34 protein-coding genes and 3 pseudogenes are annotated in these 41,180 nt (G+C 45.6%); 25 read left to right on the top strand and 12 right to left on the bottom strand.

Annotated features, from left to right (window positions below):
* Positions 1–308: 308 nt before the first annotated feature.
* From RIG27_RS21110 to RIG27_RS21100, 3 genes and pseudogenes are all read left to right on the top strand, one after another.
* Positions 309–1,512 (top strand): annotated as a pseudogene (locus RIG27_RS21110) (heavy metal translocating P-type ATPase); the annotation flags it as partial.
* A 27-nt stretch (positions 1,513–1,539) separates the two neighbouring features.
* Positions 1,540–2,442: a cupredoxin domain-containing protein gene (locus RIG27_RS21105; RefSeq protein WP_446348402.1), complete on the top strand. Its 903-nt coding sequence runs from the start codon at positions 1,540–1,542 to the stop codon at positions 2,440–2,442.
* Positions 2,443–2,464: 22 nt separating this feature from the next.
* Positions 2,465–3,241: a DUF305 domain-containing protein gene (locus RIG27_RS21100; protein ID WP_446348400.1), complete on the top strand. Its 777-nt coding sequence runs from the start codon at positions 2,465–2,467 to the stop codon at positions 3,239–3,241.
* 300 nt (positions 3,242–3,541) lie between these two features.
* Here the strand turns inward: RIG27_RS21100 and RIG27_RS21095 are convergent, their stop codons facing one another.
* Positions 3,542–3,838, bottom strand: a complete 297-nt coding sequence (locus tag RIG27_RS21095) for a PepSY domain-containing protein (protein ID WP_446348398.1) — start codon at positions 3,836–3,838, stop codon at positions 3,542–3,544.
* A 10-nt stretch (positions 3,839–3,848) separates the two neighbouring features.
* The gene (locus tag RIG27_RS21090; protein WP_446348396.1) at positions 3,849–4,199 is read right to left on the bottom strand and encodes a hypothetical protein; all 351 of its coding nucleotides are present in this window, start codon (positions 4,197–4,199) and stop codon (positions 3,849–3,851) included.
* 125 nt (positions 4,200–4,324) lie between these two features.
* Here RIG27_RS21090 and RIG27_RS21085 point away from each other — a divergent pair, with 125 nt between their 5' ends.
* The 4 genes from RIG27_RS21085 to RIG27_RS21070 all read left to right on the top strand — a co-directional run bounded on the left by RIG27_RS21085 (position 4,325) and on the right by RIG27_RS21070 (position 9,209).
* A complete protein-coding gene (locus tag RIG27_RS21085) occupies positions 4,325–4,483 on the top strand; it encodes a hypothetical protein (RefSeq protein WP_446348394.1) in 159 nt (52 codons plus the stop codon).
* Positions 4,484–4,612: 129 nt separating this feature from the next.
* Positions 4,613–5,275 (top strand): cobalt transporter, encoded by a 663-nt coding sequence (locus RIG27_RS21080; protein WP_446348392.1) that lies wholly within the window; start codon positions 4,613–4,615, stop codon positions 5,273–5,275.
* Between the two features lie 228 nt (positions 5,276–5,503).
* On the top strand, positions 5,504–8,668 hold the full coding sequence (locus RIG27_RS21075) for an efflux RND transporter permease subunit (RefSeq protein ID WP_446348390.1): 3,165 nt from the start codon (positions 5,504–5,506) through the stop codon (positions 8,666–8,668).
* A 412-nt stretch (positions 8,669–9,080) separates the two neighbouring features.
* Positions 9,081–9,209, top strand: coding sequence for a hypothetical protein (locus tag RIG27_RS21070; RefSeq protein WP_446348388.1), 129 nt, complete (start codon positions 9,081–9,083; stop codon positions 9,207–9,209).
* Here the strand turns inward: RIG27_RS21070 and RIG27_RS21065 are convergent.
* Positions 9,204–9,473, bottom strand: a pseudogene (locus tag RIG27_RS21065) (cation transporter); the annotation flags it as partial. The gene RIG27_RS21070 and the pseudogene RIG27_RS21065 overlap by 6 nt on opposite strands.
* A gap of 268 nt (positions 9,474–9,741) precedes the next feature.
* On the opposite strand from RIG27_RS21065, the gene rppA reads away from it, so the two are divergent.
* The 7 genes from rppA to RIG27_RS21030 all read left to right on the top strand — a co-directional run bounded on the left by rppA (position 9,742) and on the right by RIG27_RS21030 (position 21,230).
* Positions 9,742–10,437, top strand: coding sequence for a two-component system response regulator RppA (gene rppA / locus RIG27_RS21060; protein WP_446348386.1), 696 nt, complete (start codon positions 9,742–9,744; stop codon positions 10,435–10,437).
* A complete protein-coding gene (gene rppB / locus RIG27_RS21055; RefSeq protein WP_446348384.1) occupies positions 10,434–11,795 on the top strand; it encodes a two-component system sensor histidine kinase RppB in 1,362 nt (453 codons plus the stop codon). Before rppA ends, rppB begins: the two co-directional genes overlap by 4 nt.
* A gap of 372 nt (positions 11,796–12,167) precedes the next feature.
* Positions 12,168–13,928 carry an efflux RND transporter periplasmic adaptor subunit gene (locus tag RIG27_RS21050; protein ID WP_446348382.1) on the top strand — a complete coding sequence of 587 codons (1,761 nt, stop codon included), beginning with the start codon at positions 12,168–12,170 and terminating at the stop codon, positions 13,926–13,928.
* 185 nt (positions 13,929–14,113) lie between these two features.
* Complete coding sequence (locus RIG27_RS21045; protein ID WP_446348380.1) at positions 14,114–14,563, top strand: FixH family protein; 450 nt, start codon at positions 14,114–14,116, stop codon at positions 14,561–14,563.
* A 246-nt stretch (positions 14,564–14,809) separates the two neighbouring features.
* Positions 14,810–17,986: an efflux RND transporter permease subunit gene (locus tag RIG27_RS21040; RefSeq protein WP_446348404.1), complete on the top strand. Its 3,177-nt coding sequence runs from the start codon at positions 14,810–14,812 to the stop codon at positions 17,984–17,986.
* Positions 17,987–18,311: 325 nt separating this feature from the next.
* Positions 18,312–19,637, top strand: coding sequence for a serine/threonine protein kinase (locus RIG27_RS21035; protein WP_446348378.1), 1,326 nt, complete (start codon positions 18,312–18,314; stop codon positions 19,635–19,637).
* A 126-nt stretch (positions 19,638–19,763) separates the two neighbouring features.
* Positions 19,764–21,230 (top strand): serine/threonine protein kinase, encoded by a 1,467-nt coding sequence (locus tag RIG27_RS21030; RefSeq protein ID WP_446348376.1) that lies wholly within the window; start codon positions 19,764–19,766, stop codon positions 21,228–21,230.
* A gap of 95 nt (positions 21,231–21,325) precedes the next feature.
* Here RIG27_RS21030 and RIG27_RS21025 read toward each other — a convergent pair whose 3' ends face one another.
* Positions 21,326–21,727: a hypothetical protein gene (locus RIG27_RS21025; protein ID WP_446348374.1), complete on the bottom strand. Its 402-nt coding sequence runs from the start codon at positions 21,725–21,727 to the stop codon at positions 21,326–21,328.
* Between the two features lie 336 nt (positions 21,728–22,063).
* On the opposite strand from RIG27_RS21025, the pseudogene RIG27_RS21020 reads away from it, so the two are divergent.
* The 5 genes and pseudogenes from RIG27_RS21020 to RIG27_RS21000 all read left to right on the top strand — a co-directional run.
* Positions 22,064–22,942: pseudogene (locus tag RIG27_RS21020) on the top strand (serine/threonine protein kinase); the annotation flags it as partial.
* A gap of 210 nt (positions 22,943–23,152) precedes the next feature.
* A complete protein-coding gene (locus RIG27_RS21015; RefSeq protein ID WP_446348373.1) occupies positions 23,153–24,586 on the top strand; it encodes a serine/threonine protein kinase in 1,434 nt (477 codons plus the stop codon).
* A 332-nt stretch (positions 24,587–24,918) separates the two neighbouring features.
* The gene (gene serA, locus RIG27_RS21010; RefSeq protein ID WP_446348371.1) at positions 24,919–26,502 is read left to right on the top strand and encodes a phosphoglycerate dehydrogenase; all 1,584 of its coding nucleotides are present in this window, start codon (positions 24,919–24,921) and stop codon (positions 26,500–26,502) included.
* A 131-nt stretch (positions 26,503–26,633) separates the two neighbouring features.
* Entirely contained in the window at positions 26,634–27,524 is an 891-nt protein-coding gene (gene prmA, locus RIG27_RS21005) for a 50S ribosomal protein L11 methyltransferase (protein ID WP_446348369.1), read from the top strand.
* A 77-nt stretch (positions 27,525–27,601) separates the two neighbouring features.
* A complete protein-coding gene (locus tag RIG27_RS21000) occupies positions 27,602–28,054 on the top strand; it encodes a PPC domain-containing protein (protein ID WP_446341076.1) in 453 nt (150 codons plus the stop codon).
* A gap of 89 nt (positions 28,055–28,143) precedes the next feature.
* Here RIG27_RS21000 and RIG27_RS20995 read toward each other — a convergent pair whose 3' ends face one another.
* The 3 genes from RIG27_RS20995 to RIG27_RS20985 form a co-directional block, all read right to left on the bottom strand.
* Positions 28,144–28,851, bottom strand: a complete 708-nt coding sequence (locus RIG27_RS20995) for a PHP domain-containing protein (RefSeq protein WP_446341075.1) — start codon at positions 28,849–28,851, stop codon at positions 28,144–28,146.
* Between the two features lie 414 nt (positions 28,852–29,265).
* A complete protein-coding gene (locus RIG27_RS20990) occupies positions 29,266–30,507 on the bottom strand; it encodes a HetZ-related protein (protein ID WP_446348366.1) in 1,242 nt (413 codons plus the stop codon).
* 423 nt (positions 30,508–30,930) lie between these two features.
* The gene (locus RIG27_RS20985) at positions 30,931–31,596 is read right to left on the bottom strand and encodes an L-threonylcarbamoyladenylate synthase (protein ID WP_446348364.1); all 666 of its coding nucleotides are present in this window, start codon (positions 31,594–31,596) and stop codon (positions 30,931–30,933) included.
* Positions 31,597–31,732: 136 nt separating this feature from the next.
* Here RIG27_RS20985 and RIG27_RS20980 point away from each other — a divergent pair, with 136 nt between their 5' ends.
* On the top strand, positions 31,733–32,470 hold the full coding sequence (locus RIG27_RS20980; RefSeq protein ID WP_446348362.1) for a 2-phosphosulfolactate phosphatase family protein: 738 nt from the start codon (positions 31,733–31,735) through the stop codon (positions 32,468–32,470).
* Positions 32,471–32,551: 81 nt separating this feature from the next.
* Here the strand turns inward: RIG27_RS20980 and RIG27_RS20975 are convergent, their stop codons facing one another.
* From RIG27_RS20975 to RIG27_RS20955, 5 genes are all read right to left on the bottom strand, one after another.
* The gene (locus RIG27_RS20975) at positions 32,552–33,154 is read right to left on the bottom strand and encodes a DUF3226 domain-containing protein (RefSeq protein ID WP_446348360.1); all 603 of its coding nucleotides are present in this window, start codon (positions 33,152–33,154) and stop codon (positions 32,552–32,554) included.
* Positions 33,154–34,239, bottom strand: coding sequence for an AAA family ATPase (locus RIG27_RS20970; protein WP_446348358.1), 1,086 nt, complete (start codon positions 34,237–34,239; stop codon positions 33,154–33,156). Before RIG27_RS20970 ends, RIG27_RS20975 begins: the two co-directional genes overlap by 1 nt.
* Before the next feature lie 165 nt (positions 34,240–34,404).
* A complete protein-coding gene (locus RIG27_RS20965) occupies positions 34,405–35,229 on the bottom strand; it encodes an oxidoreductase (protein WP_446348356.1) in 825 nt (274 codons plus the stop codon).
* A 71-nt stretch (positions 35,230–35,300) separates the two neighbouring features.
* On the bottom strand, positions 35,301–36,305 hold the full coding sequence (gene pheS / locus RIG27_RS20960) for a phenylalanine--tRNA ligase subunit alpha (protein WP_446348354.1): 1,005 nt from the start codon (positions 36,303–36,305) through the stop codon (positions 35,301–35,303).
* 51 nt (positions 36,306–36,356) lie between these two features.
* Positions 36,357–36,581 carry a hypothetical protein gene (locus RIG27_RS20955; RefSeq protein WP_446348352.1) on the bottom strand — a complete coding sequence of 75 codons (225 nt, stop codon included), beginning with the start codon at positions 36,579–36,581 and terminating at the stop codon, positions 36,357–36,359.
* A 354-nt stretch (positions 36,582–36,935) separates the two neighbouring features.
* Here RIG27_RS20955 and RIG27_RS20950 point away from each other — a divergent pair, with 354 nt between their 5' ends.
* The 5 genes from RIG27_RS20950 (at position 36,936) to RIG27_RS20930 (ending at position 40,872) form a co-directional block, all read left to right on the top strand.
* Positions 36,936–37,730, top strand: a complete 795-nt coding sequence (locus RIG27_RS20950; protein ID WP_446348350.1) for a hypothetical protein — start codon at positions 36,936–36,938, stop codon at positions 37,728–37,730.
* Positions 37,672–39,027: a hypothetical protein gene (locus RIG27_RS20945; protein WP_446348348.1), complete on the top strand. Its 1,356-nt coding sequence runs from the start codon at positions 37,672–37,674 to the stop codon at positions 39,025–39,027. Before RIG27_RS20950 ends, RIG27_RS20945 begins: the two co-directional genes overlap by 59 nt.
* Entirely contained in the window at positions 38,987–39,478 is a 492-nt protein-coding gene (locus RIG27_RS20940) for a hypothetical protein (RefSeq protein WP_446348346.1), read from the top strand. The genes RIG27_RS20945 and RIG27_RS20940 overlap by 41 nt, the downstream gene beginning before the upstream one ends.
* A gap of 8 nt (positions 39,479–39,486) precedes the next feature.
* Positions 39,487–39,615 carry a hypothetical protein gene (locus RIG27_RS20935; RefSeq protein WP_446348344.1) on the top strand — a complete coding sequence of 43 codons (129 nt, stop codon included), beginning with the start codon at positions 39,487–39,489 and terminating at the stop codon, positions 39,613–39,615.
* A 615-nt stretch (positions 39,616–40,230) separates the two neighbouring features.
* Entirely contained in the window at positions 40,231–40,872 is a 642-nt protein-coding gene (locus RIG27_RS20930; RefSeq protein WP_446348342.1) for a flavin prenyltransferase UbiX, read from the top strand.
* Positions 40,873–41,180: the final 308 nt, after the last annotated feature.

Raw genomic sequence — 41,180 nt, 5'->3', positions numbered from 1 at the left:
GCGACCCGATACCATTAAAGGTTAGGTGATGTTGATTGAATCCGGCTCTTCGCCCCTACCATTGTTTTTATGTATACGATGTCAGATCATTACCAATACCTGACGGAGGGCGACCCGATACCATTAAGGGTTGGGTAATGTTAATTTAATCGGGCGGGTCGCCCCTACCGTAGTTTAAAGGTATCTGGTGTCTGATTTATCCCCATACCGGGATACCATAAGAGGGGCAATGTGGAATCAAAATTGTGTCGTCGAGTTGATAGAGTAGATCGAGTTCAGGTTGTACAAATTAGATGTACCCAAGCTAAGCGGCGGTGGTTATCACTCTAACCTTGGTGGGACGGTTTATGGAAAACCGGGCTAAAGGGGAAACCTCAGAAGCCATTCGCAAGTTGATGGGGTTGCAGGCGAAAACGGCGCGAGTAGTGCGGGATGGTGCAGAGATAGATATTCCGATTGCCGAGGTTGTGGTAGGCGATGTGATCATCGTCCGCCCTGGGGAAAAAATCCCCGTGGATGGTGAGGTAATTGCTGGTACATCCGCCGTGGATGAGTCAATGATTACGGGTGAGAGCATCCCGATTAGTAAAGAACCCGGCGATGATGTAATTGGCGCCACGATTAATAAAACGGGTAGCTTCCGGTTTCGCGCCACACGAGTGGGGAAAGACACCGCCTTAGCGCAAATTGTCCAACTGGTACAGCAAGCTCAAGGCTCAAAAGCACCGATTCAAAAGCTAGCCGATCAAGTGACGGGATGGTTTGTCCCTGGGGTGATTGGAATTGCGATCGCCACCTTCACCATCTGGTTTGATCTGATGGGTAATCTTACCTTAGCCATGATTACGATGGTCGGTGTCCTGATTATCGCTTGTCCCTGTGCTTTAGGGTTAGCGACTCCTACATCCGTTACTGTTGGCATTGGTAAGGGGGCAGAAAACGGTATTTTGATTAAAGGGGCAGATAGTCTAGAACTTGCCCTAAAAATTCAGACGATTGTTCTGGATAAAACAGGTACGATTACCGAAGGCAAACCCGGTGTCACCGACTTTGTTACGGTGCGAGGCACAGCCAATCACAATGAAATCAATCTACTGCAACTAGCTGGAGCCATTGAACGTAATTCCGAACACCCCTTAGCAGAAGCCGTTGTTCAGTACGCTCAATCCCAAACGGGGGAAATGTCGCTCCCAGAAACCGAAAACTTTGAAGCTGTGGCGGGAAGTGGGGTTCAAGGGGTTGTTAATCGCCGATTGGTGCAAATTGGCACTCAGCGCTGGATGGATGAGTTGGGGATTGAGACATTACCCCTTCAGGCGCAAAAAGTGGCTGAATCTCTTCTTTGCCTTTGCTTATAACGCCGCCGGTATTCCCATCGCCGCTGGTATTTTATTTCCATTCTTTGGTTGGTTACTTAGCCCCGTTATTGCTGGAGCGGCTATGGCATTTAGTTCAGTCTCCGTTGTAACGAATGCCTTGCGCTTGCGTAAATTTCAGACCCAAATGAGTTAAGAACCAGCCACTTTAAAGAGGTGAAAGATGATGAAAACGAAACCTAAACTATTGAACCATGTAATCAATCTGGGATTATTCATGGCAATGGCGTCAGCAGCCACCGCCACCGAAATGGAAATGCCCGCTAACCCGACGCAACAATTCCGTCGCATCGAACAACCTTTAGGTCTAAAAGTTGGTGTCACTCTAGGGGGAATCGCCTTAATTGGTGCAGAACTGTGGTGGTTTTTGGGTAAAAAACGGAAAGTGCAGCAAGCTACTATCCAAGGGGATATTCAGGAACTTACGGTTACTGTCGATGGGGGTTATCAACCTGACTACATTGTTGTCCAAGCGGGTCAACCTGTGCGACTTAACTTCTTCCGCCAAGATGCGAATAGTTGCTTAGAAGAAGTCCTGTTTCCTGATTTTGGAATTGCTGCCAAATTACCGCTACATCAAACCACTCCCCTAGAATTTACTCCCCCAAAGTCTGGTGAATATGAATTTACCTGTGGGATGAGAATGTATCGGGGAATTGTAGCCGCTTCATCGGAATCCAGTAATGATTCCGATAGCTCTAGACATCAACCACAAGCCACAGAAACTACGGCAGAGTTAGCGCCTGAACCGCCAACTTTAGCTGAATCGGTTCCGGTTGTTGATGGAGTTCAAGAGGTAACGATTACTGTTGAAGGAGGATATAAACCAGCGCGAATTGCGGTTCAAGTTGGTAAACCCGTGCGACTGAACTTTTTCCGCAAAGACCAAAGTGAATGCTTGAGCCAAGTTGTATTACCTGACTTTGGCATTACCGCCGATTTACCGCTCAACGAAACAACAACGGTTGAATTTACGCCCCAAGATGTCGGGGAATATCCATTTACCTGTGGCATGAACATGGTTCGGGGTGTGGTGGATGTACAAGACTCTATTTCTAGTAATTAATTCGTCGAAATGAGGTAGAACAATGAACAATAAATCTTTGCTTTACGGCTTTCTTAGTTTAGCAACCATCGGTACAATTACCGGGTTAGCGATGACCAACCAGAGCCAAGCTGAAGTCCAAATAACCGGAAAAAATTCTCCGGCTCAAATCCAAGGAAAGCTGTCAGGACACAATAATCATCATCTGAAACAATCTGGAAATGCTGCGACTCCTGGTATGGAAATGATGAATCATCACCAAGGCGAACAGCACTTTATCCAAATGATGATTCATCATTATCAAATGACTGAGGACATGGCAAACCTGGCGTTGGATAAGGCTCAGCGTCCTGAAATTCAACGATTTGCCCAAACTGTCAAGACAGAACAAAACCGAAAAATTGAGCAACTGAAAGCTTGGTATAAACAGTGGTATGGTACCGAAGTACCTGCGGTATCACAGATGAGGATGCATCCTGGCGGTAATCAAAATATGCCCATGAATTCAGGTACAGGTATGCATCCTGGTGGTAATCAAAATATGCCCATGCATCAAGGGATGAACATGATGAGCATGATGAATAAAATGGGCAATATGAACATGATGGCTGTAGATTTAGACGCCCTAAAAAATGCTCCTGACTTTGACAAAGCCTTCATGGAGCAGATGATTCCCCATCAGAAAATGGCAGTAATGATGGCTGGGATGGTACTGGATAGCAACCGCCCTGAAGTTCGCAATCTGGCACAATCCATTCTCCAGGAAGAGAGTGCTGAAATTGAACAGATGCGGCAATGGTATCAGACTTGGTATCAATAGTTTCACCTCTGGCTTGATGCAATTCAAGCCAGAATTGATCCTTTGTATTCAATGACAATTTCCTGACTAATACCAAGTTGCAGTCTAAGGTAGAATCTGTCATGATGAGTGGTTCGTAGTGAGGGCTTTAGCCCTCTCCAGCTAGGCGTTAGAGAACTAAAGTTCTCACTACAAACCTGATAACGTGGTAGTGCAGCGCCGACTCAAACTGTTACCTATAAAACCTGTTGAACTTGAGACAATTTTTTTAGCGTTTCATTGAAGCGCTGTAATAGCTAGGTAAGCTGTCCTTTCTCTCGTTTATTGTTTAGATCGCCTAGAAGCAGACCGACCTGTTTGAAACCACATGATCAATCCCGTAACCCCTAAAAACAAAAGACCTAGAGCGTTTAAAAATACATATACACTCTCTAAATTGATGCTGCCAAATTTACCACGATGTAGGGCTAATAACCACAGAAAATCTGTTTCTTTGCCATTGAGGACAGCAACTTGAAAGAGCAAACCTGTGGTTAGCGTCAGCAGCAGGGGAAAAAGCATAATTGGCGCGAGAGCGCGATGTAGTTGGCGCGTGTAGCGTTTGATTAAAACAGACATATCAGTTCTATCACCTCCGCTGTTTCAAGAAAAATAGCCCCAAGGGAGTACCAATTAACAAGACAAAAATTGACTCTCCCAGTCCTGTGGGCATGAGAGTGGACGCTTGGCTAGTCATGGAGTATTCATCAGGAGCCGTTGTAGGCATTAATTCGTTGGGCGTATGCAATTGAACGGGGGATTCCACCCTTTGGCTTGGCTGCTCTTGTTCGGCAGTGTGGGAGGTAGAAGCGGGAGTTTTTGAGGTCTGGGAGTGAGGTTCTGAACCATGTGCCAATAACGGATCGGCTACAAAGGTTAATAACAGCAAACTAATTCCTGTTGTTTTAATGACTGTTCGCACCGATTGTGCCAGTTTCATGGGAAAATTCCTGGTGCTTAAATTCCACTTTGCAGTAGCTGAATGAGTTTTTGCCATTATGCCAAAAGACTATGAAATTAGCATGAAATCTGTCTGGATTTGGCAAAAACTTTCGGCGGTGAACCATGAATGTAACGTTTGATCAAAATGAATTAGCCTTACACCCAGAAACCGTAGGGGCGCACGTCGGTGCGCCCATCAAACCGTCAAATCTAACCCACAATTTTAGCTGTGTCAGTCTACTACTGGCGTGGCATACCTTAATTGATGGATTAGCCCTATGAAAAGAAAACTTGTATTGGGGCTAAGGTTCCCCTACTACGAACCTAATCGCAATTTGGGAATTTCACCTGAATTTCATCTGTCCTTTGGCAGACTGGGGAAGATTTTCGTCAACCCAGAGCGAGTGAACTATGCGTTATCGGCACAAAGCCTTACTAGAATCTGTCCTGATTACCACCCTGATGCTGTCTATGCCTAATGTGGCTTTTTCCCATGTCGGACATGGAGATGAGTTTCAAGCTACAGGGGGTGTGCAACGAGTACAGGTGAATGCTGAAACTGATCAGATGTTGGGCATTGTTGTCACGCCGATCGCTCAATCCGCTGAGGGTGGAGCAGGGGTGATGGTACCTGTCACGGCATTGGTGGATGCTGATGGTAAACAGCTTGTCTTTGTGCAGTATGAGAATTTTTATGAGCCAGTTGAAATTACAACAGGTGCAACTCAGGGCGAACTGATCGAAGTAACCGCAGGATTGTCGGTTGGGGAAAAGCTCGTCACCCAAGGTGGCTTGTCACTTTATGCCGAATCTCGTAAAACCAAAACGGCTGATTCAGCCACTAACCCCGATGCGATCGCATCTCCCAAAACCGATGAAGCTCATGCTCAGGCAGATGCCCAAGGAATCCCGCATAGCCACGATGCTTCTGGCAATATAACCCAACAGCCTGGGGAAGTCGCACCGCAAGCGGGTGGATTTCCGATGGGGATTTTAGCGGCTGTTGGTGGCGGAGCCGTGGTGTTAGTTGGTGCGATTTCGTTTGTGAGTATCCGTAAGAAAAATAGCGTCTAGATGTTGAAACTGTTGCCTATTGCCTAAGCTGTCACGCATTTAAATTGGGAATGGGTAGCGAGCAAGATGCAAAGCCTGCGGCATGGCTTCGCTTAACGCATTACAAGGATGAGAGCAGTTATTGACATTAAGGTTTAAATGCCGAACAGCTTATTCCCTATTCCCTATTGCCTATTCCCTATTGCCTCTCCCCACCACAAGACTCTCTACAGCAGCCCCTAATTTAAGATGTTTAACACGATTCTGAATCAGACGCTCAAAAACGCGATCGCTCATCGGTGGTTCATCGTTTTTGCTGCCATTGTGATTACCTTGTGGGGTGTTGTCAGTATCACCCAGATGCCCCTAGATGTGTTTCCTGAATTTGCACCGCCTCAAGTCGATATTCAAACCGAAGCAACGGGATTGGCTCCAGAGGAGGTGGAAACACAGATTACTGTACCCATTGAAAGTGCGGTGAATGGCTTGCCAGGGGTAACGACGGTGCGATCGTCTTCTAAGGTAGGGCTATCGATGGTGCAGGTAGTCTTTGACCAAGATGCTGATATTTACAAAGCGCGGCAATCGGTAACAGAACGGCTCCAGCAAGTCACCAATCAGCTTCCAAAAGGCATCCATCCGCCAGAAATTTCGCCACTGGTATCCCCATTGGGTACGATTTTGCAGTATGCCTTTACTGTAAACGGGCAGGGAGAAACCTCGCTGATGGAACTGCGCCGACTGGTGGACGTCACTCTCAGCAATCAGATTCTCTCAGTACCGGGAGTCTCTCAAGTTACTATTTATGGGGGAGATAAACGCCAAGAACAAGTGCTGGTTGATCCGGCAAAACTGCGATCGCGTAATGTCTCTCTCACCGACGTCACCAATGCCGCAAGAGGTGCCAATTCTAATGCTCCTGGTGGTTTCCTGATTGGTGGGGGTCAAGAACTGCTGGTGCGTGGCATTGGGCAGATCCAATCCATTGAAGACTTGCAGCAATCGGTGGTGAAGGTGCAGGAGGGGCAACCCATTCTGCTTCAAGATGTGGCAGAGGTCAAAACCGGGGCAGCCTTGAAGCGCGGAGATGCCAGCTTTAATGGACAGCCTGCGGTGGTGCTGATGATTAATAAACAGCCTGATGTGGATACTCCCACCGTCACGAAAGCCGTGGAAGCCGTGATGCAGTCTTTACAGCCAACTTTTCCTGCTGATGTGCAAGTGGCACGAACCTTTCGCCAGTCTAACTTCATTGATGCGGCGATTCGCAATGTCAGCGGTTCACTGATTCAAGGCATCATTATTGTGTCGGTGATCATGCTGCTGTTTTTGATGAATTGGCGCACGGCGGTGATTACTCTGAGTGCGATTCCCCTATCTTTGTTGGTTGGGTTACTCTTGATGAAAGCCTTTGGCTTGGGCATCAACACAATGACATTGGGTGGATTAGTGGTTGCCATTGGCTCCGTTGTGGATGATGCAATTGTAGACATGGAAAACTGCTATCGTGGACTCCGCACGAATCAAGCCCAGGGCAATCCTAAGCATCCCTTTCAAGTTGTCTATGACACCTCTGTAGAGGTACGGCTGGCGGTGATTTTTTCCACCGTAATCATCATTGTGGTATTCGCACCGATTTTTAGTTTGACTGGGGTGGAGGGACGTATTTTTGCGCCGATGGGGTTGGCATATTTGCTGTCAATCGCGGCTTCTACGCTGGTGGCGATGACTCTTTCTCCTGCCCTTTGTGCGATTTTGCTGGCAAATCAAACCTTGCCCCAGGAAGGCACGTTTGTATCCCGCTGGGCAGAACGGCTCTATCGCCCGTTGTTGAATGTTTCATTGGGATCGCCCCAAATTATTTTAGGTGTGGCACTGGCGGCGTTGGTGGCGGCTTGTGCGATCGTTCCTTCCCTAGGACGGGTGTTTCTGCCGGAATTCCAGGAAAAGTCGATGGTTAACTCGATGGTGTTATTTCCGGGTGTGTCCCTGGATATGACGAATCGGGCAGGGATAGTGCTTTCTAAGTCGCTTCAGGACAATCCCCTCTATGAATGGGTGCAAGTACGGGCAGGACGCGCTCCTGGGGATGCTGATGGGGCTGGAGTGAGTATGGCACACGTTGATGTGGAACTGAGTGATCGGGCGCTGAAAGACCGGGAAGCTAGCGTTAAACACCTGCGGGAAGCCTTCCTGAAGTTGCCCGGTGTCGCCCCTAATATTGGCGGATTTATCTCCCACCGCATGGATGAGGTACTCTCTGGAGTTAGAAGTGCGATCGCGATAAAAATCTTTGGTCCGGATTTGATCGAACTCCGCCAGATTGGTGAACAGGTGCGCGATGTTATCGAACCGATTGCTGGGGTTGTAGACTTGCAACTTGAACCCCAACTGCCCATACGTCAGGTGCAAATCCAATATGATCGGGCGGCGGCGGCGACCTATGGATTGAGTATGGAACAATTGTCAGAGGTGGTAGAAACGGCTCTGAATGGTCGAGTGGTGTCCCAGGTAGCGGAAAACCAACAGCTTATTGATATCTCCGTCTCACTGACAGAAAAGGCGCGTAACAGTTTAGATGCGATTGGTGGGATTCCCCTCTCCACTCCCACGGGAGAAACCATCCCCCTGAGTACCGTGGCTAAAGTAGATTACGGCATGGGCGCGAATGTGGTGAATCGGGAAGATGTTTCCCGCTTAATTGTTGTTTCAGCCAATGTTGCTGAACGGGATTTGGGCAGTGTGGTTGGTGATATTCAAGCTCAAATTCGCCAAAACGTACAGTTGCCTAATGGCTACTTTATCCAGTACGGCGGACAGTTTGAATCGGAGGAACGGGCTACGAATAACCTGCTGGTGTATAGTATCCTGGCGGCGATAGTGATTGCGGTGTTGATGTTCTTTTCGGTTAAATCCCTTCCTGCTACGCTCGCAATCATGATTAACTTACCCTTGGCATTAGTGGGAGGTATTGTCTCAATTGCGTTGACTGGCGGTGTGATTTCGGTTGCATCTCTGATTGGCTTTATCACCCTGTTTGGCGTTGCTGTTCGCAATGGCTTGTTACTGGTAGACAACTACAACAACAAGTTTGCTCAGGGAATGTACCTTAAACATGTAATTGTCAACGGTTCTCTAGAACGAGTAAACGCCATCTTGATGACAGCAATCACCTCAGCATTGGGGATGCTACCGTTAGCGATCGCGAGTGGCGCTGGAAATGAGATTTTACAGCCGTTGGCAATTGTGGTTTTGGGTGGTTTGTTTACCTCTACAGCCTTGACATTGTTGGTGATTCCTGCACTTTATGCCAAGTTTGGCAAGCGGTTGATGCCCAAACAAAAAAACATGGTGGTTACGACGAGTTTTCCGGTGAATGCCACACCGCAATCATCGGTAGATTCACTGCTGTAGGGCTTTTGTTAGATTGGGTTTCCATCCGTTCATTAATCCGTCTGTAGGGGCGCACGGCGTGCGCCCATTCCCCAACGATTCCCCGGCGTGCGCTCTTTACACCCGGATTTCTCACAAGTTTTGCGATCGCACTCCCCAAAACCTTTACCTAGACCAGGTTCTGGGCATTTTTGACGAACTAAGAATTTCGACAGAGTGTTGAATGCCTTATTTTACCGTCGATCCAGGCTTTATAAGCCTTTGGGGAATCGTGGTGAGAAATCCGGGTTTACAGGGGTTGGCAATCGGCTAAGGTACAGGCGTGAGGGCGCAAGCCTTGCGCCCCTACGAAAAAACCGCGATCGCACGCGGGTTATCTTAAACTGAAGTTCCCCACCGTTCACTTTAATTGTCCTCACCTACTAAAAACACAATGTCACATCAACTCACAATCACCTACCCAGAAACATCATCGGGAATGGCAGCCGCATTAATCGGCACGGATAGAGTTTCATTCCTGCTTAACTTAAATCGTTATAGTGTGTCAATGATTTACCTATAACGACTTGTTAGGTGACGATTCTATACAAGGCTCACCGTGACAGTGATTAACTTCAACAAGAACATGAGAAAGAGATGGAATATAACTGAGTAGTTTTTTGTAATAGTCTGGTGTTTGAGGATAATGCGTAACTAGTGAAATTGTTGCAGCCAAATGATTTTGACCAACATACCAAACGTGTAAGTCGGTTATACGATTATCAGCATCCTCCTCAATAGCGGTCATAATATCTCGCTTGATTTGCTTATCAATTGATCCATCAAGATTGTTCAAGAGTGTGAATATGCATTATAAGTTTAGGATGCCTTGGCTTATTATTAGGATAATGACTCCTAGAATATCAGAGGCGCAATTACCTCTGCAAGTAAGGACATAAAATTATTTAACTGAGTTAGAAAAACGTTTAACTAAAGTTCCTTAAAGTCTGGCACAGAGGGGATGAAATTCAGGTGAAATGGCATCAACCTCGATATAATTAGGTGCATGAGCAATTAACTTCGCTCCTGCTCTGATACGATTGCACTCGGAAGTTATGCGAATTCTGTTAGTTGAAGATGAACTGGATTTAGGCGCAGCAATTAAGCGAGTCTTAGTCAGTGAGAAATATGTGGTGGATTGGGTACAAGATGGTACTCTGGCGTGGAGTTACCTAGAGTATCAGTGGACGGATTACACCGTAGCCGTTTTAGACTGGTTACTGCCGGGACTATCGGGGTTAGAGTTATGTCAGCGGTTGCGATCGCGAAACAATGCCTTACCTGTACTCATGCTCACTGCCCTGAGTCAACCGGATAAACGAGTGGCGGGGTTGGATGCTGGAGCCGATGATTATTTGGTCAAACCCTTTGTCATGGACGAATTACTGGCACGGTTACGCGCTTTACAGCGGCGATCACCCCAGCTACAACCCCAAACCTTAAGCGTGGGTGGGTTCACCCTCGATCCTGCCAACAGCACCCTCCAGGTTTGCCGAATTGACCAATCTGTTGAGACAATTTCGTTGACTACCAAAGAATTTCAAATTCTCACCTACCTGATGCAAAATCGCGATCGCATCATTCCCGGTAGCAAGCTGCGCCATCAGCTTTGGGATCTAGACGCCGAACCCATGAGTAATGTCGTAGCGGCACATACGCGCTTATTGCGCCGCAAACTAGCCCGCTACGGCTGCGATTGTCCCATTGAAACGGTTCCCGGTAAGGGCTACCGATTTACGGTTCAGCCATGAGCAATACTCGGCTGTTCCGTCGCAGTCGCCTGCGTTTATGCCTCTGGTACGCTGGAGTGATGGGCGTGATTTTGAGTATCTCTGGATTAGGGGCATATCGAGCGTTGATTCGGGCAAACTGGGTAGCAATGGAACGGGAAATTGAGTCGATAGCTGGCACCTTACACGACAGTGTAGAACCCTTGCTCCCGCCATCGGCAGATCCCACGACGGTATTACGTCAGCTTTTTCCCGAATTGTGTCTGAACCAACACCGCTGTAATCGGAAGCCCACAGTGATTCAGCGTCATACGATGGGAATTAGCGATCGCGACACTTACTATATTCGCCTATTTAATCACCGGGGCAAACTGCTCGCCTTTTCGCCCAATCAACCCCCGAATCTATCCCCAACCTTCAATCCAGAGCCATGGCAAACGATTTCCACAACTCAGGGTATCCGCTATCGCCAATTTACGATTATGCTACATAGTGCTGATGCCAACCCTAACCCGGAAACTCAGCGCTCATCTTGGGGGTATTTACAGATTGGACGCACGTTAGCCCCTCTAGACGCCGAGAATGTTCGCATTCAACGGATTTTAGTCAGTTGGCTACCCCTGGTTCTGGGATTAGTTATAGCCTCCAGTTGGTGGCTGTCGGGATTGGCGATGCAACCGATATACCAATCCTATCGACAGCAGCAACAATTCACGGCTGATGCTGCTCACGAATTACGGACACCCTTGGCTAGCCTGTTAGCGACAGTGGAAGCCATATTACGGGTTACCTTTTCAAATCCCCAAGACACTCACACAATGTTACGTCAGATCGAGCGACAGGGACGACGGTTAAGTCATTTAATCGCTGACTTACTTCAACTTACAAGCCTAGAACAACACTCATCATCCGAAACGTTTCAACCCTGTTGTTTAAATGATTTGATTAGCGATTTGTCAGAAGAGTTTTTGGAACTAGCCACAGATTCTGACATTCAATTAACTTATGATATTCCCAAGCCATTAATTTATGTTCTGGGAAATGAACCGCAGTTGTATCGATTAGTCTCTAACTTGATTGATAATGCCATTCGCTACACCCCAGCAGGCAATAGCATTAACGTGAGTTTAGAGAAAAGCGATCACACGGCTGTGATTCAAGTAACCGATACCGGGATTGGCATTGCACCGACAGAACAAGCCCACATTTTTGATCGCTTCTATCGAGTGAATCGCGATCGCTCTCGTCATACGGGGGGTTCGGGATTAGGCTTGGCTATTGCCCGCGCGATCGCTACTGCACACCACGGTAGTTTGCAGGTACAGAGTGAATTAGGCGTTGGTAGTACATTCACAATTCGATTACCTTTGAGAGGATGACCTAGGACAATAATTTTACCGACATTTTCCGACATCGCCTTGCTTGCCCAAAATCTCCTTTCCTAAAGCCAATTCAGTCGCCGCCGTCTTGGGAGAAAGAATTTCCACAATCACATTAGGATGTGCGAAAGTAGTTAGCAGCTAGAGTTGCCGTGTAGCAGATGTTTTAAACCTTTAAATCATTCATTTAAGGCTGGTGGGCAATGCCCACCCTACGGTATATCCAGGGTTTAGGCGAGCCAAAAATGCAAATGTTCCGTGTAATTTCTATTAAGATATCCGCCCGGTCAGGATTTCATTCGGATTTCATAATTAACTGATACCTTGAAATAGATACGATTCTTCAGTAGTCTGATCCAGACTGAATGTCTTATGTCTCTGGAACCTCCCCTACCCCATTCGGATATTGACGAGTCTTGTCCCAACGCTCCAGACTCTTTATCTGAATCTCCTGACTCTTTAAGGTCCGAACCAGACCAAAAAGTGCGACAGCCGTCTAACCGCAAGAAATACGGACAGGTTTTATTAGGTTTAGGAGTCTTCGCTGTACTCAGCGGCAGTATCCTCCTGATCACCGATCAAATCAAACCGACTAACTCTATGGCTGGGATGGAAGGTCATGATATGTCGGGAATGTCTCACGATGACATGATGCAGGTGAATGGGGCATTTAACCCGATTCCGGTGAGGGTAGAGGTGGTGCAGTCTGGAGAATTTGAGGCAAATGTATCCTACACTGGCTCGATAATGCCTTATCAGGAAGTGGTTGTTTATCCACGGGTTGCCGGACAATTAACCAATTATTCAGTTTACCCAGGCGATCGCGTTAAGGCGGGGCAAGTGTTGGCTCAATTGGATGCAACGGAACGCTCGACGGAATTGGCAGAAGCCCAGGCGGAAGCCGATGCGATGGAAACCTCATTGCGGGCGAGCCAAGTCCAGATTGAAGAGCAAACCCAAGAAATTGCCCGCTTGCAAGCTGAACTGGATTATTTACAGCTACGACAGAAACGCTTTGCCACCCTCGTTGCAGAAGGAGCGATTGCCCAAGATGACTTGGACATTGTCGCTTCTGAAGTAAGCGCTAAACAGGCGGCGATTAAGGGAGCAAAAGCAAGACGAGCAAGGTTACTTGCTGAAGTGGATCAAAATCGCGCCAAGGTGGGTCAGGCGCGAGCGGAGGTGAGTACAGCGGCGGTAATGCAAAGTTACACGAAATTGCAATCCCCGATTAGTGGTATTGTTCAAACTCGTATGGTCGATCCTGGCGTTGTCATACAGCCCGGTATGGGTGTACTGAAAATCGGGGACTATTCGCGAGTACGACTCCAGGCGAATGTGGCACAGGAGGATGCCGGATATATCCGCATTGGTACGCCGATTCAAGCTGAAGTACCCGGAGTAACCGATCAACCTTTAACTGGGGAGATTACCAGTATTTTCCCGCAAACTAACAATGACACCCGCACGGTGACAGTGGAAGCGGTGGTGGATAATCCTCAAGAACGTCTGTTATCCGGACAGTTTTTGGATATGACCATTCTCACGAATCGCAAGGCAAGTACGATATCGGTGCCTCGAAAGGCGGTTGTAGAGTTTAATGGTGAAAATTCGGTGTGGGTTATCCAGGATAACCAGGCGCAACGGCGTGTGGTTGAGACAGGGATGATCAGTGGCGATCGCATGGAAATCACCCAGGGACTCAAAGTAGGCGATCGCGTGATTACCTCTGGGGATAGTCGCCTCGTCCCCAATGCTCAAGTGACGGTGGTGGATGACACTGGCGATCCCGTACCGATGCTGGGTGAGAGTAGTCAGGACAAAATTGAGGTTGCGATCGTTCGCCCTGATCCCACCAAGGGATTTAAGTCAGGGGGGGCTGAACTCATCCTAGAAGTGCGTGATCCCAATACTCAGGAACCTTTACCCGCTAAGGATGTGGCGGTAGACGTCACCATGCCCATGCCCAATATGCCGCCAATGACCACAATGGTGGAACTAGAACCAACGGACAAACCCGGACAATTCCAGGTCAACACTCATTTTGGCATGGCAGGAGAGTGGCATATTAAAGTCGAGGTTAAAGACCCCGATTATGCGGGTCAAACTATGCTCAAGGTGGCAGTTGAGTAACATTATCAGGCAATAGTAGAGACGTGCCATGGCACGTCTGGAAAATGGGGTTGTAGAGACGTGCCATGGCACGTCTGGAAAATGGGGTTGTAGAGACGTGCCATGGCACGTCTGGAAAATGGGGAAGAAAAAAATGCAATCCTTTTTATTCCAAAATTGTTCAATTCTATTTCAGTGAGGATCTGATGAAAAAACTTCTTTTACTCGTGCTGACAATCAGCGTTTTAAACACCGCTTGCAGTAGTGCTAATCAAGCGGAGAGTGAAGTAGAAACGGATGCAGCGACTGCTCCGACAACCGAAACGATGGCATCCTCTGCCGAAAATGACGTAATCATCACCATGGTGTCTCCGGAAGATGGCACTGTGCCGATGGGTGATGCGGAATTCGTGGTCGAGGTGATTGATCCCGCTACCAATGAACCTGTAGCCGTCGAGGATCTACAAGTCGATCTGTCTATGGAGATGGAAGACATGGAACCAATGACAGCCATGACTAAGGTAGAACCTGACACTCAACCTGGACGGTACAAGGTGATGACTAACATGGGTATGACAGGAAAATGGATGATGGCGGTGAAATCGACTGATCCGGCTATGTCTGGACAAGAAACATTCGATATCGAGGTGAAGTAGTTATTCGTCATTCGTCATTTGTCATTTGTCATTTGTCATTTGTCATTCGTCATTCGTCATTTAGACAGGGCGGGTGTAGGGTGCGTTAGCGAAGCGTAACGCACCATTTCAAACGATAGTAGTTAAACCCGCCCCTACAATTTCCCCATCTGACACACCGAGCGTGTTACTGAGCGAAGTCGAGGTGTTCCCCATCTCCCAGACGCGCCATGGCACGTCTCTACATTTCCCCCCAGCGCTCCCATGATCAAAACCTTTCTCACCCGTTGGTCGATTAAGCATCCGGTAATTGTCGCCGCGCTGTACATCGCGGTGCTAGTGCTGTCTGTACTGACTCTAATCCTCCTACCGGTGCGGATGATGCCCTACGTGGAAAGTCCCCTGGTGTCGATTGTCACCATGGCACCGGGTTCTTCTCCCACAGAAGTTGAAACCTATATCAGTAAGCCTATTGAGCAGCGGCTGACGGTGCTGGACAATGTGCGGTTTATTCGCTCTAGTTCCCAGCAAGATATGTCCTTAGTGACGATTCAATTTGCCTGGGGAGACGATATCAATCAAGCGGTGCAATCTGTGCAGAGCATCATGACGGCTGCGGAGGGAGATATTGAGTTAGATGGCTTGAACTCCCGTTCTTACTGGGTATTGCCGATTGACCCCCTAAACCGTCCGGTACTAACTCTAGCGCTACAGGGAGAGGGCTGGGACCCAGTGCAGTTACGGGAATTTGCGGATAACACCCTCGTTGATCGGCTAACTCAAGTGCCAAACGTCCAGGCTGTGTCCATCTTCGGCGGCTATCGGCGACAGCTTCAGGTGGTGGTGGATCGACAGAAATTAGCCGCCTACGGGTTATCAATTTTGCAGGTGCGCGATGCAATTGATGCCAATAACATCAGCCAGGGCGCTGGGGTGCTGACTCAGGGTGACTCGGAAATCCTGGTGCGGGCGGATAAACGGGCGCTGAGTGCGGCGGATGTGATGGATTACCCCGTTTTGGAGCAGGATGGGCAGGTGGTTTATGTCCGAGATGTGGCTACCGTAGAAGATACGTTTGAGGAACGGCGCAGTGGCTATCGCTACAATGGCGAGGCGGCTTTAGCCGTGAATGTGATCCAGAAGCCGGATTCGAGTTCCCCGAAGGTGATCAAACAGGTACGGGCAGAATTGGAGCAGATTCAGGCAGAGTATCCGGGTCTGAGTTTTGCAGAAGCTTATGATAACTCCTATTTGGTCAACATTATCCTCGACAGTACCTTCCAGGAACTGCTGATTAGCGTGTTGCTCGCTGGGGTGGTGATTCTGATCTTTTTAGAAGATTTCCGTGCCACGGCACTGATTATGATCTCCATCCCTACCTCTCTGGCTCTCTCCACCTTGCCTTTTATTCCCATTGAGATGTCCCTGAATTCCTCTACCCTGATTGGGATGATGATGGCAATTGGGAAACTGGTGGATGATTCGATCATCGTCATCGACTCCATTGATCGGAAACTACAGGAAGGGTTACGCCCCAGACAGGCGGCAATTCAGGGTACGGGGGAGGTATTTCTGGCAAGTGCAGCAGCAAGTTGCGTGATGATTGCAGCACTGTTACCGACAATTATGGCAGGAGGGTTGACGGGACTGATGTTTGTGGGCATCGTGTGGCCCATGGTGTTTGCTTTTATTGCCTCGCTGATTGTGTCGGTAACGCTGATTCCCCTAATTGCAGCATTTGTGCTGAAGCCACCCCAGCAAAGACGCCAACGACAGACGTGGTTGCAGTGGCTGTTGACCCCAGTGCGGGTGGGCTTTCAGAAACTAGAGCAGGGTTACGGTTGGCTGCTAGATCGGTGTATGAACAATCGGGAGGTGACGCTAGCGATCGCGGGATCTGCTATTGTGTTTGCGATCGCACTTTATCCGTTTGTGCCTCAGGAAATGATGCCCCTGGGGGATTCGGGTCAGTTTATGGCATCGCTGGAGATGGAACCGGGTACGTCTTTTGCTAAGACTGACGAGAGTACCTATCGCTTTGAGCAGATTTTACTCGCCCAACCGGACATCGACAAAGTGTCCTCCCAAACGGGGTTTGAACTGACCCGTAATAGTACCTATTTCAGCGGCTACAGTATGGGCAGCGTTAACTCCGCCTCTGTGATTGTCACCCTCAAGGGCGATCGCAACCGTGACATCTGGGAAATTATGGATAGCGTCGAAGCTGAAGCCCGCCGGACTATTCCCGGTTTGCGCCGCATCGCCTTAAAGGAGATGGGTGTGGATGTGATGGCGACATCTGCGGCTCCGATTCAGCTTGCGGTATATGGTGATGATTTAGACATACTCCATCGTTTAGCCAAAGATGTACTCCGCATCGCCGAAGATACGCCCGGTTTAGTCATGCCCCAAACCAGTTCAGCCCTAACTCAGCCAGAATATCAGATTCAAGTCGATCGCCGCCGCGCTGAAGAACTGGGGATGAATGTACGGATGGTGGCAGAACAAGCCCGCTACGCCCTCACAGGTGGCTTTACCCGCCGCTATTACAACCGCCCCAACCTGCGGCAAAATTCGATTCTGGTGCGCTACGAGGCGGAGGAACGTGGCACCCTGAGCAATTTGGCAAACACTTACATCACCACACCCATGGGACAACAGGTTCCCCTGAAAACCGTCGCCACCTTGGAACGGCATAATGGTCCTACCGTGATTGAGCATATTAATGGGAAACGGGTAGTGTACGTCAACGGCTACTACCGTAAAGGGGGTCCTGCTTCCATGGATTTGTCGATGGCGATCGCAATGCGGGCGGGAATGGAGTTGCAATTTCCCCCTGGTTATGGTATCGATTCCATGGGTGATATGACCGACATGATGATTGAGTTTGACCGTTTGCTTAAAGGGTTGCTCGTGTCGCTGATTTTAATTTATTTAATTCTTGTCATTCAGTTTGGCTCGTTTATTCAACCTTTGGTGATGATGGTGTCAGTTCCCCTACAATTAGTCGGTGTCTTCGGCGGATTGATTTTGGCGGATCAAACCCTTTCAAGCGTTTCAATTCTGGGCATTGTCATCCTATCCGGTTTGTCTCTATCCGCAGCAATTTTACTACTCGAATTGATCCTGGCGAAACGAGAAGAAGGAGTTCCCCGTGACGTGGCAATCCGCATGGCAGGTCCGGTTCGGTTAAAAGCGATTACCATGACAACCTGTACCACTGTTATCGTAATTGTGCGGCTGGCGTTCTTCCCAGAAATCGGTATGGATGCCTATTCCCCCATCGCTACCGTAATTCTAGGAGGATTGCTACTATCAACCCTGTTAACCTTGGTGGTAGTGCCAGTGGTGTATTCCTTCATCGATGATGCCACCGAATGGCTGAAGCGACGTGAGCGGCGACGTCGCCTGAGCCGACACCCAGATGTCATTCTGGGAAAGTGACCTAGAGCATCGGTTGGTGTAATCACAGTCAAAAGAAATAATTCATAAGTTTTGTAGGGGCGGGTTTAGCCACAATTGTAGGGGCGGGTTTAGGAACTACACTCAGCTATTGATGAAATAACTGAACAACAAAACCCGCCCTAGCTCACCGATAACTCCTCAACAAAACCCGCCCTTGCTAAGTCATAACTTATCATAGAAAAAAAATCAAAAATTGCCGGAAAATTTGGTAGTCAAGTATAATAATTTAATTACTGGACTGGTGTTCTCGGCAAACCGCCAATCTGAGTCAGTGGTTTAAAGGCACAACAGCTTAAGGAAAAATATGGTGGAGCAAGTTCTAAAAAAACGTTACCAAATCCAGAAACAGCTCGGTCAAAATGGCGGACGACAAACCTTACTAGCGCGAGACTTACAAACTCAGGAATTAGTCGCCATAAAACTCCTCACCTTCGGTGTCGATTTTCAATGGGACGATCTCAAACTGTTTGAGCGAGAAGCCCAAACCTTACAATCACTCTCCCATCCGGCAATTCCAGGTTATTTAGACTCCTTTAAATTTCAGACAGCTAAGACTAAAGGCTTTGCCCTGGTACAGAGTTATATTCCAGCGAAATCTTTAGCCGAATGGGTAGAATCTGGTCGCACATTTAACCAAATAGAAATCAAGCAACTGACTAAATCATTGCTGGAAATCTTGATGTATTTACACACACAGAATCCTCCGGTAATTCATCGAGATATTAAGCCGAGTAATATTTTATTGGCAAACCGCTCAGGCAATAGTGTTGGTCAAGTGTATTTAGTAGATTTTGGCTCAGTTCAAACCTTAGCCGCAACCGAAGGTAGTACAATTACAGTAGTGGGAACTTATGGGTATATGCCGCCGGAACAATTTGGTGGACGTGCGGTTCCAGCTTCCGATCTCTACAGCTTAGGCGCCACATTAATTTACTTAGTAACTGGGACGCATCCCGCTGATTTACCCCAAGAGGATTTGCGAATTCAATTTGAGCCAAAAATTCATCTGGATTTAGCTTTTGTTGACTGGTTGCAGTGGATAACTGAACCGGATTTAAACAGTCGGTTAACGTCTGCTGAACAAGCTTTAGAATCACTTAAAAAACTTATAAATTGGATACCCACAGTTATAAATAAACCGACTGAAAGTAAAGTTAAACTTAATAAATACCTGAATAATATTGAAATCATTATTCCTGACAATACCGCTTTTTTAAAATATACATTTATTGGCTTTTTGGGGATATTTATATCAAGGATTATTATATATATTTTAAAGTGGCTTGACGAAATTTACAAGCTAAACTTATTAACAGAATTAATACCAATTTTTCTGATGATTATGATTGCTTTTATATTGCTTTTTCCCATTTTTCACAAATCTACCAGACTGCGGATTGATCAGCAGAAAATTTCACTCAATGAGCGACGCCAAAGTCCAAGAAGAGCTATTTTAAAATTAGGATTTTTCCGACATTACAATTACAATAATGGATCTGTGCGTCGCGACATTCAGATTTGGGCAGGAACACAGGTCTATAAACTTCCGACTAAGAATCTAAGCGATCGCGAAGTTGATTGGATTGCATCTGAACTTAGCAACTTCTTAAATTTACCTATTACGAAATAAATATAAATTAACTCATTTAAATTGGCAATATAATTCGGTTAATAAATTAAATTTATACGGCAACTAAATTACGATATTTTTTTTGTAAAAAAAAGATAATCACTTTTATCAAAAGGATTACAAACCATGACAACACAAATCTTTAAAGAGCGTTATGCCATCCAGAAACAGTTAGCAAAAAATGCCGGAAGACACACCTGGCTGGCACAGGACTTACAGACTAAAGAATTAGTTGTGATTAAATTGTTGATTTTTGAATCAAACTTTCAATGGGATGAATTGAAGCTATTTGAACGAGAAGCGCAGACGTTACAAATCCTTTCCCATCCAGCCATTCCCCGTTACCTAGATTACTTTGATGTAGACACCACAATGGGGAAAGGATTTGCATTGGTGCAAAGCTATATCCCCGCTAAATCTTTAGAGCAATGGTTAAAGAGTGGACGAAGGTTTAGCGAAGCAGACATTAAGCAACTGGCTCAAACACTGCTTAAAATTTTGTGCTACTTGCATAGACAACAGCCGCCAGTTATTCACCGAGATATCAAGCCCAGTAATATTTTATTGGCAAACCGCTCAGGTAACAGTGTAGGTCAAGTTTATTTAGTTGATTTTGGCTCAGTACAAACCCTAGCGGCAAAACAAGGTAGCACGATTACGGTTGTAGGAACTTATGGGTATATGCCACCTGAACAATTTGGTGGACGAACAGTTCCCGCCTCTGATCTTTACAGTTTGGGTGCAACCTTAATTTATTTAGTAACAGGGAGGCATCCAGCCGAATTACCCCAAGAAAATTTGCGAATTCAGTTTGAATCATCTGTTAATCTTAGTCCAAATTTGATTAATTGGTTGAAGTGGATGACACAACCGAGTCTAAATCGCCGTCTGTCATCGGCTAGGGAAGCGCTGAAAGCGTTAGAACAGCCTTCTCAGAAAACAGATACAGATATCTCTGCGGTTGGACAAAAACCGTTTGGGAGTAGGATTAAAGTCAAAAAAGATGGGAAAAATATAGAGATTTTGATTCCGCAAAAAGGATTAAAATTTGACAGAAAATTTTGGCTATCTATGTTTCAAATGTTGATATTTGGTCTGATGGGGTTATTTTTTATAATTGGGTTTATTCTAGGAATAGGGATATTTTTTGAGAGTGAATCCCTAATAGCTAAGGTAGCAGTTTTATATTATGGCTTAATTTTGTTTAATATGGGTTTTTTCAGTGGTCGTTTTAGCTTGACAAAAGCTTATGAAATTTTCAGATATATTTTCAGAGTAACTCGACTCAATCTAAATCCCCAAGAAATTTCATTGACTTACGAGTGGCTCTGGTGGAAACGCCAGCCAACTCCAATTATGAAGAATACTATTATAAAATTGCGCTATAGTCAGACGGCTGTAGTGAAAATTGGATCAGGCGACGTCTATGATACAAAATCTATTGATGCAACAGTTACAATCATTGCCCCACAACAGAAATATGTAATCTCTGCCGCTTCTGAGGAACTTGTAGAGCCAGAAATTGACTGGTTAACTCACGAAATTAGTAAATGGTCGGGTATGCCAGTTACTGTTGAAGACGTGCGTCACTAGGTACAAAGACTAACCGAAAACCTTGACGACAATAGCGACTCCACCTGAAGCGAGAACCTTCCTGCTTTTAGATAGACAGGTAAGCTGTTCGGCATTTAAACCTTAATGTCAATAATGGCTCTCATCCTTGCCGTAGTGCGAGCATCTTGCTCGCTACATTGAGAATCTTGCTCGCTACATTGAGCATCTTGCTCGCTACATTGAGAATCTTGCTCGCTACATTGAGCATCTTGCTCGCTACATTGAGCATCTTGCTCGCTACATTGAGCATCTTGCTCGCTACATTGAGAATCTTGCTCGCTACATTGAGCATCTTTCTCGCTACATTGAGCATCTTTCTCGCTACATTGAGCATCTTTCTCGCTACATTGAGCATCTTTCTCGCTACATTGAGAATCTTGCTCGCTACATTGAGAATCTTGCTCGCTACATTGAGAATCTTGCTCGCTACATTGAGCATCTTGCTCGCTACATTGAGCATCTTTCTCGCTACCCATTCCCAATTTAAATGCATGACCGCTTACACTCCATATCTCACCAGACCGGGAAACGCTATACCATAGAAGAAAAATCAAAAATTGCCGGAAAACTCGGTAGTCAGTCTGTAAGATAACCTATCACCCGTTACCAACCCGTTAAAATCTGCGGCTAAACCAACTCAAGCCATCTGTGCGGATAAAAGACGTAGAGACGTTCCAGCGGAACGTCTCTAAAAAATGGAGTATTGAGTAACGAATGTTACCATTAGCTATAAATTTAACTACTGGTCTGGTGTTCTAGGCAAACAGCGAATCTGATTCAGTAGTTTAAAGACACAAAAGCTTAGGGAAAAAATGGTGGAGCAAGTATTAAAAGAACGTTACGCCATCCAGAAACAGCTCGGTAAAAATGGCGGACGACAAACCTTACTAGCGCGGGACATACAAACCCAGGAATTAGTTGCCATCAAACTTCTCACCTTTGATGCCGATTTTAATTGGGACGATCTCAAACTATTTGAGCGAGAAGCCCAAACCTTACAATCCCTCTCCCATCGGGCTATTCCACGTTACTTAGACTCCTTTAAATTTCAAACATCCAAGACTAAAGGCTTTGCCTTGGTACAGAGTTATATCGAAGCGAAATCTTTAGCCGAATGGGTAGAATTTGGTCGCACTTTTAACGAAGATGACATCAAGCATATAGCTAAAGCGTTGCTGGAAATATTGATGTATTTACACGCACAGCATCCGCCAGTGATTCATCGGGATATTAAGCCGAGTAATATTCTCTTGGCAAACCGCTCAGGCAACAGTATGGGTCAAGTTTATTTAGTTGATTTTGGCTCAGTTCAGACTTTAGCCGCAACAGAAGGTAGTACGATTACAGTTGTGGGAACTTATGGGTATATGCCGCCAGAACAATTTGGTGGACGTGCGGTTCCAGCCTCCGATCTCTACAGCTTAGGTGCCACGTTAATTTACTTAGTAACCGGGATGCATCCTGCTGATTTACCCCAGGAGGATTTGCGAATTCAGTTTGAACCAAAAATTCCTCTCGATTCAGCTTTTGTTGACTGGTTGAAGCGGATGACTGAACCGGATTTAAATAGGCGTTTAATTTCGGCTAATCAAGCGTTAAAAGCTCTGGCAGGTTTCGAGCAAAGAGAGGAAATATGCCCAGTTATAAACAAACCTGTTCGTTATCAGTTTCAGCCTTCAAGTTCAAAAGAAAGTATCTGTAAATTAAAGTTAGGATTTCTACGGAATGTGCATATTTGGGCAGGAACACGGCAATATGAACTTCTTACTGCACATCTTACTGATAACGAGATTGATTGGATAGCTCATGAACTCAGCGAATGGTTAGATCTACCCATCACGAAATAAAGATAAATCGAATTCAATACTTAAGAATATTTTAAATTAATAGGATCATCAAAAATGAGAAATAAAGTTTTAAACGGACGTTATGCCATCCAAGAACAGTTAAGTAAAAATGCCGGACGACGCACGTTGCTGGCACAGGACTTACAAACCCAAGAATTCGTTGTGATTAAGTTACTAATGTTTGCAGAAAGTTTTCAATGGGATGACTTGAAGCTGTTTGAACGAGAAGCGCAAACTTTACAACGCCTTTCCCATCCAGCAATTCCCCGTTACTTAGATTATTTTGATCTAGACACCTCAACCGGTAAAGGATTTGTCTTGGTGCAAAGCTATATCCCAGCTAAATCCTTAGAACAATGGTTAAAGAGTGGACGAACATTTAGTGAAGAAGACATTAAGCAACTGGCTCAAGCACTGCTGGAAATTTTGCACTACTTGCATGAGCAACAGCCGCCAGTCATTCACCGAGATATCAAGCCCAGTAATATTTTATTGACCAACCGATCAGGTAACAGTATCGGTCAAGTTTATTTAGTTGATTTTGGCTCAGTACAAACCCTAGCGGCAAAACAAGGTAGCACGATTACGGTTGTGGGAACTTATGGATATATGCCACCTGAACAATTTGGTGGACGAACGGTTCCTGCTTCCGATCTTTATAGTTTGGGTACAACCTTAATTTATTTAGTAACAGGGAGGCATCCATCTGAATTTCCTCAAGAAAATTTGCGAATTCAATTTGAATCATCTGTTAATATCAGTTCAGATTTGATTGACTGGTTGAAGTGGATGACACAACCGAGTCTAAATCGCCGTTTGGCATCGGCTGGAGAAGCGATGAAAGCCTTGGAACAGCCTCGTCAGCGAACATATATACCGGCTATTCTGGCGGTTAAACAAAAACCATTAGGGAGTAAAATTAAAGTAAAAAAAGAAGGAGGAATTGTAGATATTTTGATTCCGCCCCAATCAATTTTTAACGGCGAATTATGGATTAGTGCAGTATTTAATTCCCTGTGGGGTATAATGTTTTTATATCCTCTTCTTTACGCCATGCATCCGTTTATTGTTTTAAATACACCTCTTGTTGTTAATTTCGCTTTTGTCGTTTGGATGATATTGACACTACCTTTTACGATAAAAGGCATGAGTTTTTTGATTGAAGCTTGGGGTTTTATTATCAGATCAACTCGACTACATTTCAAGTCTCAAGAAATTATATTAACTTACGAGTGGCTGGGCTTAAAATTTTATAAATCTCCAATCATGAAGAATACTATTAGCCAACTGCGCTATACCAATCGTTATCAAACAATTACAATCATTGACCCACAACAGGAATATGTACTCTCTGCCTATTCTGAGGGACTCGTCGAGCCAGAAATGGAATGGTTAGCTCACGAACTCAGTGAATGGTCTGGTGTGCCGATTACTATTGAAGACGAGGGTCAAGAAGTAGAGAGAATGGCTAAAACAGTTGACTCCTGACCGAAAACGTTCACTAGGATAGCAACGCCACCGGAAACCGCGATCGCTCGAACCACTCTTAACTCTGCTGACCCCAATACACGGGAGTTTGAGCGGGTTGAGCGGCTGTGGGTTAAGGATTGGCATCATTGCCAACAACCGGGAAAACACGGGAAACTTTAAAACTTTCGGTCAATGTGGTCAACACTGACCCCTTTGCCGTTACAATAACCTACTGCGGTCAGTCATCCTGATTGTCCAGCGATAGCCCTGTTGTGTAGTTGATAAGCTGTCCTGCATTAATTTACAGCAAGGCACAATCGGTGTAACTCATTTCAACCCATCTACTGGCAATGTCTAAAGTACTTGTATCCGATCCCATCGATCAAGCTGGAATTGATATCCTCTCCCAAGTGGCTCAGGTTGATGTGAAAACCAATCTATCGCCTGAGGAACTCGTTGGCATCATCGCTGAGTATGATGCCATGATGATTCGTTCTGGCACTCGTGTGACCAAAGAAATCATCGAAGCGGGTAAACAACTCAAGATTATTGGACGTGCTGGGGTTGGCGTTGATAACGTTGATGTCCCAGCCGCTACCCGTAAGGGTATTGTGGTGGTTAACTCCCCGGAAGGAAATACCATTGCGGCGGCTGAACACGCTTTAGCCATGATGCTGTCCTTATCACGCCATATCCCAGAAGCCAATCAGTCGGTGAAAAATAGTCAATGGGATCGCAAGCGCTTTATCGGTGCCGAAGTTTACAAAAAAACCATAGGTATTGTGGGCTTGGGTAAAATTGGTTCCCATGTGGCAACAGTTGTCCGCTCCATGGGGATGAAGTTACTGGCTTATGATCCCTTTATTTCCCTGGAACGCGCTGATCAGCTAGGCTGTCGTCTGGTGGATATGGATTTGTTGTTGCGGGAGTCGGACTACGTCACCCTGCATATTCCCAAAACCCCGGAAACCACTCATTTGATTAATGCCGAAGCCTTGGCGACAATGAAACCAACGGCTCGAATTATCAATTGCTCTAGAGGTGGAGTCATTGACGAGGCGGCACTTTCAGAAGCCTTAAAGACAGGTAAAATAGCTGGGGCAGCACTGGATGTATTTGAGTCAGAACCTTTGGGAGAATCCCCCCTGCGAGAACTGAACAAGGAAGTGATCCTCACGCCTCACCTGGGTGCGTCAACCGCAGAAGCCCAAGTTAATGTTGCCATTGATGTGGCTGAACAAATTCGCGATGTCCTCTTAGGATTACCGGCTCGTTCAGCCGTGAATATTCCCGGACTATCGTCTAATGTGCTAGAACAGCTCAAACCGTATATGCGCTTGGCAGAAACCCTGGGCAATTTGGTCAGTCAGTTAGCGGGTGGGCGAATTGAACAGCTCAATGTCCGGTTACAAGGGGAATTAGCCACGAATAATAGTCAGCCATTAGTGGTAGCCTCTCTGAAAGGACTATTATCCCAAGCCTTACGTGAGCGGGTGAACTACGTCAATGCTTCAATTGAGGCAAAAGAGCGGGGAATTAGGGTGATTGAAACCCGCGATGCTTCGGTTCAAGATTATTCGGGTGGTTCGCTACTGCTATCGGCTAAGGGTTCCTTGGGTGAACATTCGGTGACGGGAGCGCTATTGAGCGATGGTGAAATTCACATCACCAGTATTGACGAGTTTCCGATTAATGTGCCACCGAGTCACCACATGCTTTTTACCCTGCACCGCGATATGCCGGGAATTATTGGTAAAATTGGGTCGCTGCTGGGTAGTTTTAATGTGAATATCGCCAGTATGCAGGTCGGTCGCAAAATTGTCCGAGGTGATGCTGTAATGGTCTTGAGCATTGATGATCCCCTACCGGAGGGAATTTTGACCGAAATCACCAAAGTTCCTGGTATTCGGGACGCTTATACGGTAACACTGTAGTCACGTCAATTTTGGATTTTGGGTTTTGGATTTTGGATAACTCAGACAGTAGAACAACGATTCTCCGGTATCTGTTGGTTTTCAACGGCTCTCCCTCAATCTAAAATCTGAAATCTAAAATCTGAAATCGTATGGCAAATAGCTGGTGGGAAATTACAATTTTGAGTGATCCATCCTTGGAGGATTTAATCTTCTGGCGACTGGAGAGTTTCGGCTGTCGGGGAATGTCTTGTGAAAGCAAAGGACACTCTCAACTGATCCGAACTCACTTACCCCAAAATCAGGCACATTTGTTGGATTTGGCAGCACTTTCTTTATGGTTGCGCCAAGATGCGCTGACGGTAGGATTGCCACTCCCCTTAACCCAGTGGCACTTAATTGATGAAGAAGACTGGGCAAGCAGTTGGAAACAGCATTGGCAACCTACAGAAATTGGCGATTGCTTTTTGATTTACCCGGCTTGGTTATCTGTACCCCCACAAACCGATCGCCTGCTGTTGCGCCTCGATCCGGGTGCAGCATTTGGTACGGGAACCCATCCCACCACGCATCTGTGCCTAGAAGCCCTGGAAATGCGAATCGGTTATGATCATAGCCACCCCGTTATTGCGGATATTGGGTGTGGATCGGGTATTTTATCCATTGCCTCTGTGTTATTGGGGGCAAAAAAAGTCTTGGGAGTAGATATTGATCCCCTAGCTGTGCGCTCTGCCCGCAGCAACCGAGAATTGAATCAGATTAGTGCCGATCGCTTAATTGTGAAGAAAGGTAGTGTTGAGCTATTAACTCATCTTCTGGGTGACAAAAAGGTTGATGGTATTCTCTGCAATATCCTGGCAGAAGTGATTATTGACCTGATTCCCGGAATCAGTGCGATCGCCAGTCCCCACTGTTGGGGAATTATTAGCGGGATATTGTTGGATCAGGCTAAACCTATTGCTGATACCCTAGAACAACATAACTGGACAGTAGCGACTCTCTGGAAACGTCAAGAGTGGTGTTGTTTTAATATTCGACGATAGATGATTAGGAGTGCAGAATCATCAATACCTACAGTAGAACGCCTATAATTGACCCGTTCAGCGTAAATTAATTTTCTATGATGAATGCCTTTGCCGCTCGTTTTAGCTTTGCTCTGCTTGTTCCTACAACCTTTTTGACAGTGGGCTTAACGGCGGCGGCTGTGAGAGCGCAAAATCAACTGTATAATCCGATTCCGATTCCTGAGCGTAATCAAGTTTCTGATACCCTCACTGACCAAGATATTCCCACGGGAGAGGGGGGGTTTGCCCGGGACTACACTATAGAATTGAGTGGTGGCGATCAAGTGGCTATTGATTTAATTTCAGATAGCTTCGATACTATTGTTACGCTCTTAGCCTCTGATGGCTCGACTATTGCCGAAAATGATGATGGTCCCGATGGTACGACGAATTCGTTGCTATTTTCCCGGATTACTGAAACGGGAACCTATATTATTCGGGTGCGGGCTTTTGGAGAAACAGGCGGGGGTTCTTTTACCTTGAAGGTGACACGTTTGCGACCAATTTGAATGATGAAATGCTAAAGGTTCCAATCTTCGACTGATTGTAGAGACGCGCCATGGCGCGTCTCTACACGGAAGGGTTAGTGTTGGGTAGTTTACAAACGCCGTAGCAAGTTTGAACCATGGGTATCTGTACCACAAGTATTGAACAAATTATAGGTGGCACTTAACTGTTTCACCTGCTGCGTTTGCCTAGGGCTGGGATGCCAAGGATTCGGGTTAGCGTAAGCGTAATAGGCTTCTACGCCATCAATTCCCAAATTGGCGGCGGCGGGAATCAGTTCATGAGCTGAACGTCGATAACGGCATGGATGAGCCAGTACAGCCAATCCACCTGCCTGATGCAAAACATCAATGACAGTTGCGGCTTCAGCCTGCTGATGTTTGGGGGCTTTGCCTTGGAGATAAGACTTTAACCTGAAATGATTGGGATCAAATGCATAGCCCAAGATATGAACATCCGTATTCAATAAGCGAGCGGTGATTTCTACGCCAGTCCAGAGGTGAGGAATTGCCTGAGTTGGTAAAGAGTCCTGGAGAGAATCTAGATAGGTTTGAGCCATATAATAGCCATCGATTGTGTGATGATCGGTGATCGCAAACCCTTTCAGACCGATAGCAATGGCTTGTTCTATTAACGTTTTTGGATGAAGCTGACCATCAGACGCCTTAGTATGACAATGGAAATTGTAGGAACGAGGACAACTATCGGGACCCAAGGTTTGCCAGACCTGCCGGAGAGCTTGTTGATCTTGTTCTGCTATTGGGGATGATACTAAAACTGGAGCCATTTTAACCACCATGTTTGCTGATATTATTAATAGATGAGTCTAATGAATGAGAGGCTCTCCTCAACTGCTCAAGCCAGTCAGCTTGCCCAGAAATACGTCTAATCATTTCAAATTGTTAACACTACCTTAGCAAAACTTAGTAGTCATCGTTTGTAAAAACCCGGTGAAGCGGTCTCATTTTCCATTGGTACTTTCTCGCGTTAGCATAACGTTCGCTAATCTTTCCGCTTCTCCCAGAAGTAGCCAACTAAGAACCGTCTGCCATTGGCTGTACTAGGAGAATCCCCCATCTAAACCGGAGGAGTTAGAGGGGGATAACGGACGGTTGGACTTGAACCGTTTAAATGACACGCTAAGAGAATCAAGTTTTTGCGTTCGACCTCCTCCACATTCAACTGTTGCACTCCTTACTTGGCAAGAGAACCCTCAGTCAGAATTGCGCGTTTTCCATGCACATTCTAGTAACTTTGTCCAGCGCTTTTGTAATTGTTTGGGTGTACACTTGAGCGCTTTAGCAATCTCAGCATCGCTCTTGTGGGCTTGTTTGAGAGACAGGAGTTGCTGTTGTTGCTCATCAAGTGTAGCCAAAAAGGTTTCCCATTGGTCAGAGGTCATGCCTAATTTTTGGTCTAAATCAGCTCCCAGCCATTGGTGTACCAATTTCCAGTGGGATGACCGGGCGAATTTTTCCACATGGTACTTAAAGCGCTGTTGCAGATAGTCCCGTTGGCGGGGGGTTAGTCCTAAAATCTCATCGATTTCTGGTGCGGCGAGGTCTTGTAACTTTAAGACCAAGTAATCCGCGCAGTCAGAGTGACCTTGTTGCTCAAGATAATTAATCAGTTCACCCACCACGAGATCGCGCAATACGGATTCACTGGGATCAGTGGTTTGAGCGACTAGGTGCGCCCGCACTTGTTGCATGGCTGGGGAGCGGCTTAACTCTCGGGCTTCTTCACCCTTGGCAAATTCTACCGCTTGCTCAATATCCAGAGCCGTTTCATTGGGTTGGCGTCTGGCAAAGCTTTGCGCTCTCAGGACGATAAGCTGTTGACTACAACGGTTCGGTAATGTGATGCGCCGTTTGGCATACTGTTCCGTAAATGCCATATACTCCGCCAGTTCGATTTGAGTGCGAGGCGTGTAGTCTACATCCACCTCATTTTCCCGACGAAATGCTTTTAAGGACTCAGCATAAAAGTCTTGTAAAAAGTCCTCAATCAGATTATAACGAGCCGAGAATTTTAACTGGGATTGAGGCTGGGCAACATGGCGATAAACCATGGCACTTAATGTGCTGTGCAATTCAACACGCCCTTGCTTAGACCCCAATTTATAGTAGCCTAAACACTTGTGTAAGCGATGACGGATTAAAGTGATTTGCCAGGAGCGGACTTGACCAGAGGTTTGAATGCGATCGCTCTTGCGGCAAATTCGTTGTACCTCCTGCACCATGCGTTTTGCCACGACTTGAGCGCGACTGGGTAGTCGTTTGGGCCCAGAAGTCAAACCACCGTTGGTTTCTAAAGCTTTGGAACCATAGAGTGCCGACCGCATTTCCTCTAGCAACAGATCAATTAAACTTTGAGTGTCTGTGCCGAAAACTTCCGGATTCTCTAGGTGGTTTGGGGAAGGTTGAGTGATAGATTTAACAGTTTTAACGTTCATGGTATTGCCCCTAAAGACTACAGTTACGAATTACCAAGACATCAGCAGAGGAACGAGTGGTTATTCGGAATAAATGCTCTGTTGCTGTCCACAATTTGAATGTAAAACGTTACGCCTAGTCTTTGGTTGAGTGGTGTGTCACTAAACGAGAGATCACGAGTACACGGCAGACACCCTCGCCGATTTAGGGACTATGCTTATGGCGGCTGGTCCCTTGCTCCACATGCATTTAGGCAATTGGCAAGGGGCCAGTATTGCCACGACTTGACGATGGGGTGAGAGTAGACAATTGACAAACTGGGTTAATTTTGGACAGTCGTCCGAAATTGCCCGCCTGTCTCCTGTAGTCCGAATGCTGATCAGCGACAGCCTAGCTGGATTGGGTTTGACTCGACAGGGTGACACTAACTGATTAGGTCAACCTTATTCCCAACTCTGGTTAGCGGGTACAGCCCACGCCATAGCGGCTTGGGCCCCCAAACCTTTCCGTAGGATTGTCGGTTCATCCCCGGTCATGTCCAAAATGGTGGATACCTGGAAACCGGGTTCCGAGCCATCATCGACAATAATGTCCACTAAACCCTCAAACTGATCAAAGAGTCTGGCGGTTTCCAGTCCCACGGTGGGGAAATTTCCCATCTCATCGGGTAAATGAGCCGACGTGGAAATTACAGGATTACCTAGCGCTTCGAGTATGGCTTGACAAACCGGATGATCCGGAACTCGGATACCACTGGTTTTACGCTTGGGACTCATCACTAATCGAGGTACTAACTTAGTTGCGGGTAGCAAAAAGGTATAGGGTCCAGGAATCAGGCGTTTCATAATCCGGTAAGCCGGGTCACTAACCCAAGCATATTCAGAAATGTTGGATAACGAGGAACACAGAAACGTTAAGGGCTTCTCATTCGAGAGTTGCTTTAAACGCCTGACCCGTTCCACAGCCGATTTGACAGTCAGGTCGCAACCAATGGCATAAACGGTATCTGTGGGATATAACATCACCGCACCGTCTCGCAGGTTGTCCCTTATTTTCTCTATTCGGCGTATTTGAGGGGTTTCCGGATGGACTGTGTAAATCGTTGCCATAAGTCGTTTCCAATGATTGCAATGGTTAGATGATCTTATAGAGTAGCGAAGGTGAAAACGTGTAAAGCCTAAATTCCACGACCTTAACTGGGTAAAATATGGAGTCGGCATTTGAAAACACAGGTGCAATTAGCCAGTGAAGCTATTTATTTACCACACCCCCGAACTTACCCCAACGGATACGACGCCAGACTGTGCGATCGCGGTTGATGTGCTAAGAGCCACAACCACGATTGCTACAGCCTTACACGCAGGTGCTGAAGCCGTGCAAGCCTTCAGCGATATTGATCGGTTAATGCAAGTGAGCGAAAAATGGCTCCCAGAAAAACGCCTTCGCGCCGGAGAACGGGGCGGATCAAAAGTCTCGGGTTGTGATTTAGGCAATTCTCCCCTCGACTGCACGCCAGAGCGCGTCCAGGGACGCCGTTTGTTTATTACGACCACGAATGGGACTCGCGCCTTACAGCGGGTGCAGAATGCCCCTGTGGTGCTAGCCGCCGCCATGGTGAATCGTCAGACGGTGGTGCAGTATCTGCTTGAGCAAAAACCCGAAACCGTTTGGCTTGTGGGTTCAGGCTGGGAAGGTTCCTACTCTCTAGAAGATACCGCTTGTGCGGGTGCGATCGCAGATAGCCTGATCTCTCAAACCGATCACTCTCTGGGCGATATCGCGGGTAATGATGAAGTCGTTGGCGCTCTTGCCCTTTATGCTCAGTGGAAAGACAAGATGTTAGAAATGTTTCACCATGCTAGTCATGGTCAACGTCTACTGCGATTAAACGGTCATGAGGATTTAAAGTATTGCGCCCAAGCGGATAGTTTGGATGTTTTACCGATTCAGAAAGAACCTGGAGTTTTAGTTAGAAAATTCTGAAGGTTTCAGATACGCCATAGCGCGTCTTTTCCCCTAACTTTGTTCAAGGAAACTGGTTAGGGTCAGCTAAAAAGTAACAAATCACAGGGATGCAATAAAGTTTTTTAAAGGCTCAAAAGCTGGACTATTCCAATTCCAATAACCAGCTTTTGCTGCTTCTCCTAAACGTTTATCTGGTTCAATTTGCGAGGCTAACCAAGCATGAACTTTAGCTTTTGCCATGTTTTTGGGTTGTCTTCCGGTCTGATTTTGAATACATTGAAAATATGCGTCTACGCAAGAAATTCCTAAATCATCAACAATAGATTGAATACATAAATCTTCTAACATTCCTTCAGTGTTATTATTAGGTAATATAAAAATTTTACTACTTAGTTTTTCTCCCAATTGTCCAGATTCTGGTATTGGTAAGTTATTATTGATTAAAGCTGTTTCAATACTTTGAAGTGCCGCATCTTTATTCTCGTCAGCATCCCTGGTTATTCCTAAAGAAATCAGGTCAGAAAATCCTGGTATTAATCGTAAAGTCTTCAGGTAGTTACTTAGGTTAGTTTTCCCGTTATATGTTACTACTTCAATATTGTTTATATCCATAAATTTTAATAATTCAACGAAAACTAATTTTTCTTCAAGTCCTTCACCTAAAAGTAGTTTTTGTTGAGTAATTTTAGTGAGTTGTTTCATTAACGCATTTCCAAATTTAACTCAACAGACGTAGTAATAGTATCTCGGTCATAATTTAACATTTTAATATTGTTACTTTCTTTTTCTCTTTCTAAACGATAATAAGAAAAATCATATATATCTAAAGCGGAAAAAGCTTCATTAGCTGCGGCTATACACTCCCAACTGTGAGTGGTGGCAAATATTTGAGTATTAACTTTTCTCGCCGCTAAAGTGATAGCTGTCCAAACCTTGACTAATATTGAATAATGCAGTCCATTTTCTATTTCATCTATTAAAACTGTCCCCTCTGAAGTATTTAAAATAGATAAAACTATAGATAATAATTTTCCCATTCCTTCTCCCATTAACGGGACTGGAATTAATGAATCTAAGCCGATATCTCCATAAATCATGGGAATACCTCCGGTTACTAAAACCGCTAATTTATTGAGGCGCGGCTCTAATATTTTTAATATTTCTATTACTTCATTTTGGCGATTTATTGCCTCTAAATAACTAAATCTTTCGGCATCTTCAGTGGGAGAAATTCTCAGTCTACTACTAATAAATTCACTGTTAGGCAATGATTCCAATGATTCTAGTTGTCCTTCTTCTTGTTTTACCGCAATCTTTATTTCATTAAATTCTTCATCGCTGGTTAAAAATATTTTAAACCTAACAGCCTGTTTTTCTTGGTGATAATATTCTAACTTTAAGTCTTTTAACGTTCTTTTTTTATTGGATTTCGCATTAATTGGAAATAATCTGGTGTCTAATGCTTTATCTAGTCTTAATTTAAGTTCGCTAGATTGATTATATTCATCAATGGTACTAATTTGAATAACTCGATTAATGTTTTTTTTATAGAACAACCATTCACAAATATCTTCAACATCAATAGTTTCTTGACGAAAAACACCCCTAAAAATGTTCAACTTAAAAAGAAGTTCAATAGAATTCAAACTTGACAATAAAAATATGGCTTCTAAAAATGCTGTCTTACCAATATTGTTGACTCCCCCAATTAAGTTTACCCTTTTGAGGTTGTCAATCCTAAAGTGTTCAAAACATCTAAAGTTTCTAATGGTAATTGATTTAAACATAGTTGGTAATCTCTTAATCCCATTCCGGCACAAGACTCTGTAATAAAAACCTAGCGCTGATAGGTATTTCAGCCATTAACAGTACCTAATCTTATAGTGGGAAGGGAGTATAAGCGATGATATCAGTGTGCGATCGCTTGAGCCTACTTCTGCTCCCCCTGCCTCCTACCGAATCGCACTGGCAATCAAACGCTCCCAAGCCCAATCAGGTAGCAGCCAATGCAAAAATATATAGAGTTTGGCATCTGTTGGTGTCGCATACCGCCGCTTGGGATGGCGACTATTCACCGCCTTAGATACTGCTTTGGCAACCACATTAGGACTTGAGGCATTCTTGTAATCTTCTAACAGGTTTGCCATCGGTTCAACCGCTGCTTGGTATGCTGAACCTTGAGAGTTCTCTCGTAATGTCTGAGCAGCAATACTCGACCATTCACTTTCAATCGCCCCCGGTTGCACAACCACCACGCGAATGCCAAAGGGTTTGGTTTCCATTCGCAAGGCATCGGATAACACCTCAACCGCGTGTTTCGTGGCATGATACCAACCGCCGATGGGCATCCAAATTCGCCCTCCCATCGAACTGATATTCACGATTGTACCGGATTTTGCCGCCCGCATTGAAGGTAGAACCAATTGCGTCAGCCGCATTAAGCCAAAAACATTCACATCAAACTGTCGCTTTGCCTCTTGGAGTGGTACATCTTCTAGCGCCCCGTAGGAACCATAACCCGCATTATTCACCAGTGCATCAATTTGTCCTTCAGCAGAAAGTAGGGTTTGCACAGCCGTTGTCATACTGGCATCATCAGTCACATCAAGGGGCAGAACTTTGGCGCCCATTGCTTCAATATCCGCCATTTTCTCCACTCGCCGCGCCGCACCATACACAATCCAACCCTCTTTTAGAAGTTGCTGCACAATCGCTTTACCGATCCCAGACGAAGCGCCTGTAACCAGAGCCACTTTTTTCTTTGAACCGCTAGACATAGGAAACTCCTAATTTTAGGAACTACAAAGGACGAATGACTAATGACAAAGGACAAATGACTAATGACCCCTTAAAACTGTTGCAAAAAGCGCAAATCACTGGTATATAAACGGCGGATATCATCAATTTGGTGCATGACTAGGGCAAAACGTTCCGCGCCAAACCCCGCCGCAAACCCGGTATAAACTTCTGGATCATAACCAACGGTTTTCAGCACATTGGGATCAACCATTCCACAGCCGCCCATCTCTAACCATTTCCCTCTCCATTTGACATCGACTTCCGCCGAGGGTTCTGTGAACGGGAAATAACTGGCGCGTAAACGCACATCGACATCTTCACCGAATAATTCTTGGAAAAAGACTTTTAATGTCCCTTTGAGATCTCCAAATGTGATGTCCTCATCAACGGCTAAAATCTCAATTTGATGGAAAACAGCCGAATGTGTCGCATCAACGGTATCCCGGCGATAAACCCGCCCTGGGGCAATAATTCGGATGGGGGGTTCATTATTTTCCATGTAGCGAATCTGTACCGAAGAGGTATGGGTTCGCAGCAGGTTCCCATCGGGGAGATAAAAGGTATCCTGCATATCCCGCGCCGGATGGTCTTGGGGGGTATTTAATGCCTCAAAATTATAATAATCGGTCTCCATTTCCGGTCCCGTGGCGACGGTGTACCCTAGACCGACAAAAATATCCAGAACTTGGTCGATAATGCTATTGAGGGGATGAATTCGACCTTGAGATTTATACACCCCTGGCATGGTCACATCAAGGGTTTCGGCGGCTAATTTTGCTTGAATTTGGGCGGCTTGTAACTCCTGGCGCTTGTTGTCCAGAGATTGTTGGAGGGCTTCTTTGACTTCATTAGCCAGCGCCCCAATTCGAGGTCTATCTTCGGGGGATAGCTTCCCCATCCCGCGCAAGATTTGGGATAACTGTCCTTTTTTCCCCAAGTAGTTGACGCGCAATTGTTCCAATTGATCCAGCGTATCCGTTTTTGCGATCGCAGGAGTGGCTTCTTGTTTGAGGGCGACTAATTGAGTCTCTAGCTCGTTGAGCGAAGTAGTCATGAATCAAGTCGTGATCAGGTTTGAGAGAGGCAATGCTTGCCAAGGCTTTTCCTAGTTTACCCTTATCGGAAGAAGGCGAGGGGGAAAGAAGACCTTATTATATTCCGCCAACGCCAGAATTAGGAGTGCGATCGCTAATATAACCGCTGTGGCGATTCCACCATACTCGACTAAGGTTATGGGGTTGATTTGGGTTAACGGTGTGGGTGTGATGGTTTCGATGGCGTTGGCTTGGGGTTCTAGATTCGGTTGGATTTGCGGGTTGGAGTTGATCATGGTGTTTACCTCGGTTATCGATACAACCATGATGGCTTGGGTAATAGGTATTTTAGGTAGGTACAAGTAGGGGACTGGGTAATGTTAGGGTTTGTAGGGAAATGTAGGATAATGTTGGTTTTTCATTTGTCATTTGTCATTTTTCATTTGTCATTTTTCATTTTTCATTTTTCATGCGTCCTTTCCACCTCTGTAGGGGCGACCCGCTTGCATTAATGAACAACACCAATCTACTCAATTGAATCGGGTTTCCACCTCTGTAGGGGCGACCCGCTTGTACTAATGAACAACACCAATCTACTCAATTGAATCGGGTCGCCCTCTTGTCAGTTTGTCGTCAGCGTTGAAGCGTTGATGGCGAAGACAGCGCAACTACAAGCGCAGTTACAAACTGGCAGAATGGGGATGGGTTTGATAAAATTGGCAAATGAATCTCAAGGCTCACTAATGAACTCAAAAGAGGCGCTAGAATTCATCAACAGGCTGCTTAGGGAGAAATCCCAGCCCGTTTTGGATGAATCAGAAGAGGCGATTTTTATTGGAATTTGGGATAAAAAAGAGTATCGGGATATTGCTGCTAAAATTATTTTCAGTGAGCAACATACTAGGAAAATGGGTGCAGATTTATGTAAGAAAGTTACCAAATACTTAGAGATACGAGTTCGTAAACGCAATTTTCGGAAGCAAATAGAATATCGATATAAAGAATGGTCAAACCAGCAAACTCATGGGTTAAAATCCGATGCTAGTACCTTGGAAATGACCTCTCCCCCTGCCCCTCTCCTACCAGGAGAGGGGAGTAATTTCTCGTCTTTCGGGGAGGATAAGGATTCAGATATTATAAATGACAATATAATCACCAATCCTTTCACTCCCCAACAAAGCAGAATCGACAATCCACAAGACTTCTTTAACCGAGAACGGGAAATTAGGCAGATATTTGAGGTGATTAATAGTGGTAGCAGTGTTGCCCTAATTGGAACAGAGGGTGTCGGTAAATCTTCTTTACTTTCCCAGATTTGCCAACTGGCGGATACTCATCTCCATTCACCGCGTCAGCCTGTCTTTCTCGACCTAAATTTGGTTGAAGATGAAAATGATTTTTATGGTGCATTATGTGATGAGATTGGTATACCGAAAAGTAACTGAAGCTGAAATTAATCAGTTAGTTGAGGAGAGTGGGGGTCATTTTCCGGATACAGGTACTCGATATACAGGTATTCGATTAGATACTCCTGCCCGTGCTGCGGCTGCTGGATTTTGGTATCTCCATAACAAAAAACTCGCCAAAGCAACGGAAGCCTTTGCCGTTGTCCGTTCTCTTCTCTATGGCGAGGAACTCTTCACCCTCGCCCAAACTCTCACCACATTCAACGAAGCCAAAGAACCCACCACAATTGCTACTTTAGAAGTCCCCAATACCCCCAACGAACCCTTACTACGTCCCATAACCTGGAACACCATAAACGCTCTCTATCGAGTCGTCGAAGATGTGCGAGTGGTTCAGCGTAGTGTCTCTCGTTCCACCCGTTCCTTTGCCCTCAACCGCGCATTAGGAGAACTGGAAACTATCCTTAATCGTATCGAAACCCTACCCGAAGCTGAACGAGAACTGATTAAAGATATTGCCCAAACCTGGCAAGACGCCTTATTACAAATTGCGACTGAAATTGGGCAGATTTCCATCACTAAAACCGTTACCAATCCTTATGTAGTAGGTGACCCCGTAGAAGGGAATCGCTTTGTCGGACGAGATGATATTCTCAGACAATTAGAAGAACTCTGGGTTATGGGTCAACAACTCCAATCCGTTGTTCTCTATGGTCATCGCCGCATGGGGAAAACCTCGATTCTTTTAAATGTGGCAAACTGTTCCGGTTCACGGGTAAAAGTCGTTTATATTAACCTACTGCGTTTAGGCAGTCCCCAAGGTGTCGGAGAAGTTTTAATGGCGATAAGTGATGCGATTTCTGATGCTATCGGTTGTCCCCCTCCCGATGATGATGCTTTGCTAAATCTTCCTTATCGGACGTTTGAACGCTATTTTAAACAGGTGGTCGATATGGTGCAGGGGACAGAGACGGAGACGCGCCATGGCACGTCTCTACAGGGGTTAATTATTGCCCTAGATGAATTCGAGAAAATCGAGGAACTCATTGAAACAGGAAAAATCCCTAATGACTTTATTGGCTATCTGCGGGGATTGGTGCAAATGAATGCTAAAGTCGCCTTTGCTTTTGCCGGGTTGCACACCTTAGAAGAAATGACCGCCGATTATTTCCAACCCTTTTTTGCCAGTGTTATTCCGATTCACGTTGGTTTCTTAGAATCTGCTGCAACTCGCCAGATTTTAGCCAATCCCAGCTTAGAAAATCCGGATGCGACTGTTTCAGATGTCCCGGATAATGAGGCGGTTGATTTTCCCCTACACCCCAGACGCCCTTGACTTCATCTATCATCTCACCGCAGGTCAACCTTATTTAGTTCAATTGGTGGGATTCCAACTGGTGCGCCGTTATAATGATTTTGTCTTTGAACAGGGACATTCTCGTGACCCTGTTTTTACGGTAGACGATGTGGACGCGGTAATTAATGACTCTGAATTTTATCAGCGAGGACGGTATTATTTTGATGGGGTTTGGGGTCAAGCAGCGCGAGGGGTTGCGGGTCAACAGGCAATTCTCAAGGTTTTAGCACTTCACCCGGATGGGTTAATGATTAAGCAATTAAGGATAAGGTTAGCAGAATTATTCAGAGAATCAGGACTTGCGCCCCTAGAGGAGAAACAATTAGAGGAAGGGTTGGAGACATTAAAACGCCATGATGTGATTCAGCAAAAGGGTGATTATTGGCAGATTATCGTTGAACTATTCCGGCGCTGGGTTTTCAATCAATAGATTGTCATTTGTCATTTGTCATTTGTCATTTGTCATTTGTCATTTGTCATTTGTCATTTGTCATTTGTCATTTGTCATTTGTCATTTGTCATTTGTCATTTGTTGAATCAATTTTTTACCGAATTGTAGTGGCGTGACATACCGACTTTTATCAATTAACCTTACGCCAAGAAACCGTAGGGGCGCACTGACGTGCATTGGTATAAACTTAAGGTGAAAGGCACGACTGGCAAGCTTTTCACCCTCATCCCCTAACCCCTTCTCCCATCAAGGGAGAAGAGGAACAATCACAGAAAGACGCTTGCAAAGCATCTCTAGAATACCTTTTCTATATCGCTTTCTTCTTGCTCCCCTCTCCCCTGGCGGGAGAGGGGCTGGGGGTGAGGGGTTGTAGCTTAAGTTGACACCAATGACTGACGTGCGCCCAATTCAATGGTCAAATCTATTTCACCCTTTTTAGGAAGCTCCATTCAACCGCAAACAGTTGAAAAAACATAATATGAATGTCACTGATTCAAGCAGAATGTTGCCAACTTGGACGCCTAGAAATAAATTTCCGGCTGAAAGCTAAAGTAAGCTAAAGCTTACTGAATATTTGAATCCGTTAAAATGGGTTTTGGCTTTAGTTCAGGGCTTAGGCTAAAATTCCGAATAGGAACATTTGCGACAAAATGATTCTATTTGATGTAGAAACTTAGCCTGCTACGCCTCTACACTGGTAAAGACTGACAACTATCTTCCGTTAAAATCGCGTGTCTTCAACCAATCCCCAAACGTTCCCCTTAATCCTCGGTATTACTGGTGCCTCTGGCTTAATCTACGCAGTACGTGCCGTGAAGTTTCTCTTAGAAGCCGACTATACCATCGAACTCGTAGCATCAAAATCAGCCTACATGGTTTGGCAAGCGGAACAAAATACCCGTATGCCTCCAGAACCCGAACAACAGACACAATTCTGGCGTCAGCAAGCAGGTGTACCCAAAAAAGGCAAGCTAATTTGTCATCGCTGGGGGGATGTAGGTGCAACCATTGCCAGTGGTTCATTCCGAACGTTGGGAATGGTGATTATTCCCTGTAGTATGAGTACTGTGGCAAAAATTGCTAATGGTTTAAGTTCAGATTTATTGGAACGGTCAGCCGATGTGCAGTTAAAAGAAGGGCGTCAACTGATAATTGTACCCCGTGAAACCCCATTCAGCTTAATTCACCTGCGTAACCTCACCACCCTAGCTGAAGCCGGAGTAAAGATTGTGCCAGCAATTCCCGCCTGGTATCACAATCCTCAAACGATTGAAGATTTAGTGGATTTTGTTGTAGCGCGTACTTTTGACCAACTCAATATTGACTGTGTTCCTTTAACGCGATGGCAAGGCGGTTTTAGGGAAAAGGTTTGACCCTTTGCTTGGTTCAGGGAATCGGATTTGTAGGGGCGGGTTTCACAATTATCGTTTTTTACCTTACCCAAATGTAACTAAACCCGCCCTAACCAAGTCACGGCGATTAAAATCGCTGCTACACAAGCAAAGTCCGCCTACGCGGACTGAATTATAATGGGGGTAGTTTGACGCTCCCGTCGCTAAAAGCGAGGGATTCTTGAGCTAATCACTGCCCTTTTGGGTTACCCCTACTAAGGTCTTACACGATTATGTCTGAACCGAGCTTACTAGAATATCACTTGTTATCTAGTACCCACTGGTGGTTC

The sequence above is a fragment of the Coleofasciculus sp. F4-SAH-05 genome, assembly GCF_040222985.1.
Classification (GTDB): Bacteria; Cyanobacteriota; Cyanobacteriia; order Cyanobacteriales; family Coleofasciculaceae; genus Coleofasciculus; species Coleofasciculus chthonoplastes.
This window is presented reverse-complemented; position numbering and strand designations above follow the sequence as displayed.

Excerpts from the sequence above, each read along its gene's own strand:
- RIG27_RS21105 (WP_446348402.1), top strand. The coding sequence starts at position 1,540 with ATGATGAAAACGAAACCTAAACTATTGAACCATGTAATCAATCTGGGA.
- RIG27_RS21100 (WP_446348400.1), top strand. The coding sequence starts at position 2,465 with ATGAACAATAAATCTTTGCTTTACGGCTTTCTTAGTTTAGCAACCATC.
- RIG27_RS21095 (WP_446348398.1), bottom strand. The coding sequence starts at position 3,838 with ATGTCTGTTTTAATCAAACGCTACACGCGCCAACTACATCGCGCTCTC.
- RIG27_RS21090 (WP_446348396.1), bottom strand. The coding sequence starts at position 4,199 with ATGAAACTGGCACAATCGGTGCGAACAGTCATTAAAACAACAGGAATT.
- RIG27_RS21085 (WP_446348394.1), top strand. The coding sequence starts at position 4,325 with ATGAATGTAACGTTTGATCAAAATGAATTAGCCTTACACCCAGAAACC.
- RIG27_RS21080 (WP_446348392.1), top strand. The coding sequence starts at position 4,613 with ATGCGTTATCGGCACAAAGCCTTACTAGAATCTGTCCTGATTACCACC.
- RIG27_RS21075 (WP_446348390.1), top strand. The coding sequence starts at position 5,504 with ATGTTTAACACGATTCTGAATCAGACGCTCAAAAACGCGATCGCTCAT.
- RIG27_RS21070 (WP_446348388.1), top strand. The coding sequence starts at position 9,081 with ATGTCACATCAACTCACAATCACCTACCCAGAAACATCATCGGGAATG.
- rppA (WP_446348386.1), top strand. The coding sequence starts at position 9,742 with ATGCGAATTCTGTTAGTTGAAGATGAACTGGATTTAGGCGCAGCAATT.
- rppB (WP_446348384.1), top strand. The coding sequence starts at position 10,434 with ATGAGCAATACTCGGCTGTTCCGTCGCAGTCGCCTGCGTTTATGCCTC.
- RIG27_RS21050 (WP_446348382.1), top strand. The coding sequence starts at position 12,168 with ATGTCTCTGGAACCTCCCCTACCCCATTCGGATATTGACGAGTCTTGT.
- RIG27_RS21045 (WP_446348380.1), top strand. The coding sequence starts at position 14,114 with ATGAAAAAACTTCTTTTACTCGTGCTGACAATCAGCGTTTTAAACACC.
- RIG27_RS21035 (WP_446348378.1), top strand. The coding sequence starts at position 18,312 with ATGGTGGAGCAAGTTCTAAAAAAACGTTACCAAATCCAGAAACAGCTC.
- RIG27_RS21030 (WP_446348376.1), top strand. The coding sequence starts at position 19,764 with ATGACAACACAAATCTTTAAAGAGCGTTATGCCATCCAGAAACAGTTA.
- RIG27_RS21025 (WP_446348374.1), bottom strand. The coding sequence starts at position 21,727 with ATGGGTAGCGAGAAAGATGCTCAATGTAGCGAGCAAGATGCTCAATGT.
- RIG27_RS21015 (WP_446348373.1), top strand. The coding sequence starts at position 23,153 with ATGAGAAATAAAGTTTTAAACGGACGTTATGCCATCCAAGAACAGTTA.
- serA (WP_446348371.1), top strand. The coding sequence starts at position 24,919 with ATGTCTAAAGTACTTGTATCCGATCCCATCGATCAAGCTGGAATTGAT.
- prmA (WP_446348369.1), top strand. The coding sequence starts at position 26,634 with ATGGCAAATAGCTGGTGGGAAATTACAATTTTGAGTGATCCATCCTTG.
- RIG27_RS21000 (WP_446341076.1), top strand. The coding sequence starts at position 27,602 with ATGATGAATGCCTTTGCCGCTCGTTTTAGCTTTGCTCTGCTTGTTCCT.
- RIG27_RS20995 (WP_446341075.1), bottom strand. The coding sequence starts at position 28,851 with ATGGTGGTTAAAATGGCTCCAGTTTTAGTATCATCCCCAATAGCAGAA.
- RIG27_RS20990 (WP_446348366.1), bottom strand. The coding sequence starts at position 30,507 with ATGAACGTTAAAACTGTTAAATCTATCACTCAACCTTCCCCAAACCAC.
- RIG27_RS20985 (WP_446348364.1), bottom strand. The coding sequence starts at position 31,596 with ATGGCAACGATTTACACAGTCCATCCGGAAACCCCTCAAATACGCCGA.
- RIG27_RS20975 (WP_446348360.1), bottom strand. The coding sequence starts at position 33,154 with ATGAAACAACTCACTAAAATTACTCAACAAAAACTACTTTTAGGTGAA.
- RIG27_RS20970 (WP_446348358.1), bottom strand. The coding sequence starts at position 34,239 with ATGTTTAAATCAATTACCATTAGAAACTTTAGATGTTTTGAACACTTT.
- RIG27_RS20965 (WP_446348356.1), bottom strand. The coding sequence starts at position 35,229 with ATGTCTAGCGGTTCAAAGAAAAAAGTGGCTCTGGTTACAGGCGCTTCG.
- pheS (WP_446348354.1), bottom strand. The coding sequence starts at position 36,305 with ATGACTACTTCGCTCAACGAGCTAGAGACTCAATTAGTCGCCCTCAAA.
- RIG27_RS20955 (WP_446348352.1), bottom strand. The coding sequence starts at position 36,581 with ATGATCAACTCCAACCCGCAAATCCAACCGAATCTAGAACCCCAAGCC.
- RIG27_RS20950 (WP_446348350.1), top strand. The coding sequence starts at position 36,936 with ATGGCGAAGACAGCGCAACTACAAGCGCAGTTACAAACTGGCAGAATG.
- RIG27_RS20945 (WP_446348348.1), top strand. The coding sequence starts at position 37,672 with ATGAAAATGATTTTTATGGTGCATTATGTGATGAGATTGGTATACCGA.
- RIG27_RS20940 (WP_446348346.1), top strand. The coding sequence starts at position 38,987 with ATGAGGCGGTTGATTTTCCCCTACACCCCAGACGCCCTTGACTTCATC.